The sequence below is a fragment of the Curtobacterium sp. MCSS17_016 genome (genome assembly GCF_003234255.2).
Classification (GTDB): Bacteria; Actinomycetota; Actinomycetes; order Actinomycetales; family Microbacteriaceae; genus Curtobacterium; species Curtobacterium flaccumfaciens.
Window position 1 is genome coordinate 448849 of sequence record NZ_CP126254.1, and the last position, 55570, is coordinate 504418.

At 71.2% G+C, this 55570-nt stretch carries 57 protein-coding genes (2 of these 57 running past the window's edge); 35 read left to right on the forward strand and 22 right to left on the reverse strand.

Features of this window, described 5'->3' with window-relative positions; translation table 11 throughout:
• A protein-coding gene (locus DEJ19_RS02265; protein ID WP_111047858.1) for a phosphoketolase family protein crosses the window boundary here: on the reverse strand, positions 1-1055 show its start. It extends 1402 nt beyond the left edge of the window; the window shows 1055 of its 2457 coding nt (coding positions 1-1055); the start codon lies at positions 1053-1055; its stop codon lies off the left edge, out of view.
• 195 nt (positions 1056-1250) lie between these two features.
• On the opposite strand from DEJ19_RS02265, the gene DEJ19_RS02270 reads away from it, so the two are divergent.
• Positions 1251-1934 carry a hypothetical protein gene (locus tag DEJ19_RS02270; RefSeq protein WP_110865654.1) on the forward strand — a complete coding sequence of 228 codons (684 nt, stop codon included), beginning with the start codon at positions 1251-1253 and terminating at the stop codon, positions 1932-1934.
• Positions 1935-2343: 409 nt separating this feature from the next.
• Here the strand turns inward: DEJ19_RS02270 and DEJ19_RS02275 are convergent, their stop codons facing one another.
• Together DEJ19_RS02275 and DEJ19_RS02280 are read right to left on the reverse strand one after the other, a co-directional pair.
• Complete coding sequence (locus DEJ19_RS02275; protein ID WP_111233091.1) at positions 2344-2946, reverse strand: DnaJ family domain-containing protein; 603 nt, start codon at positions 2944-2946, stop codon at positions 2344-2346.
• 46 nt (positions 2947-2992) lie between these two features.
• Positions 2993-4813 (reverse strand): glycoside hydrolase family 15 protein, encoded by a 1821-nt coding sequence (locus DEJ19_RS02280; RefSeq protein ID WP_111233092.1) that lies wholly within the window; start codon positions 4811-4813, stop codon positions 2993-2995.
• A 460-nt stretch (positions 4814-5273) separates the two neighbouring features.
• Here DEJ19_RS02280 and DEJ19_RS02285 point away from each other — a divergent pair, with 460 nt between their 5' ends.
• The 4 genes from DEJ19_RS02285 (at position 5274) to DEJ19_RS02300 (ending at position 9446) form a co-directional block, all read left to right on the forward strand.
• Positions 5274-6440 carry an RtcB family protein gene (locus DEJ19_RS02285; RefSeq protein ID WP_111233093.1) on the forward strand — a complete coding sequence of 389 codons (1167 nt, stop codon included), beginning with the start codon at positions 5274-5276 and terminating at the stop codon, positions 6438-6440.
• Positions 6441-6516: 76 nt separating this feature from the next.
• A complete protein-coding gene (locus DEJ19_RS02290) occupies positions 6517-7350 on the forward strand; it encodes a DUF1206 domain-containing protein (RefSeq protein WP_111233094.1) in 834 nt (277 codons plus the stop codon).
• Positions 7351-7429: 79 nt separating this feature from the next.
• A complete protein-coding gene (locus DEJ19_RS02295; RefSeq protein ID WP_111233095.1) occupies positions 7430-8305 on the forward strand; it encodes an SMP-30/gluconolactonase/LRE family protein in 876 nt (291 codons plus the stop codon).
• Positions 8306-8375: 70 nt separating this feature from the next.
• Positions 8376-9446, forward strand: a complete 1071-nt coding sequence (locus DEJ19_RS02300) for an alpha/beta fold hydrolase (protein ID WP_111233096.1) — start codon at positions 8376-8378, stop codon at positions 9444-9446.
• A 138-nt stretch (positions 9447-9584) separates the two neighbouring features.
• Here DEJ19_RS02300 and DEJ19_RS02305 read toward each other — a convergent pair whose 3' ends face one another.
• From DEJ19_RS02305 to DEJ19_RS02325, 5 genes are all read right to left on the reverse strand, one after another.
• Positions 9585-10778 (reverse strand): NAD(P)/FAD-dependent oxidoreductase, encoded by a 1194-nt coding sequence (locus DEJ19_RS02305; protein WP_110864985.1) that lies wholly within the window; start codon positions 10776-10778, stop codon positions 9585-9587.
• Between the two features lie 31 nt (positions 10779-10809).
• Complete coding sequence (locus tag DEJ19_RS02310; RefSeq protein WP_111233097.1) at positions 10810-11610, reverse strand: SDR family NAD(P)-dependent oxidoreductase; 801 nt, start codon at positions 11608-11610, stop codon at positions 10810-10812.
• An 8-nt stretch (positions 11611-11618) separates the two neighbouring features.
• Complete coding sequence (locus DEJ19_RS02315) at positions 11619-12125, reverse strand: Dps family protein (RefSeq protein ID WP_017886495.1); 507 nt, start codon at positions 12123-12125, stop codon at positions 11619-11621.
• A gap of 113 nt (positions 12126-12238) precedes the next feature.
• Positions 12239-12751, reverse strand: coding sequence for a MarR family winged helix-turn-helix transcriptional regulator (locus DEJ19_RS02320; RefSeq protein ID WP_111024711.1), 513 nt, complete (start codon positions 12749-12751; stop codon positions 12239-12241).
• 174 nt (positions 12752-12925) lie between these two features.
• Positions 12926-13492, reverse strand: a complete 567-nt coding sequence (locus tag DEJ19_RS02325) for an NADPH-dependent FMN reductase (RefSeq protein ID WP_027464982.1) — start codon at positions 13490-13492, stop codon at positions 12926-12928.
• A 106-nt stretch (positions 13493-13598) separates the two neighbouring features.
• Here DEJ19_RS02325 and DEJ19_RS02330 point away from each other — a divergent pair, with 106 nt between their 5' ends.
• From DEJ19_RS02330 to DEJ19_RS02355, 6 genes are all read left to right on the forward strand, one after another.
• Positions 13599-15245 carry a glycoside hydrolase family 13 protein gene (locus DEJ19_RS02330; protein ID WP_111233098.1) on the forward strand — a complete coding sequence of 549 codons (1647 nt, stop codon included), beginning with the start codon at positions 13599-13601 and terminating at the stop codon, positions 15243-15245.
• 109 nt (positions 15246-15354) lie between these two features.
• Entirely contained in the window at positions 15355-17349 is a 1995-nt protein-coding gene (locus tag DEJ19_RS02335) for a lectin-like domain-containing protein (protein ID WP_111233099.1), read from the forward strand.
• 143 nt (positions 17350-17492) lie between these two features.
• Positions 17493-18152 (forward strand): DUF308 domain-containing protein, encoded by a 660-nt coding sequence (locus tag DEJ19_RS02340; protein ID WP_111233100.1) that lies wholly within the window; start codon positions 17493-17495, stop codon positions 18150-18152.
• Complete coding sequence (locus DEJ19_RS02345) at positions 18149-18412, forward strand: hypothetical protein (protein WP_071404886.1); 264 nt, start codon at positions 18149-18151, stop codon at positions 18410-18412. Before DEJ19_RS02340 ends, DEJ19_RS02345 begins: the two co-directional genes overlap by 4 nt.
• A 128-nt stretch (positions 18413-18540) precedes the next feature.
• Positions 18541-19080, forward strand: coding sequence for an RNA polymerase sigma factor (locus DEJ19_RS02350; RefSeq protein WP_017886488.1), 540 nt, complete (start codon positions 18541-18543; stop codon positions 19078-19080).
• The gene (locus DEJ19_RS02355) at positions 19070-19834 is read left to right on the forward strand and encodes a hypothetical protein (RefSeq protein WP_111233101.1); all 765 of its coding nucleotides are present in this window, start codon (positions 19070-19072) and stop codon (positions 19832-19834) included. The genes DEJ19_RS02350 and DEJ19_RS02355 overlap by 11 nt, the downstream gene beginning before the upstream one ends.
• Before the next feature lie 132 nt (positions 19835-19966).
• Here the strand turns inward: DEJ19_RS02355 and DEJ19_RS02360 are convergent, their stop codons facing one another.
• Positions 19967-20845, reverse strand: a complete 879-nt coding sequence (locus DEJ19_RS02360) for a LysR family transcriptional regulator (protein WP_181437720.1) — start codon at positions 20843-20845, stop codon at positions 19967-19969.
• A gap of 81 nt (positions 20846-20926) precedes the next feature.
• Here DEJ19_RS02360 and DEJ19_RS02365 point away from each other — a divergent pair, with 81 nt between their 5' ends.
• Entirely contained in the window at positions 20927-22216 is a 1290-nt protein-coding gene (locus tag DEJ19_RS02365; protein WP_111233103.1) for an MFS transporter, read from the forward strand.
• 120 nt (positions 22217-22336) lie between these two features.
• Complete coding sequence (locus DEJ19_RS02370; protein ID WP_111039747.1) at positions 22337-22942, forward strand: hypothetical protein; 606 nt, start codon at positions 22337-22339, stop codon at positions 22940-22942.
• Positions 22943-23052: 110 nt separating this feature from the next.
• On the opposite strand, the gene DEJ19_RS02375 is transcribed toward DEJ19_RS02370, so the two are convergent.
• Positions 23053-23967, reverse strand: coding sequence for a cation diffusion facilitator family transporter (locus DEJ19_RS02375; RefSeq protein WP_111030904.1), 915 nt, complete (start codon positions 23965-23967; stop codon positions 23053-23055).
• Between the two features lie 47 nt (positions 23968-24014).
• Here DEJ19_RS02375 and DEJ19_RS02380 point away from each other — a divergent pair, with 47 nt between their 5' ends.
• Together DEJ19_RS02380 and DEJ19_RS02385 are read left to right on the forward strand one after the other, a co-directional pair.
• On the forward strand, positions 24015-24683 hold the full coding sequence (locus DEJ19_RS02380; protein ID WP_111233104.1) for a DUF4166 domain-containing protein: 669 nt from the start codon (positions 24015-24017) through the stop codon (positions 24681-24683).
• A 1-nt stretch (position 24684) separates the two neighbouring features.
• The gene (locus DEJ19_RS02385; RefSeq protein WP_110864975.1) at positions 24685-25662 is read left to right on the forward strand and encodes an epimerase; all 978 of its coding nucleotides are present in this window, start codon (positions 24685-24687) and stop codon (positions 25660-25662) included.
• On the opposite strand, the gene DEJ19_RS02390 is transcribed toward DEJ19_RS02385, so the two are convergent.
• Positions 25631-26653: an EamA family transporter gene (locus tag DEJ19_RS02390; RefSeq protein WP_258375891.1), complete on the reverse strand. Its 1023-nt coding sequence runs from the start codon at positions 26651-26653 to the stop codon at positions 25631-25633. The two genes, DEJ19_RS02385 and DEJ19_RS02390, sit on opposite strands and share 32 nt — an antisense overlap.
• A 72-nt stretch (positions 26654-26725) precedes the next feature.
• On the opposite strand from DEJ19_RS02390, the gene DEJ19_RS02395 reads away from it, so the two are divergent.
• Complete coding sequence (locus DEJ19_RS02395; protein WP_017886480.1) at positions 26726-27640, forward strand: LysR family transcriptional regulator; 915 nt, start codon at positions 26726-26728, stop codon at positions 27638-27640.
• Between the two features lie 48 nt (positions 27641-27688).
• On the opposite strand, the gene DEJ19_RS02400 is transcribed toward DEJ19_RS02395, so the two are convergent.
• The 5 genes from DEJ19_RS02400 to DEJ19_RS02420 all read right to left on the reverse strand — a co-directional run bounded on the left by DEJ19_RS02400 (position 27689) and on the right by DEJ19_RS02420 (position 32218).
• Positions 27689-28495, reverse strand: a complete 807-nt coding sequence (locus DEJ19_RS02400) for a L,D-transpeptidase family protein (protein ID WP_284176582.1) — start codon at positions 28493-28495, stop codon at positions 27689-27691.
• 2 nt (positions 28496-28497) lie between these two features.
• Positions 28498-29727, reverse strand: a complete 1230-nt coding sequence (locus DEJ19_RS02405) for a hypothetical protein (RefSeq protein WP_111233106.1) — start codon at positions 29725-29727, stop codon at positions 28498-28500.
• A 150-nt stretch (positions 29728-29877) separates the two neighbouring features.
• Complete coding sequence (gene purB / locus DEJ19_RS02410) at positions 29878-31263, reverse strand: adenylosuccinate lyase (protein WP_111233107.1); 1386 nt, start codon at positions 31261-31263, stop codon at positions 29878-29880.
• A complete protein-coding gene (locus DEJ19_RS02415; RefSeq protein WP_017886476.1) occupies positions 31260-31772 on the reverse strand; it encodes a low molecular weight protein-tyrosine-phosphatase in 513 nt (170 codons plus the stop codon). Before DEJ19_RS02415 ends, purB begins: the two co-directional genes overlap by 4 nt.
• Before the next feature lie 47 nt (positions 31773-31819).
• Positions 31820-32218 (reverse strand): phage holin family protein, encoded by a 399-nt coding sequence (locus DEJ19_RS02420; protein WP_071404898.1) that lies wholly within the window; start codon positions 32216-32218, stop codon positions 31820-31822.
• A gap of 60 nt (positions 32219-32278) precedes the next feature.
• Here DEJ19_RS02420 and DEJ19_RS02425 point away from each other — a divergent pair, with 60 nt between their 5' ends.
• The 5 genes from DEJ19_RS02425 (at position 32279) to DEJ19_RS02445 (ending at position 37938) form a co-directional block, all read left to right on the forward strand.
• Positions 32279-33358, forward strand: a complete 1080-nt coding sequence (locus DEJ19_RS02425; RefSeq protein WP_071404899.1) for a histidinol-phosphate transaminase — start codon at positions 32279-32281, stop codon at positions 33356-33358.
• Positions 33359-33381: 23 nt separating this feature from the next.
• Complete coding sequence (locus tag DEJ19_RS02430; protein WP_111233108.1) at positions 33382-34518, forward strand: thiamine pyrophosphate-dependent dehydrogenase E1 component subunit alpha; 1137 nt, start codon at positions 33382-33384, stop codon at positions 34516-34518.
• Positions 34519-34604: 86 nt separating this feature from the next.
• Positions 34605-35564, forward strand: a complete 960-nt coding sequence (locus tag DEJ19_RS02435; protein WP_071404980.1) for an alpha-ketoacid dehydrogenase subunit beta — start codon at positions 34605-34607, stop codon at positions 35562-35564.
• A 41-nt stretch (positions 35565-35605) separates the two neighbouring features.
• Complete coding sequence (locus DEJ19_RS02440) at positions 35606-37216, forward strand: dihydrolipoamide acetyltransferase family protein (protein ID WP_111233109.1); 1611 nt, start codon at positions 35606-35608, stop codon at positions 37214-37216.
• A 140-nt stretch (positions 37217-37356) separates the two neighbouring features.
• Positions 37357-37938, forward strand: coding sequence for a GNAT family N-acetyltransferase (locus DEJ19_RS02445; protein ID WP_111030920.1), 582 nt, complete (start codon positions 37357-37359; stop codon positions 37936-37938).
• A 4-nt stretch (positions 37939-37942) separates the two neighbouring features.
• On the opposite strand, the gene DEJ19_RS02450 is transcribed toward DEJ19_RS02445, so the two are convergent.
• From DEJ19_RS02450 to DEJ19_RS02460, 3 genes are all read right to left on the reverse strand, one after another.
• Positions 37943-38581: an ABC transporter ATP-binding protein gene (locus tag DEJ19_RS02450; protein ID WP_111233110.1), complete on the reverse strand. Its 639-nt coding sequence runs from the start codon at positions 38579-38581 to the stop codon at positions 37943-37945.
• The gene (locus DEJ19_RS02455; RefSeq protein ID WP_111233111.1) at positions 38578-40605 is read right to left on the reverse strand and encodes a bacteriocin-associated integral membrane family protein; all 2028 of its coding nucleotides are present in this window, start codon (positions 40603-40605) and stop codon (positions 38578-38580) included. Before DEJ19_RS02455 ends, DEJ19_RS02450 begins: the two co-directional genes overlap by 4 nt.
• A gap of 62 nt (positions 40606-40667) precedes the next feature.
• Complete coding sequence (locus tag DEJ19_RS02460; RefSeq protein WP_111233112.1) at positions 40668-41060, reverse strand: lactococcin 972 family bacteriocin; 393 nt, start codon at positions 41058-41060, stop codon at positions 40668-40670.
• A 206-nt stretch (positions 41061-41266) separates the two neighbouring features.
• Between DEJ19_RS02460 and DEJ19_RS02465 the strand changes: the two genes are divergently transcribed.
• Positions 41267-42001, forward strand: a complete 735-nt coding sequence (locus tag DEJ19_RS02465) for a GntR family transcriptional regulator (RefSeq protein ID WP_017886466.1) — start codon at positions 41267-41269, stop codon at positions 41999-42001.
• 76 nt (positions 42002-42077) lie between these two features.
• On the opposite strand, the gene DEJ19_RS02470 is transcribed toward DEJ19_RS02465, so the two are convergent.
• Together DEJ19_RS02470 and DEJ19_RS02475 are read right to left on the reverse strand one after the other, a co-directional pair.
• Positions 42078-42530 (reverse strand): PTS sugar transporter subunit IIA, encoded by a 453-nt coding sequence (locus DEJ19_RS02470; RefSeq protein ID WP_111233113.1) that lies wholly within the window; start codon positions 42528-42530, stop codon positions 42078-42080.
• Positions 42527-42763 carry a PTS sugar transporter subunit IIB gene (locus DEJ19_RS02475; RefSeq protein ID WP_027464959.1) on the reverse strand — a complete coding sequence of 79 codons (237 nt, stop codon included), beginning with the start codon at positions 42761-42763 and terminating at the stop codon, positions 42527-42529. Before DEJ19_RS02475 ends, DEJ19_RS02470 begins: the two co-directional genes overlap by 4 nt.
• 178 nt (positions 42764-42941) lie before the next feature.
• On the opposite strand from DEJ19_RS02475, the gene DEJ19_RS02480 reads away from it, so the two are divergent.
• The 13 genes from DEJ19_RS02480 (at position 42942) to DEJ19_RS02540 (ending at position 54998) form a co-directional block, all read left to right on the forward strand.
• On the forward strand, positions 42942-44207 hold the full coding sequence (locus tag DEJ19_RS02480; RefSeq protein ID WP_111233114.1) for a PTS transporter subunit EIIC: 1266 nt from the start codon (positions 42942-42944) through the stop codon (positions 44205-44207).
• Between the two features lie 128 nt (positions 44208-44335).
• A complete protein-coding gene (locus DEJ19_RS02485; protein WP_111233115.1) occupies positions 44336-45247 on the forward strand; it encodes a metal ABC transporter solute-binding protein, Zn/Mn family in 912 nt (303 codons plus the stop codon).
• Positions 45248-45294: 47 nt separating this feature from the next.
• Entirely contained in the window at positions 45295-46140 is an 846-nt protein-coding gene (locus DEJ19_RS02490) for a metal ABC transporter ATP-binding protein (RefSeq protein WP_111233165.1), read from the forward strand.
• Complete coding sequence (locus DEJ19_RS02495) at positions 46140-47078, forward strand: metal ABC transporter permease (RefSeq protein WP_111233116.1); 939 nt, start codon at positions 46140-46142, stop codon at positions 47076-47078. Before DEJ19_RS02490 ends, DEJ19_RS02495 begins: the two co-directional genes overlap by 1 nt.
• The gene (locus tag DEJ19_RS02500; protein ID WP_027464954.1) at positions 47075-47500 is read left to right on the forward strand and encodes a Fur family transcriptional regulator; all 426 of its coding nucleotides are present in this window, start codon (positions 47075-47077) and stop codon (positions 47498-47500) included. Before DEJ19_RS02495 ends, DEJ19_RS02500 begins: the two co-directional genes overlap by 4 nt.
• A 10-nt stretch (positions 47501-47510) precedes the next feature.
• Positions 47511-48206 carry an alpha/beta fold hydrolase gene (locus DEJ19_RS02505; RefSeq protein WP_071246243.1) on the forward strand — a complete coding sequence of 232 codons (696 nt, stop codon included), beginning with the start codon at positions 47511-47513 and terminating at the stop codon, positions 48204-48206.
• 108 nt (positions 48207-48314) lie between these two features.
• On the forward strand, positions 48315-49796 hold the full coding sequence (locus DEJ19_RS02510; protein WP_111233117.1) for a lipase maturation factor family protein: 1482 nt from the start codon (positions 48315-48317) through the stop codon (positions 49794-49796).
• Between the two features lie 384 nt (positions 49797-50180).
• Positions 50181-50417, forward strand: coding sequence for a 50S ribosomal protein L28 (gene rpmB, locus DEJ19_RS02515; protein WP_027464952.1), 237 nt, complete (start codon positions 50181-50183; stop codon positions 50415-50417).
• A complete protein-coding gene (gene rpmG, locus DEJ19_RS02520; RefSeq protein ID WP_017886456.1) occupies positions 50417-50587 on the forward strand; it encodes a 50S ribosomal protein L33 in 171 nt (56 codons plus the stop codon). The genes rpmB and rpmG overlap by 1 nt, the downstream gene beginning before the upstream one ends.
• A gap of 2 nt (positions 50588-50589) precedes the next feature.
• The gene (gene rpsN / locus DEJ19_RS02525) at positions 50590-50895 is read left to right on the forward strand and encodes a 30S ribosomal protein S14 (protein WP_017886455.1); all 306 of its coding nucleotides are present in this window, start codon (positions 50590-50592) and stop codon (positions 50893-50895) included.
• A gap of 290 nt (positions 50896-51185) precedes the next feature.
• On the forward strand, positions 51186-51473 hold the full coding sequence (locus DEJ19_RS02530; RefSeq protein WP_017886454.1) for an HU family DNA-binding protein: 288 nt from the start codon (positions 51186-51188) through the stop codon (positions 51471-51473).
• 163 nt (positions 51474-51636) lie between these two features.
• Positions 51637-53679, forward strand: a complete 2043-nt coding sequence (locus tag DEJ19_RS02535; RefSeq protein WP_111233118.1) for a bifunctional copper resistance protein CopD/cytochrome c oxidase assembly protein — start codon at positions 51637-51639, stop codon at positions 53677-53679.
• Positions 53676-54998, forward strand: a complete 1323-nt coding sequence (locus DEJ19_RS02540; RefSeq protein ID WP_071404912.1) for an ATP-dependent DNA helicase — start codon at positions 53676-53678, stop codon at positions 54996-54998. Before DEJ19_RS02535 ends, DEJ19_RS02540 begins: the two co-directional genes overlap by 4 nt.
• 322 nt (positions 54999-55320) lie before the next feature.
• On the opposite strand, the gene DEJ19_RS02545 is transcribed toward DEJ19_RS02540, so the two are convergent.
• Positions 55321-55570: the 3' portion of a DUF4383 domain-containing protein gene (locus DEJ19_RS02545; protein ID WP_181435863.1), read on the reverse strand. The gene runs 197 nt beyond the window's last position; 250 of the gene's 447 nt are visible here — the last part of the coding sequence; its start codon lies off the right edge, out of view — the gene reads right to left on this strand; it ends in the stop codon at positions 55321-55323.

Sequence of the window (55570 nt, forward strand, 5' to 3'; positions counted from 1 at the left end):
TGGCCGTCCTCGTCGAAGAGCTCCTCGGGGCGGTACGAGCGCATCCACTCCTCGAGCTGGGCGCGGTGGCCGTCGTCCTCGCGCACCGCGGGCAGCGGCACCTGGTGCGCGCGGAAGGTCCCCTCGACCTGCTCACCGTCGACCTCCTTCGGGCCGGTCCAGCCCTTCGGGGTGCGCAGGACGATCATCGGCCAGCGCGGACGCAGGTCGGCAGCACCGGCGGGCTGGCCCGCGGCGGCACGGGCGGCCTGGGCGCGGGCAGCAGCCTGGATGTCGTCGATGCCGGCGAGGGCGCGTCTCAGGGCACCGTCGAACAGGGCGTGCACCGCGTACGGGTCGTCGTCGACGCGGCGGGAGTCGACCACGATCGGGTCGTAGCCGAGCCCGCGGAAGTACGCGGTGAGGTCCTCGTCGGGGATGCGGGCCAGGACGGTCGGGTTCGCGATCTTCCAGCCGTTGAGGTTGAGGATCGGCAGCACGGCGCCGTCGGACACCGGGTCGAGGAACGTGTGCGCCTGCCACGAACCGGCGAGCGGACCGGTCTCGGCCTCACCGTCACCGACCACACACGCGACGACGAGGTCCGGGTTGTCGAGCGCCGCACCGTAGGCGTGCGACAGCGAGTAGCCGAGCTCACCACCCTCGTTGATGGAGCCGGGGGTCTCCGGGGCGGCGTGGGAGGGGATGCCGCCGGGGAACGAGAACTGGCGGAAGAACCGCTGCAGGTCGACGTCCTGGTACAGCTCGTTCCACGTGCCGTCCAGCCAGGCGTTCGCGTTCATCGCCGGACCGCCGTGCCCCGGGCCGCAGATGTACAGGAACTCGCGCCCGGTCTCCGTGATCAGCGCGTTGCAGTGCGCGTACACGAGGTTCAGTGCGGGGGAGGTGCCCCAGTGGCCGAGCAGCCGCGGCTTGACGTCGTCGGGTTCGATCGGCCGGCTGAGCAGCGGGTTGTCCAGCAGGTAGATCTGCCCGACCGTCAGGTAGTTCGCGGCGCGCCACCAGGCGTCGACCGCCCGGAGCCGGTCGGTGGTGGAGATGTGTGCTGGAGCCATGGGTACACGGTACGAAACACCGGGTTGCGGCACCTCAGGAAACTCGTCCCAAACCGTTCGGGCGGGGGCGCCGAATGACTTGCACAGGGCAAAAGCCCAGGGCGCTCTCCGGTCACAGTTGGCCGGTACTCAGTATGTGCACAGTGCACATTCGGCCACCGGCCGGAGCGCCTCTAGAGCAAAGGACTGATCACGATGCGTAAGAGCCTCAAGACCTCCATCACCCTCGCCACGACCGGCGCCCTCGTCCTCGGCGGTGCCGCGTTCGGGATCTCCTCCGCCCAGGCCGCGACCCCGAACGTGCACACGGTGTCCTCGTCGTCCGAGTCGAAGATCCCCGCACCCGTCGCCTCGGTCCCCGAGGTCCTCGGTGGCTCCACCGCCGTGAAGCTCGACTCCGGCTTCACCGACGCCCTCACCGCCCTCAAGCTCACCCCCGGCGTCTCGGGCGACGCGACCCTGGCTGACGGGTCGGTGTCGTTCCCGATCACCGCCGGGTCGGTCACCTACTGGTCGCCGGATGGCAACTACCGCCCGTACGTGCAGGGCCTGCTGAACCACGACGACTCGGGGCTGACCCTGAAGGCCGGGGACACCACCGTCACGCTGGAGAACTTCGTCGTGAACCCGGGCTCGTCCAAGCTCTACGGCGACGTCCTCGTCAACGGCAAGGTCGCCGCGGCCAACGCGTTCCTGTTCGAGCTGCACGGCGGCTCCCTCAAGCCCCTCCAGCTCGAGGGCGACAACGCCATCCTCACCGGCACCACCGTCCACATCTCCGAAGACGCCGCCGGCCTGCTGAACAAGACCTTCGGCACCGACGCCGTCAAGCGCGGCCTCCTCGTCGGCACCGCCACCATCACCGCACAGATCAAGTAACACCCCGCACCACCACAGTCGGCCCGGACCACGCAGCAGCGCGGTCCGGGCCGACTTGCGTTGCGGCTCGTGCGTCGTGCGGTACCGGGCGTACCTGGCGGAACCGGGCATACGTGGCGGAACCGGGCGTACCTGGTGGAATCGGGCGTACCTGGTCGGTTCTTTCGACCAGGTACGCCCGTTCTTGCGAACCACCGCGCGCGCGATGGGAAAGAACGGGCGCACAGACGGACGGGAGGCCCAGTGCCAGCTGGCACCGGGCCTCCCGTCCGTCAGGTGCGGACGCCGGGCCGGCGGCCGCCGTCGTCATGGGCTGGGCGACACCTCACGGGCTCACGTCCGCGAGAACTGTCGCTCAGCGCGAAATCGCGCCCGGACCCCACCGCACCGCACCGCACCGCGGTACCGCTCAGCGCCGCCGCCACCACCGCCGCGGCTTCGCCTCGAGCCGCGCCTGCTCCGCAGCCCGCGCGGCCGAAGCCATGCGCACCTCGCGGCGTTCCCGCCAGGCGAGCACCTCGGCCTCGACGTCGCGCATCGGCGTCACGACCGGCGGCCCGCCGAGCAGCTGCCGCCGGGCCTCCTTCACCCGAGCGTTGAAGTCCACCAGGACGTCGCGCACGTCGGTCTCGAGCGACAGGGCGTCGAGGGCGTCGTCGAGTTCGGCGTCCTCGGTCCGGAGCGCCAGGGCCGGCGGCGCGATGCCCCGGATGTCCTCACGCTCGATCTTCGACTTGATCCACCAGTCCGGGTCGTGCTGCCCGTCGAGGCCCGGCAGTGGTTTGCCGTGGTACGGGTTGCCCTCGAAGACCCCACGGCGCTCGGCCTCCTCGATCTGGGCCCGGGCATGCGCGGCGACGTCGGCAGCCTTGAGCAGCCGACGTTCCTCGCGTTCCGACCGCACCTCGTCTGGGTCGAGCGACCCCCGCTCGATCTCCTGGTCGACGAGCTGCTGGTAGCGGTAGCGGGCGGCCCTGCGGAGCCGGTCCATCCGTGCATCGACGTCGTTCATCGTCAGACCATGATGCCCCGCGCCCCCGACGGGCCGCCCAGCCCGGTCAGGACTTCTCTGAGACTTCTTCGATGGTCAGCGCGGCCTGGATGAGCGCCAGGTGCGACAGCCCCTGCGGGATGTTGCCCATGAAGTCCCCGTCGACGGCGCTGAGCATCTCGCTGTACAGGCCGACGTCGTTCGCCTGCGCGACCATGTCGTCCATCAGCTGCTTCGCGTCGTCGATGCGTCCGACGCACGCGAGCGCGGCGGCGAGCCAGAACGAGCACGCCACGAAGGGGGACTCCTCGTCCTGGATGCCGGAGTACCGGTACACGAGCGGCCCGTGCTGCAGCTGCTCCTCGATGGCCCGGATCGTGGACTCCATGCGCGGTCCACGGTCGAACGCCGACATCGCGTGCAGCAGGATCGAGCAGTCGAGCGCGTCGGTGCCCGGGTACATGACGTAGTGGCCGAGTTCCTCGTTCCACCCGTTCTCGGCGACCCAGTCCTCGATGAGCTCGCGGTTCTCGATCCACTTCTCGCGCGGGCCGTCGATCATCCCCGCGTCGTGCAGCTCGACCGCCGCGTCGAGCGCCTGCCAGCAGCCGATCTTGCTCGTCGTGTAGTGCTGCGCCTCCTGCAGCTCCCACATGCCCGAGTCGGGCTCCACCCAGCGGTGACATGCGTCATCGGCCAGGTCCTGCAGCACCGAAGCCGTCTTGCGGTCGAGCACGTTGCCGGCTCGGACGTACTGGCGCATGATCTCGAACACGTCGCCCCAGACCCCGAGCTGCAGCTGATCACCGGCGCGGTTGCCGATCGTGACCGGTCCGATGCCGTTCCAGCCCGGGACGTCGCGCTCCTCGACGGTGTCGCTCTTCGACCCGTCGAGTCCGTAGAAGATCGGCATCGTCTCGTCGTGCTCGGCGATCGTGCGCATCACCCACGACACGGCGGCGTGCGTCTCCTCGCGCAGGCCGAAGCGGGTGAGCGCGTGCACCGTGTACGCCAGGTCGCGCACCCAGGCGAACCGGTAGTCCCAGTTCTTCCCGCCGGTGCGGTCCTCGGGCAGGCTCGTCGTCGGGGCCGCAGCGATGGCGCCGGTGGGGGCGAAGATCAGGAGCTTCAGGGCGAGGGCGCTGCGCTGGACGGCGTCCGACCAGGGGCCGTCGTAGCTGAACTCCTTCGACCAGGTCGACCAGTTCTCGATCGTGCGGTCGACCCCTTCGAGCGTGCGCTCCGGCTCGGGCAGGAAGATCGGCTCGTCGTACGTGCCGACGATGGTCAGGATCGACTTCGAGCCCTCGGTCGTCGAGAACCGGCCCGAGAACCGGGGCCCGTCGTCGTGCACCGGTTCGAAGCCCTGCTCGACGATCGCTATGGTCACGCCGTCGACGCCGATCACCGTGCCGTTCGCGGTGTCGAGTCGGCGCGGTTCCGCGGTGTTCAGGATCGTGCCGGGCACGACCGCCCACTCCATCTCGACGGAGCCTTCGACCCCCTGCACGCAGCGGCCGATCTCGGCCCAGGGCAGCCGTCCGGCCACTCCGGTGACCATGGCGTCGGTCACGGTGGCGGTGCCGGACGAGGTCGTCCAGGTCGTCACGAGCACGTTCGTCCCCGGCAGGTAGGCGCGGGACACCTGCGCCTGGTCGTCCACCGGCCGCAGGGCGACGTGTCCGCCGTGCTCGGCGTCGACGATGCTCGCGAACACCGGCGGTGAGTCCATCGACGGGATCGGCAGCCAGTCGATCCGGCCGTCGAGCGCGATGAGGGCGACCGTCCGCCCGTCGCCGATCGCACCGTACGAACGGAGCGGGACGTACCCGTTGGTCCGTTCCTCGTTCTCGGTCGCGTCGGGGGTGTCTCGCGTGCGCTCGGTCATGCGTCCAGCCTGCCCCGGCCCCGGCGGCGACCATCAGGCGCACGTACCCCTCGTGGAGAACGCACGCCGGGCCTCCCGCCTGTGGAGAACCGACGCGGACCCGCCGACACGCTGACGCGACTTGCGCATCCCGGGCGTGTCGCACTAGCGTCGTCCTCCTGCCGATCAGGCAGACCGCCCGCCCCGGGCACACCGGAAGGACCGCGCATGCGCGCCGTGCAGCACAACGAGGAACGCGTCGAGCTCCAGCTCGCCGCGGCCGCCGTGCTGCCCGAGCAGCAGTGGTCCCTCCGCTATCCCGCGTAGGCACGCGACGTCCCACGACGCCCCGTGCCCACCCGGCCCGGGGCGTTCGTCAGCACCGCTTCCTTCCGTCCGCCACGTCCGGCGACGACCAGGAGGCTCGGCGTACGACCGTCTCGGACCGTCACCTCGACCGTCACGAAAGCGAGACGACTCCATGAAGAAGATCAACGACCGGCTGCTGAGCTGGGCCTCGATGCTCGAGGACAACACCGAGCAGCAGGCCCGCACGACCGCGCGCATGCCGTTCGTGTTCCCGCACCTGGCCCTCATGCCCGATGCACACCTCGGCCTCGGGGCCACCGTGGGGTCCGTCATCCCGACCCTCGGCGCGATCATGCCGGCGGCCGTCGGCGTGGACATCGGCTGCGGCATGATCGCGGTCCGCACGCAGTTCACCGCCACCGACCTGCCCGCCGACCTGCAGGGCCTGCGCGAGCAGATCGAGCGCGCGATCCCGCTGTCGGCCGGTGCGTCGAACCGGAAGATCGTGGCGACCGCCGCACCCCGGATCGCCGAGCTCGAGGCGATGGCCGAGACCGCGGGGTTCGACCCGGACGGCGTGCACGGCGGGTGGCGGAACCAGCTCGGCACGCTCGGGTCCGGCAACCACTTCATCGAGGTCTCCCTCGACGAGCAGGACCGGGTCTGGCTCTTCCTGCACTCCGGGTCGCGGGGCGTCGGCAACAAGATCGCGCAGCGCCACATCAAGGTCGCCAAGAAGGCGATGGAGCGGTGGTGGATCCAGCTGGCGGACCCCGACCTGGCGTACCTGGTCGAGCACACGCCGGAGTTCGACCGGTACATCGCCGAGCTGCGGTGGGCCCAGCACTTCGCGCTGCTCAACCGCGAGGAGATGATGGACCGCGTCGTCCGGCAGCTGTCCGAGGCCGTCGGCACGCCCGTCGACGAGCGCGAGCGGATCAACTGCCACCACAACTTCACGCAGCGTGAGACGCACTGGGGCAAGTCCGTGTGGGTCTCACGCAAGGGTGCGATCCAGGCGAAGGCCGGTCAGCCCGGCCTGATCCCCGGGTCGATGGGCACCGCGTCGTACGTGGTCGAGGGGCTCGGCAACAAGCCATCGCTCGAGTCGTCCCCGCACGGTGCGGGTCGGCTGTTCTCGCGGAGCGCTGCCCGGCGGACCTTCACCCACGAGCAGCTGCGCGAGGCGATGACCGGCATCGAGTACCGCGACACCGACGCGTTCCTCGACGAGATCCCGGCGGCCTACAAGCCGATCGACCAGGTCATGGCGGACGCCGAGGACCTCGTGTCGATCCGGCACACCCTGCGGCAGGTCGTCAACGTGAAGGGCGACTGAGACGCGCCCACCGGCGGACCGCACAGCCCCGGCGCGCCCCGGACAGGACGGCACGCGTCGGGCACGCTGGTGCGTGATGAGCGACAAGGCGGAGCACGCAGCGAAGGAAACCGGACGACAGGTCCGGCGGGCGGCCGACAGCCGCTGGTTCGAGGTCACGGCACGCGCCGGGTTCGTCGGCAGCGGCATCGTCCACCTGCTGATCGGGTACCTGGCGATCCTGCTCGGGATCGGCAACGCGTCCTCGGGCGGCGAGACGGACCAGTCCGGTGCGCTGCAGCAGATCGCCGCGGTCCCCGGCGGGGTGTTCCTGCTCTGGCTGATCGCCGTCGGCACGGCCGCACTCACCGTGCGCCTGGTCGTCGAGGCGATCGTCGGCGGCCGTTCCGACACCACCCGGGGCTGGCTCGCCCGGCTGAAGGACGTCGCGAAGGCCGTGGTCTACGGCGTGATCGCCTACTCGGCGGCCTCGTACGCGCTCGGTGCCGGGTCGAGCTCGAGCAGCTCGTCGCAGAGTGCCGCGGCGAAGACCCTGGCGACACCGGGCGGAGTGTTCGTGCTGGTCCTGGCCGGGGCGATCGCGGTCGCGGTCGGCATCGGGCTCGTGGTGATCGGCTGCCGCCGGTCGTTCCGGAAGCAGATCACGCGACCGTCGGGTCAGCTCGACCGCGTGGTCACCGTGCTCGGCGTCGTCGGGTACGTCGGCAAGGGCGTCGCCGTGGTCATCGTGGGCGTGCTCATCGCCGTCGCGGGGCTGCAGAGCGACCCCGACCAGGCCACCGGCCTCGACGCCGCGTTCGACGCGGTGCGGAGCATGCCCGGTGGGGTGTTCGTCCTCGTCGCGATCGGCATCGGGTTCCTGGCCTTCGGCGTCTACAGCTTCTTCCGCGCGCGGTTCGCCCGCCTCTGACCCGCCGGCGCTGCCGCGCTGGCCGCCGACGCACGCACGCCTGAGCGAGCACGGACCGCCCCCGCGGTAGACGGGGTCGATGAGCACCAACGTCACGACCGGCCCCGCGACCGTCTTCGCCGACGCCCGAGCGGTCCTCGCCGAGAGCATCGTCTGGGACCCGTCCGCACAGCTGCTCCGGTGGGCCGACATCACCCTCGGCACCCTCAACACCGCTGAGGCCGACGGCACCGTGCGCTCGAGCGTGCCGCTGCCGCCCCCGCTGGCGAGCTTCCAGCCCCGGGCCTCCGGCGGGTTCGTCGCGGCCCTCGGCGACACCGTCGTGGTGACGGACGAGCAGGGATCCGTGGAGCGTGAGATCACCCGCGTCACCCACAGCACCTCGGGCAACCGGTTCAACGAGGGCAAGTGCGACCCGTTCGGCCGGTTCCTGGTCGGCAGCATGAACGTGACGACCGGCGAGCCAGACGCAGCGCTCTACTCGATCGAGGCCGACGGCACGACCCGGGTGCTCCGCGGCGGCTTCGGCGTGACGAACGGCATGGAGTGGTCGGAGGACGGCAGCACGATGTACGTCACCGACACCAGTGCCTCGACGGTCTTCCGGGGGTCGTACGGCCCGGACGGCGAGCTCGGCGAACTCGAGCCGTTCATCGTCGGTCAGGCGCACGACGGCATGGTCCGCGACGACGAGGGCTGCTTCTGGAGCGCGATCTACGGCGGGTCCCGCGTCGAGCGCTACGGGCCGGACGGCTCGCACCTGGAGACGGTGGAGCTCCCCGTCGCCAACCCGACGTCGGTGGCGTTCGGCGGCCCGGACATGTCGACGCTCTTCGTCGGGACGGCCCGCGAGAACCTCACCGAGCAGGACCTGGAGCAGGCGCCCCGGTCCGGGGCGGTCTTCGCGGTGCCGACGACGGTGCACGGGTTCCCCGCGAACACCTTCAGCGGCTGAGCACGTCGTCGCCGCCCGCGCGGACGGCGGCCGGGTATCCTGGGCGACCGCCCGACCGGAGGAGACCCACGTGGACGACGAACGCCAGGCACCGCGGCCGGACCCGGCCGGCGAGCTCGCCCAGGCCGAGGACGCCGACGTCACGGTGCAGGTGGACCGGGTCGCGGTCGACGGCACCTACGTCCGGGTGAGCTCGATCGGTGAGCCGGGCGAGCGGGCCTTCCTGCTCGTCGCGGGGCTCGGCATCGCCTCGACCTACTACGAGCGGCTCGCCCCGCACCTCAACGAGAACGGGCCGGTGCACGCGCTCGACCTGCCGGGCTTCGCCGGGGTCCCGCGGTTCCGCGGCAAGGTCTCGATCGAGCGCTACGCCGACGCGGTCGAGCGGGTCATCGACGACCTCGGGCTCCAGGACCCGGTCCTGGTCGGGCACTCGATGGGCACGCAGGTCGTCACCGAGGTCGCCGCCCGCCGCCCGGGGATCTCCGACCTCGTGCTCATCAGCCCGGTGGTCGACTCGTCGGCACGCACGGTGCGGCAGTCGGCGTTCCGGTTCCTCCGGTCGACGCTGCACGAGCCCGCCGCGGTCCGCTGGCACGGCATCACGGCGTACGCACTGTGCGGGTGGCACTGGTTCCGGAAGGTCCTGCCGCGGATGATCGCGTTCCCGATCGAGGAGCGCGCCGCCCACGTGCAGGCCCGCACCCTGATCGTCCGCGGTGAGCACGACGCGATGGTGCCGCGGGACTGGGTCCGTCGGCTGGCGCGGGTGTTCCCGTACGCGGTCCTCCGCGAGGTCGTCGACGGCGCACACTCGGTCATGCACGCACAGGCCGACGCGGTCGCGCGGCTCGCCGTGGCGCACGTCGACCACCGGATCCCCGACCGGGGCGTGTCGTCGCTGCAGCGGGTGCGCGACCACTCGACGTCGTCGGACCTGGCGCGGCTCAGCCCGGGGGACGCCTGGTTGCTGGTCAAGTCGCGCTTCATCGAGCTGTTCGGGATGGCCCGGAACGACGACGAGACGCTCGAGGCGGCCAAGTCCGCGCACGCCGTCGCGATGGCGGACGGCGACGACCTGCCGGTCGACCCGGCGGACCGCCGGGCGGTCGTCGACGAAGTCGCGCCGGAGTCGAAGTAGCGAGCACGGTCGAAGTAGCCAGCACTGTCGAAGCAGCGTCCGCCGCGATCTGCGGGTGACCGCCTGGAGGCCCGGTGCCGGTCCGACGGACGGGCACCGGGCCTCCAGGCCGTCGCGACCAAAGCGACGGGCGAGCGATCAGGGCGTGATGCGGCCCGGCAGCATGTCGGGCGTCAGCGCGTTCGCCTCAGCGAGCACCTTGCGGGCCTCGTCGGTCTTGTCCCACACGTTCCAGAGCAGCACACCCCGGACCGTGTCGTCGTCGTCCAGGTAGTAGACGACGCCGGTCACGGTGGGGTCCTGCCAGTCCTCGACCGTGCGGAGCTTGGAGCTGACCTGCCCCACGGCCTCGTACCCCATGTCGAAGACGTCGGAGTAGAACATCGGCGTGTGGTCGTAGGTCTCGTCGGCGTCGGCCAGGTTGCGGCCGGCCTGCCGACCCTGCTGCTGCGCGTTGTCGACGTGCTCCACCCGGCGGGTGCCGAGGATCCGGTCCGGGTACTCGGCGACGTCACCGGCGGCGAACACGGAGTCGTCGTCGGTGAGCAGCGTCGAGGTCACCACGATGCCGTCGCGGACGGTGAGGCCGGCGTCGGCGGCGAGCTGCGTCGCGGGTTCGATGCCGAGTCCGGCGACGACCGCGTCGGCCTCGACCACGGAGCCGTCGTCGAGCGTCAGCCGCACGCCGTCGGCCGTCTCGGTGCCCTCGGACACCCGGCGGCCGGTGCGGAGCTCGACGCCGTGGTCGACGAAGCGCTGCTGGAACGCCCGTGCCAGGTCCTCCGGGAACATCCGTCCGCCGACGACCTCGTCCGGGTCGACCAGCGTGACGCGTGCGCCGTTCTGCACGATGCCCGCCGTGATCTCCTGACCGATGTACCCGCCGCCCACGACGGCGACGTGTGCTCCGGCGTCCGCGAGTTCACGCAGCCGGCGGTAGTCCGACGCGCTGCGGTAGTCGAGCACGCGTGCCGACGGGGACAGCCCCGGCAGCCCGCGTGGCTTCCCGCCGGTCGCGAGCAGGAGCCGCTCGTAGCCGTGGGTCGCGCCGTCGGCCGTCGTGACGGTCTTCGCGGCACGGTCGATCGCGGTGACCGCGGTTCCCAGGACGAACTGCGCCCCGGTCTCCTCGGTGTGCAGGTCGACCTTGTCGTCCCAGCTGAAGTCCGGGTCGGTCCAGAGCTTCTTCGAGAGCGCGGGCCGGGCGTAGGGCCGGTCGACGTCCTCGCTGAGGATGCCGATCGACCCGTCGGTGTCGAGCTCGCGGATGCCACGGGCAGCGGCGTCGGCGACCATCCCGCCGCCGACGATGAGGTAGCGGAAGTCGGTCATGACGCCTCCTGGCGGTGCTGTGGTGCCACGATCAGATCGTGGCGACCGAGCCGGAGTCGACCCGGTAGTTGGCGCCGTTCACGAAGCTGGCGAGGTCGGAGCACAGGAAGGCCACGACGTTCGCGACCTCTTCCGGCTCGCCGCGGCGCTTGAGCTCCATGTACGGCCGCTCCTCTTCGAGGAAGCTGCCGATGGCCTCGTCGAACGAGGTCCCGCGCTGCTTGGCCCGCTTGTCCATCATCGCGTCGGTCATCGGCGTGTGGATGAACGCGGGGGAGACCGTGTTCACCAGCAGGCCCTCGGAGGCGTAGGAGCGCGACAGTCCCTTCGCGAACGAGAGCACCCCGGCCTTGGCGGCGCAGTAGGGCAGCTCGTCGTCGTACGGCTGCGAGGCGTCCTCGGACACCAGGTAGACGATGCGTCCCCAGCCGCCCTGTCGCAGGTCACCGATGAACTCGCGGGTGATCCGCACCGGCCCCATCAGGTCGATGTCGATCGTCTCCGCCCAGCCGGCCTCGTCGATCTCGTGGAACATGCCCTGGGCGCCGGTGACGCCCGAGGACTGCACCAGGATGTCGATCTCGCCGACGGCTTCGCGCACCTTGCCGTGCAGGGCGGCGAGGCTCTCGGCGCTCCGGACGTCGGCGGCGAAGGCGTGCAGCTTGCCGAGCGGCGCCTCGAGCTGGTCCGCACTGGTGTCCAGACGGCTCTGGTCGATGTCGGTGACGACCACGGTCGCACCCTCTGCCAGGAGGATGCGCGCCGTGTTCCAGCCGATGCCGGAGTCGCCGCCGAAGACGAGTGCGGTCTTGCCCTGGATACCGAGGTCCACCCGGGCCCCTACGCGTGTGCCGACGCGTCGGCGACGGCGGGCGTGGTCGCGGATGCCAGCGGGGTGCTGGGTGCGCGGTTCTCGGCGGAGACCATCCACGCGAGCTGCTCGAGGCGCTCGATGAAGCCGTGGAGCAGGTCCGCGGTCGTCGGGTCTTCTTCGTCGACCTCGTCGTGGACGTCGCGCATGGTGCCGGTCGCCTGGTACAGCCGGAGCGTGACCTGGTCGATCGCGTCGTGCGTGGTGATCTCGCCCGAGGGGAACGCGTCGAGGTGGCTGCCCGCGGAGACGGTCGCCGAGCGGCCGTCCGGCACGAGGTACAGCGCGCGCATGCGCTCGGCGGTGTCGTCGGCGAACTCACGGGCCGCGTCGACGATCTCGTCGAGCTGCAGGTGGAGGTCGCGGAAGTTGGTGCCGAGGATGTTCCAGTGGGCCTGCTTGCCCTGCAGGTGCAGGTCGATGAGGTCCACGAGGACCGCCTGGAGGTTCTTGGCCATCTTGTCCGAAGCGTGCATGGTTGTGGCTCCTTTCGCGTCGGTGTGACCGTTCCGGTCTACGCGGTGCCGCAGTGCGCGCTCTCAGTGCGCTCGGAGGCAGCGTCCCCCGAGGTCGTCCGGTGCAGGGCTGCTCAGTGCGACGGCGCGGGGTCGACCTGGTCGACGGCGTCGCGCATCTGCTCCAGGAAGCCGGCGACGATCCGCGCCTCGGACGCGGGGAGCCCCTCGGCGATCGACATCATCCGGCGGTGCATCACGCCGAGGGTGGCGCGGACCTCGTCGTCGGTCTCGGTCGTCGGCGTGATGACGAGGGCCCGGCGGTCGGTGGGGTGCGGGTCCCGGCGGACGTGGTTCGACTTGACCAGGCGGTCGATGAGGATGGTCGTCGAGGCCGACGAGATCTTGAGGTACGCGGCGAGGTCCTTCGGGCTCACGGCGGTGCCGGAGCGCTGCGCCTGCAGCAGGAAGCGCACGGCGAGCAGGTCGGTCTCGCCCATGCCCATCGAGTCACGGGTCCGGCGGCGCATGGCCGTCTCAGCGGATCGGTACCGGCGCAGGGCGTTCAGCACCGCGACCCCGCGTTGGGTCGCGTCGTCGTCCGGGAACCAGTACCCGGACGCCTCGGTGATCTCCTGCGTGGACATGGCGTTCAGGGTAGCCCGTCTCGTATCTCGGCCGTCGAGCGAACTCCCGGGTTCTGCGGCGACCTATGCGTCCGCACCGTCCGATGCGTCCGCACCGTCCGATGCGTCCGCACCGGACGGACAGGAGGCCCGTGGCGGGGTCGCCACGGGCCTCCTGTCCGGCGGTTCGTCGCGTTACGCGGCTGCCTGCTCGTCCGTGCCGGCTGCGGCCTCGGCGAGCGCGGTGAGCGCGCCCTGCACGAGCGTCGTGACCTCGGCGTCCTCGCGCGGGTGGGTCTCCGCGAAGCGGACGACCGACTGCGGGATGGCGACCTTGACGTCCTCCAGGACCTTCGCGCCGGCGATGCCGGCGGCCTTGCGGGCGTCGTCGTGGGCCCAGACGCCGCCGTACTGGCCGAACGCCGAGCCGATCACGGCGAGGGGCTTGCCGGACAGCGGCGAGGCGCCGAACGGACGCGAACCCCAGTCGAGCGCGTTCTTCAGGACGGCGGGGATGGTGCCGTTGTACTCGGGGGTGATCAGCAGGACGGCGTCCGCGGTGGCGACGGCGTCGCGGAAGGCGACGGCCGCGGCGGGCGGGGTGTCGCCGTCGATGTCCTCGTTGTAGAACGGCAGGTCGACGATGCCGTCGAAGGTGTGCAGCTCGATGCCCTCCGGCGCGTGGTGCGCGGCGGCCTCGGCGAGCTTGCGGTTGATGGAGTCGGCGCGCAGGCTGCCGACGAGGACGAGGACGTTCGTCATGGAGCTCCTTCTGTTGCGGGATGCTGTTGCTGGACGGAAAGGTGTCAGCGACAACCAATGCGATCGTAGGGGGCGCTATTCCCAGCACCCTGGGTACGGTGGCGACGTGACCACGCTTCGGACCCCGGCCAGCACGCCACGAACCACCGATCCGACCTGGTGGCGCGATGCCGTCGTCTACCAGGTCTACCCGCGCAGCTTCGCCGACACGGACGGCGACGGGCTCGGTGACGTCGCGGGCATCACGAGCCGGGTGCCGTACCTGGCGTCGCTCGGCGTCGATGCCCTGTGGCTCTCCCCGTTCTTCCCGTCGCCGCTCGCCGACGGTGGCTACGACGTCGCCGACTACCGCGCCGTGGACCCGAAGCTCGGGTCCCTCGACGACCTGGACGCCCTGGTCCGGGCCGCCCACGAGCACGACCTCAAGGTCATCGTCGACATCGTGCCGAACCACACCTCGGACCAGCACGAGTGGTTCCGGGCTGCGCTGGCGTCCTCTCCGGGGTCGGCCGAGCGGGCGCGGTACGTGTTCCGTGAGGGCTCTGGCGCCTCCGGGGAACTGCCGCCGAGCGACTGGGTGTCGAACTTCGGCGGCAGCGCGTGGACCCGGGTTCCGGACGGGCAGTGGTACCTGCACCTGTTCGCCCCCGAGCAGCCCGACCTGGACTGGTCGAACCCCGAGGTCCGCGCCGACTTCGAGGACACGCTGCGCTTCTGGTCGGACCGCGGTGTCGACGGCTTCCGCGTGGACGTCGCGCACGGGCTGGCGAAGGACCTGTCGACCCCGTACCGGCCGTCGAACGAGCAGGATCTGCCGCTCGACGGCTCCGACCCGCTGTACGACCGCGACGAGGTGCACGAGATCTTCGCCACCTGGCGCCGGGTGCTCGACGAGTACGACCCGCCCCGTGCCGCGGTCGCCGAGGCCTGGGCCCCGGCACCCCGCCGTGTCCTGTACGCCCGGCCGACGGAGCTCGGGCAGGCCTTCAACTTCGACCTGCTCGAGGCCCCGTTCGAGCCCGATGCGTTCCGTCGGATCATCGAGCGGAACCTGGCCGCCTCGGAGCAGTCCGGTGCCTCGAGCACCTGGGTGCTCTCGAACCACGACGTCGTGCGGCACCCCACCCGCTACGGCCTGCCGGACGGCACCGACACCGACGCTTGGCTCATGACCGACGGCACCTCGCCGGAGCTCGACCGTGCACAGGGGCTCCGTCGGGCACGCGCGGCGACGTTGCTCATGCTGGCGCTGCCCGGGTCGTCGTACGTCTACCAGGGCGAGGAGCTCGGGTTGCACGAGGCCGCCGCGATCCCGCGCGACCTGCTGCAGGACCCGAAGTGGCTCCGCACCGGGCACACCGTGAAGGGCCGGGACGGCTGCCGCGTGCCGATCCCGTGGACGCGCTCCGGGCCGTCGTTCGGCTTCGGGGACGTCGCACCGCACCTGCCGCAGCCGCAGGACTTCGGGGAGTCCTCGGTCGAGGCCGAGGACGGCGATCCCGGGTCGACCCTGTCGCTGTACCGCCGGGCGCTGGCCGCACGACGTCGGCTGCAGCAGGGGGAGGCGCTGACGTGGCTGGAGTCCGGCTCCGAGGTCGTGGCGTTCGCGCGGCACGACGGCTGGCGGTCGGTCACGAACTTCGGCACCGCGCCGGTGCCCCTGCCGGCCGGGACCGTCGTCGTCGCGTCCGGGCCGCTCGACGGGGTCGCACCGGGGCTGCTGCCGGGTGAGACGACGGTGTGGCTGGCCTGAGCGGTCCGCTCGCGTCGTTCTTCCTCCACAGCCGGGAGGCCCGTGGGGGCGTTCCACAGATCGTCTCCCCGCCGCCCGGGGGTGACGTCCCGGTCGCGAGCATCGGGGCATGACAGATCCCAATGCTCCAGCTCCCGCTCCTGCCCCAGCGCCTTCCCTCGACCGGCGGTCGTTCCGCTCGCGGGTCGTCCGCCGTCTCGCCGCGGCGTGCGCCACCCTGACCGCGATCGGCGTGCTCGCGGCACCCGCGGTCCTGCCGTCCGGGTCGAGTGCGGCCGCCCTCGACTTCCCGTACGTCAACCAGTTCTCCAGTGCGTCCGGCGGTGCCCTGCACGGTGACGCCGCGGTGTCCGGCGGTCGACTGCGCCTGACCGACGACGTCCGGAACCAGGCGGGAGCGTGGTCGACGAACGACACGTTCCCGTCGGACACCGGGCTCGAGATCGAGTTCACGTACGCGATGCACACCGAGAAGGACGACCCCGGGGCCGACGGGCTGCTGCTGTACCTGGCCGACGGCGCTGCGGCGCAGGGCGTCGGGTCCTTCGGCGCCGGGCTCGGCTACGCCTGCCGGAAGGAAGCGACCGAGGGCGGCGGTCGCGAATGTGACCTGCCAGGCGTCCCCGGGGGCTTCGCGGCCGTCGCGATCGACCACTACGGCAACTTCTCGTCACGCATCAACGGGTCCGGTCCCGGAGCACAGCCCGACCACGTGGTGGTCCGGGGCTCCGGCAACGGGACCGAGGGCTACCGGTACGTCGCCGGTGCCGCGGCACCTGGTGGCACCGTGACGGCCGGTTCGACGCCCCGGACGGTCCGGATCACCCTGCTGCCCGACGACGACGGCGGGCTCGCGGTCTCCGTCCGGCTGCAGGTCGGTTCGACCATGCGCACCGTGCTCGACTCGGTCCCGCTGCACGGCGACGGGCAGGCCGCGCTGCCGAGCACGCTGCGCCTCGGGTTCGCCGGGGCCACCGGCAGCCACGTCGACAAGCACGAGGTCGACGCGCTCCGGGTCTGGAAGCCGGCGGACCTGTCCGTCGAGCACGACCTGCCCGCGACCGCGACGGCGGGCGAACCGCTCCGCTACACCGTGACGGCGCGGAACCCCGGCCCGAACGCCGCCGACCCGAGTCCGCTGCAGGTCGACGTGCCCGACGGCGTCGAGGACGTCACCTGGACCTGCACGGCCGCGGACGGCTCCGCCTGCGCGACCGGGTCGGGCACCGGTGACGTCGCGACCGACCTGTCGTTGCCCCGAGGGGGTTCCGCCGTCGTCACGATCGAGGGCCGGGTGGCCGAGGGCACGTCCGGAGCGCTGGAGAGCGTTGCGACCATCGCCCCGCCGACCTCGTTGTCCGACACGAACGAGGCCGACAACGCCTCGCGGGCGACCACCACGGTCACTGCCCCCGTGATCGCCGCCGACGTCGAGACGGACAAGTCGGTGTCGCCGTCGACCGTGCGGCCCGGTGACGAGGTCGAGTACCTCGTGACGGCCCGGAACCGGGGGCCGTCCGTGGCGCAGCAGGTCGGGGCGGTCGACGACCTGCCCCAGGCCATGCGGTTCGTGGGCTCCGACGACGGGTGCACGGCCGAGGGGCAGCGGGTGACCTGCAGCTCCGACGTGTCGCTCGAGGTGGGCGAGACCCTGGACTTCCGGATCCGCGCCGAGCTCGACCCCGCGTACCAGGGGGACGGCTCCGACGTGGTGAACGTGGCGACGGCGACCTCGCCGACCGACGCGGACGGCGGCGACCCGTCCACCGGCGTCGCGATCGTCGTGGGCCCGGACGACGAGGGGCCCGCGCCGAGCCCCGCGCCGACGACCGGGCCGGCTCCGGACGACGGGGACGCCGGTGGTGACGGTTCCGGTGGTGACGACGGTGACGGCGCCGGTGCCGACGACGGCGGAGCCGGTGACCCCGCAGCCGACCGTCGGGCGGCTGCCCCCGTCGGAGCCCTCGCCTACACCAGCGCCGAAGGGCTCGGCCTCGCCGCGGCGCTCGCCGCCCTGGCCGCCGCCGCCGGATCCGTGTGCTGGTGGCTCGCCCGACGTCGTGCTCGCCGGAACGCGCCGTCCGACGACCCGCAGCAGCCCTGACACCGCCGGGACGGCACCCGGAGGCGGTGTCGTCCCGGTGCACGGGTGTGGACGTCCACAGGGGGTCGAGTCCGCTCCGGTCGGGCGTCCACCCCACCGGCGGTAGGATCGGATCCACGATCCGCATGCCCGAAAGAGGTCTCGTGTCCGACACCGTGGACGACGCCACCACCGTGGAAGACGCGACCCAGCGCGCGCGGTACTGGCCGATCCCGATCCTCCGGGCGGTCCCCGCAGCGGTCGTCGCGATGGTGATCACCTTCTCGACCAACCACGCCGCGGGCTACGGTCTCCTGCTGTTCGGCGGCTTCGCCCTGGTCGAGGGCCTCGTGCTCCTGTTCGGCGGGATCTCCCGACTGCCCCTCGACGGCCGTTCGCGTCGCACGACCCTGCTGCAGGCCGTCATCACCCTGCTCGCCGCCGTCGCCGCGTTCGCGTGCAACGGGTTCGGGCTGCCGGCCTTCATCACGGTCATCGTCGCGTTCGCGGTGCTGACCGGGGCCCTCGAGCTGTCGCAGGGGCTCCGTGCCCGGCGACGCTCGCCCTTCGCTCGCGACTGGACCACGGTCGGCGGTCTCACGCTGCTGCTCGCGGTCGCCTTCCTCGTCACGCCGCCGGACTACTCCCAGCAGCTCGGTGGCGTGGAGCGTGTCACCGGCACCCTCGACGCCTCGATCGTGCTCGTCGGCCTGCTCGGCGCGTACCTCGCCATCACGGCCGTCTTCCACGTGATCGCCGGCCTCTCGCACAAGTGGGGCACGGCCACGCCGGCCGTCGCCCCGGACGGAGCACCACACGCATGACCACCCCCAGCCGTCGTGACCGTCTGCGCCCGGTCGAGCTCCTCGGGATCTCCGCGATCATCGCGGTGTTCACCGGGCTCGTCGTGCTGTTCTCGACGCGGGAACTGCAGCTGGCCGTGATCTTCCTCGGCGTCGCGTTCATCGTGGTCGTCGTCGTGCTCGCGATGCTGCAGCTCGCCTCGTCGAGCGAGCAGGACGACAACGACATGCTCGGCGGGCACAAGACGCCGGGCGAGGGCGACGGCGACGACTTCCACTGACCGCTGATGTCTGACAGCTGACAGCTGACGGCTCCGGGCGGACACGCCCGAGATCACGAATCCGCCACGGTCCTGTCAGGATCGCGGGTCCTGCCGACACCTCTGAGTGAAGGAGGTGGGATGTGGACGTGACGACCGGCACCGACACGGACGAAGGACTCGTCCGTGCGATGGCACAAGGGGACACCGGCGCGCTCGCCCGGGCGTTCGACCGGTACGCCGCCACCCTCACCCGCTACGCCTGGGCGCTCGTCGACGACCGGTCCGACGTCGAGGAGATCGTGCAGGACGCGTTCCTGACGCTCTGGCAGCGCGCCGCGACCCTGGAGCTGCCGGCGGACACGGTGCTGCCGTGGCTGCTCGTCGTGTGCCGCAACCACGCCTTCAACACCGGCCGCAAGCAGGCCCGGCGCCGCACGGACGAGCTCCCGGAGCACCTCGCCTCGCCCGCCGACCACGACGAGGCCCGCGAGACCCTGCGCTGGGTCCGCGCCGAGATCGCCGCGCTCCCGGACCTCGACCGCCGCATCTGCGAGCTCTGCCTGCTCGAGGGGCACTCGTACGCCGAGGCCGCCGAACTCCTCGGACTCACGGTCGGCGCGGTCACCCAGCGGGTGTCCCGCAACCGTCGACGACTCAAGAAGGTGGTGATGCACGATGAACACTGAGCCTCCGCAGGGAGACGACCTGCAGCGCATGCTCGTCTCGATGAAGCAGAACGTCCTCGAACGTGCCACCCCGCTCCCGAAGCGTCGTCGGGGCCGGTCCGGGATCGTCATCGGTGTCGTTGCGCTGCTCGCCGTCGGCACCGCGACCGGTGCGGTCGCCCTGACCCTGTCGCAGCAGAACGCCGACCCGGTCGCCGCTCCCACCCAGACCCAGCAGCCCGAGCCCGCGCCGTCCTCCACGATGCCGAGCTCCGCCCCGATCACGGGTGCCCCGGTGCCGAAGCCCACCCCGACGTCGACACCGACCCCCGCCGCGGCGACAATCCCGGCGACGTGCCGCGACATGGTCCCGGCAGAGGACTACACCCGGCTCTTCGGGGAGACTCCGCTGACCGAGATATCGAAGGCGAAGGACGGGACGGCCGGCGGCGATGGTGAGGACGTCACCTGGGCGAACGGCGAGTCGAAGATCATCTGCACGTGGGCCGATCCCCGAGCCGACGTCAGTGGGCTCACCATGACTGTCGGGACGGCCGGGCCCGGGGCCGCGGACGTGCTCGCCACCAGTCCGCTGGAGTGCGAGGACCGCGACGGCGGGCGGGTGTGCCAGTCGTCCGTCCCGGCCGAGGCTGCCCCGGTGGACCAGGTCTCCACCTTCTTCCTGCGCGACGACACCTTCATCGTGATCCGGCAGGCGAACTTCCCGACGAACGGGCTGCTGGACGCCGTGGTCGGGGAGATCTGGGGGGACTGACGGCCCGGAGGCACGTGGCGGACCCGACCCGTGCCTCCAGTCCGTCGGTGGTCAGATCGTGAGCAGGAACGGTCGCCTCGCGCACCGCGACCCGACCGTTCCTGCTCACGAAGCACAGCGAGCGCGACCGCGTCACCCGACCCGCGCCGCCACGATGTCACGCGCAAGCGTCCGGACCGCGCGGCTCGGCTCCGGGGACGTCCGGACCGCCAGGCCGATGCGGAGCGGGTCGACCTCGTCCTCCAGGTCGAGCACCGCCCCGTCGTACCGCACCCCCGAGTCCGGCACGACCCCGACGCCGAGCCCGGCCGAGGCGAACCGGATCACTGCGGGCATGTCGTTCATCTCCGCGACGATGCGCCGACGGATGCCGAGCCGCTCGAGTGCCCCGTCGAGGATGATCCGGTTGCCGAACCCGTGCGCGGTGTCGACGAAGGGTTCATCGGCGAGTTCGGCGAGCGACACCGACGACCGGCCGGCGAGCGGGTGGTCCGCCGCGGTGAACACCCGGAACGGCATCTCCCGCAGCGGCTCCACGACGACGCCGGCGGGCACGGTGGGCAGACCCGTGTAGGCGATGTCGAGCCGCCCGGCGACGAGGTCCTGCACGAGGCCGGTCGTCCCCGACGGCGAGGTCATCAGCTCCACGGCGACGAGCGGGTGCTGCCGCCGGAACCGCTGCAGCACGCCCGTCAGGTCGACGATGTCCATGCTCGTGAAGATGCCGAGCCGCACCCGGCCCCGCAGGTCGGCGTCGTCGGCGGTGGCCAGGTCGCGCATCCGGTCGAGTGACTCGAGCACCGCGCGGGCGTGGGGGAGCAGGTCCTCGCCGGCGGGGGTCAGCACGAGCTGTCGTCCGGTGCGATCGAAGAGCCGCACCCCGAAGCTGCGCTCGAGCGAGGCGATGCCCGCGGACACCGTGGACTGCGCGGCCCAGAGCCGTTCCGCTGCCCGGGTGATGCTGCCCTCGGCCGCGACGGTGACGAACTGTTCGAGCAGTCGGGTCTCCATCGTCCGAGTATCGAACAGATCGATCGTGCACATCAAGCGCATCCGTTGGACTCGATGCACCGCGAGCACGATCATCGGAGCATGTCAACCGTCACCGACACCCCGACGGGTACCGTCCCCGCCACCACCGCCGCTCCCGCATCCGCGAGCGACCGTGTCGTCGCCCCGCGCGGACGCCGTGTCCACACCCGTCGGCGCCACGGTTTCGGCTTCTGGATCGTCGCCTTCGCGTTCCTCGCGGTGATGGCCTTCGCGACCGTCCCCGCACCCCTCTACGTCATCTACCAGGCCCGCGACGGCTTCCCGACCTTCACCACGACGGTGATCTTCGCGGCGTACGGGGTCGGGGTCGTCGGGTCGCTGTACCTGGCGGGACACCTCAGCGACGTGCACGGGCGGCGCCCGCTCATCCTGGTGTCGATCGCCCTCGAACTCGTCGCCGCCGTGCTGTTCCTGCTCTGGAACGACGTCACCGGCCTCATCGTCGCCCGGCTCGTGACCGGCCTCGGCGTCGGGACGCTGACGGCGACCGCGACGGCACACCTCGGTGAGCTCCGGGTCCGTGCCACCGGGTCGAGCGACTCCGCGAAGGGCGCGAGCGTCGCCGCCGGAGCCGTGAACCTCGGGGGGCTGTCGCTCGGCGCCCTGGTCGGCGGAGCGCTCGCCGAGTTCGTCGGGCAGCCGCTCATGGTCCCGTACGTGGTGTTCGTGATCGCGCTGGCCGCCGCGTTCGTGCTCGTGCTGGCCGCACCGGAGACGGTCGACCGTCCCGAGCAGCCCGTGGCCTACCGCCCGCAGCGCATGCAGGCGCCGGAGGGGCAGGGTGCGGCGTTCTGGGCAGCCGGCGCAGCAGCGTTCGCCGCGCTCGCCGTGCAGGGCCTCTTCACCTCGGTCGCGCCGAGCTTCCTCGGCACCACGTTCCACGTCACCGACCGCCTGGCCGCCGGTGCCACGACCTTCGGGGTCTTCGCCGCGAGCGCGCTGTCGCAGATCGTCTTCGCCCGACTGTCGCAGCGTGCACAGATCCGGCTCGGCATGGTGCTCCTGGTCGTCGGACTGGTCGTCCTCGCCGTCGCCGCGGTCCTGCTGCAGGTCGCCGGGTTCATCGGCGGCGGGGTCGTCGCGGGAGCCGGCGTCGGCCTGCTGTTCCGCGCCGCGATCGGCAGCGCCGCAGCACTGGTCGGCCCGGAGCGCCGGGGCGGCGTGCTCGCCGCCACGTTCCTCATCGCCTACGCCGGGCTCACCGTGCCGGTCGTGGCCGTCGGGGCAGCGCTGCTGGTGATCCCGACGCTCCCCGTCCTGATCGGGTACGTGGTGCTCGTCGCCGTCCTGGCCGTCGTCGCCGGCACCCGGCTGGCCGCGCGCGCCTGACGTGTGGCGGGCCTCCCGTCCGCCCGGAACCAGGTTCCGGACACCGCACCACGCGATCGCGCGGTGCCGTGTCCGGAGCCTGGTTCCGTCGTGCGGTCGAACTCCCGGCATACTGGGCGCGTGCCCCGGAACCGCAACCGTCCCGTGATCACCGGCGTCGCGGCCGTGGTGGCCGCCGGTCTCCTCGCCGGCGGGTTGTTCCTGACGGCACGGCAGGGCGCGGACGACCCCACCATCGGTGCCGGCTCGGCCTCACGGACGCCGAGCGACGCGCCGACCGCCGCCGGTGACGGCACCGTCACGATCACCCGCACCGGGCCGGACATGCCCGGCAGCACCGCGCTCGGCCGGTGCGACACCACGACCCAGGCGGCCGTCGCGCAGTACGAGACCGAGGCCCTGGGCCGCGTCACCCTGCAGTGCGGCACCGCTGCCCAGGGGTACGAGCACATCCGGGTGCGGCACACCGCCGACTGGCAGGACGTCGTCACCGGGCACGGCTCGCGCGACTGGGACGACGCCATGCTCACCGCGGTGCAGACGGCGCTCGAGGACCCGCGCCCCGGGTTCCCGCTCGACGCCGGCGACGGCAAGGTCTGCTACGCCGCACCCGTCCGGTTCGACGACGGTTCACGCCCCGACGACGAGCCCTGGGTCAAGGTGATCGTCTCGGCCACCACCGACCGGGTGATCACGGCCTACCCCACGCGTACCGACGACTGCTGACGCGGCACCCGCGGACACCCGTTCTGCGACAGACCACGCGTCGATCACCTGGTGGATCGTCGCGAAGCCGGAGCGCCCCCGACCGACGCCCGCACGCCCGAGCGCGGACCCTACGCGTGCACCTCGTACTCGTGCCGCCGGTGCGACACCGGCTCCAACTGGAACGTCGAGTGCTCCACCGGCACGTCGAAGTGCTCCGCCACGCACCGCTGCAGCTCGTCGAGGATCGCCGGGGCGTGCGCCGTCGAGAAGCAGTGGTCGTCGACGACCACGTGCGCGGTCAGGTTCGGCACCCCGGTCGCCACGAGCGTCGCGTGCAGGTCGTGCACCGCGATGACGTGGTCGAGCTCGAGGATGTGACCACGCACGTCGTCGAGGTCGAGCCCCGGCGGCGTCGACTCGAGCAGCACGTTCGCGGTCTCGCGCAGCAGCCGGATCGCCCGCGGCAGGATGAGCAGGCCGATCAGGATCGCGGCGACGGAGTCCGCCCGCTCCCACCCGGTCAGCATGAGCACGACCGCGGCGATGATGACGGCGACCGAGCCGAGGGTGTCGTTGAGGACCTCGAGCCGGGCGGCGCGCGAGGTGAACCCCTCACCCGACGCCCGCAGCAGCACCGCGTAGGCCACCAGGTTGCCGACGAGTCCGACGATGCCGAAGACGAGCAGCGGCCCGGAGTGGATCTCCTCCGGCACGAACAGCCGCTGCACCGCCGAGATGATCACGTAGACCCCGACGGCGAGCAGGATCGCGGCCTGTGCGGTGGCCCCGAGGACCTCGGCCCGCTGGAAGCCCCAGGTGCGCTGCGCGGTCGGGGACCGGCGGGCGAGCCGCGTCGCGACGAGCCCGATGCCGAGTCCGCCGGTGTCGACGACCATGTGCCCGGCATCGACGAGCAGCGCGAGCGAACCCGTGACCACGGCGCCCACGACCTCGGCGAGCAGGATGCCCGCCGAGATGCAGAACGCGATGAGCAGGGCGCGCTCCGAGGCGTGCCCGACGCCGTGCCCGTGGTCGTGTCCCATGTGCGACATCGTAGGGATCCGCACTGACGACATGCCAGGATCGAACCGTGAGCCGGTCGCCCTACGAGCTGTCCACACCGCCGGACGTGCTGGCCCGGCTGCACCCGCGACTCCGCACGTACTTCGGCCCCGTCCCGCCCGGGCACGTCGGCCGCGGCGAGGGTGTCTTCGACGTCGTCGGCACCCCACGTCGGTGGCTCTGGCCGGTGCTCGCGCTGTTCGCCCGCGACTCCGTCATGTTCCCGGTCTGGGAGCGGGACGTCCCGTTCACGGTCGAGAACCGGCCGGCTCGCGTCCGCCGCGGGTCAGGGGTCAGCCTGGAGGCCCGGGTCGCCGTCCGCGCGCACCGCACCTTCCGGTTCCGCTCCGAGAGCCGCACGATGGTGGACGCCATCACCGCCGAACCCGACGGCCTGGTCGACCACCTGGGTCGCCACGGGCGCGTCAGCGCCCGGCTCCGGGCGCAGGTCGACGCGGACGGTCCCGACGCGGGCGCCCTGCGCCTGGTCTCCACGCGCGTGACGTTCCGAGCGCTGGGACGCGATCTGCGCCTCCCGGCCGCCCTGAGCCCGCGTGTGACGCTCACAGAACGATTCGATGACGAAGCCGACCTGCAGCGCGTGTCCCTGGTGCTCACGGCGCCGGTGCTCGGCACGCTGTACCGGTACGAGGGGGCGTTCCGGTACGAGATCGCGCCGGACACAGAACGGGGATGAGATGAGCGACCAGAAGGGCCGCGTCGTGATCGCGGGAGCGAGCGGCTTCGTGGGGCGGTACCTGCGGGACGCCTTCACGGAAGAGGGGTACCGGGTCGTCACCATCGGCCGGACCGGCGACGCCGTGTGGGGCAACACCATGCGCATCCGGGAACTCGTCGACGGCGCCGCGATGGTCGTGAACATGGCGGGCAAGAGCGTCAACTGCCGCTACGGCCGACGCAACCGTGCGGAGATCATGCGCTCGCGGGTGGACACCACGCTCGAGCTCGCCGAGGCCATCCGGACGTCCGAGCACCCGACGCCGCTGTGGATGAACGCCTCGACCGCGACGATCTACCGGCACGCCGACGACCGACCGCAGGACGAAGCGACGGGGGAGATCGGCGAGGGGTTCTCGGTCTCCGTCGCCCGCGCGTGGGAGGACGCCTTCTTCGGCGCCGACCTGCCCGGCACCCGCCGTGTGGCGCTCCGGATGGCGATCGTGTTCGGCGACGGCAGCGCCCTGCTGCCGCTGCTGCGGCTCGCGCAGGCCGGCCTCGGCGGGCCGCAGTACGACGGGCCGTGGGTACCGACGCGCTCCCGGCTCCGCGCCGGCACGTACCACCACCACCGGCCCACGCACGGTCGGCAGCGCTTCAGCTGGGTGCACATCGCCGACGTCCTCGGGTCGATCCGGTTCCTCCGCGACCACCCGGAGATCGAGGGGCCGGTGAACATCTCGAGCCCGAACCCGTCCGACAACCGCACCGTGATGGCGACCCTCCGCGACGCCGTCGGGCGCCGGTTCGGGGTGCCGACCTGGCGGTGGATGCTCGAGCTCGGGTCGTTCGCGATCCGCACCGAGACCGAACTCGTGCTGAAGAGCCGGTGGGTCGTGCCGACCCGGTTGACCCAGGCCGGCTACGAGTTCCGGTACCCGCACCTGCGCGGGGCGCTCGCCGGGATCATCGCGGAGCGTCGCCAGCACCGGGGCTGAGCGCCGGGTCGAGGTCGCGCGGACTGCCGCTCGCGAGCGGTCCGTGCGGCACGTCGTGCGACCTCGGCGACACGGCAGCGGCGCGTCGTGCGACCTCGTCGACGGGGGCCGGTCGCGGCCCGCGGTCCCGCGCCGGACGCGACGACCACAGCACGGCGGCCACGACGACCGCGCCGGCGAGCACCTCGACCAGGTCGGGCACCTCGCCGAAGGCCACCCATGATGCAAGCACCCCGACCACGGGCACGAGCATCGAGAACGGCGCGACCGTGCTCGAGGGGTAGGCCGCCAGCAGCCGTGACCAGATGCCGTACCCCACCAGGGTCGCGACGACCACGATGTAGAGCAGGCCGAGGTCGGCGGGCAGCGCGGCCGACGTGAACGCCGAACCGAGTGCGGTGCCGATGCGGTCCGGGCCCTCGACCACGAGCGACAGCACGACCATCGGGACCGGCGGCACGACGGACCACCACAGGGTCAGGTGCAGCGGGTTCGCGGCCCCCGCCCGTCGTGTCGCGACGTTGCCGATCGCCCACCCGAGCGCACCGCACAACGCGAGCACGACGGGCAGCAGCGCGGCGGTCTGGGAGCGGTGCAGGGCGATCGCGGCGAGGGCGGCCACGGCGACGGTGACCCCGACGACCTGCCGGCCGGTCAGCCGCTCGCGCAGGAACACCCCGGCCAGCACCACCGTGAACGGCGCGGAGGCCTGCAGCACGAGCGAGGCCAGCCCCGACGGCATGCCGGACGCCATGCTGAGGTACAGGAACGAGAACTGCAGCACGCCGAGTCCGAGACCGACGAGCAGCAGCCGCCCGAACGGGATCCGCGGCCGCGGCACGAACAGCAGCGTCGGGACCGCCAGGATCGTGAACCGCAGCGCGGCGAGCAGGAACGGCGGGAAGTGCTCGAGCGCGAGTGCCGTCGCGGGGAAGTTCAGGCCCCAGACCACGGCGACGACGACGGCGAGGAGGCGGTCTCGGGTGGTCATGCTCCTCATGGTCCCGGCACGCACCTTGTAGGTCCATCGAAACCTTCGTGAACCACGATGTAGGGTCCCTGCATGGTTGACTTCGACGTGCAGCTGCTGGCGGTCCTGCGGGAGCTCGCCGAGCGCGGCAGCGTCACGGCCGTCGCCGAGGCCACCCACCGCACACCGAGCGCCGTCTCCCAGCAGCTGCAGACGCTGCAGCGGCAGGTCGGCGTCCCGCTGGTCGAACGCGTCGGGCGCGGGGTCCGGCTGACCCCGCACGGCGAAGTGCTCGCGGGCCTGGCGTCCGGGGTCGCGACCGCCATCGCGCGGGTGGACGCCGCCTGGCAGGAGCACCTCGGTGGCACGACCGGACCGGTGTCGCTGGCGATCTTCCCGTCGGCAGCGGAACTGCTGCTGCCCGGTGTGCTCACCCGGATGCAGGCGCACCCGGGCATCGCGCTGACCCTGGTCGACGTGGACGTCAGCGAGGGGGAGTTCGCACCGCTCGCGGCCGACCACGACGTGGTCGTCGGGCACCGGTCCGACGGCGTCCGCCCGGCGGACCAGGGATCGGTCGACACCGTGCCGCTGCTCCGCGAACCCCTCGACGTGGCCCTGCCGCCCGGGCACGCCCTGGCCGGCCGCGCACGCGTGGGCATCGACGAGGTCGTCGGGGAACGCTGGATCGGCGTGCCGGAGGGCTACCCGATCGACCGGGTGCTGCACGCGATGGCCGCGGCGACGGACACCCCGCCGAGTGTCGCGTTCCGCACGATCCACCTGCCGGTCATCGAGAACCTGGTGGCGGGCGGCCACGGCATCGCACTCGTCCCGCGGTACACGTCGGGCACGCGGGCCGCCGGACGCTTCCACCTGGCGGAACTCGCCGACGTCCGTGCCGGACGCCGCATCGAGGCACTGGTCCGCCCGGACCGTGCCGTCCGTCCCGTGGTGCGCACCGTCCTGGAGGCGCTGGTCGCCGTCGCCCTGGACGTCACCACCTGAGACGGTGGCGCCCACTGCCGGGCGCGCGCCGTGCCTCCAGGCCGCCTGTCAGCGCACCTGGAACGGCGTGCCGAGCGGCAGGCGCTCCGCCAGCGCCGTGATGTCGGCGTTGTGCATGCGGATGCAGCCGTGCGAGGCGGCGGTGCCGATGCTCGACGTGTCCTCCGTGCCGTGCAGCCCGATCTGGCCGGGGCCACCACCGAACGAGTTGAGCACGTCCGAGAACGCCGTCGTGCCGTACGCGTACGGGCCGTAGCCCTCGTTGGTCGGTGCGAGCAGCTCGGTCAGCGCGAACCGGCCGGTCGGCGACGGTGTGCCGCCGGTGCCGGTGGCGACGGGGTAGCTGTCGACGACCTTGCCGTCCTTGTACAGGTCGAGCGTCTTCGTCGAGCGGGTGACGACGATCGCGTACGGGTCCTCGGTCAGGCTGACGGCGCTGGTCGGCACCCAGCCGGTGCTGCCGTTCGGGCGCTGTGCGAGCTGCACCTCCGCCCAGCCGTCCTGCTGGTCGACGACCCGGAAGACGAGCGGGGCACCGGACGCCTGCGGGTTCTCGAGGGTCTGTGTCGCCGTGCCGCCCGCGCTCGCGCTGACCGGGACGGACGCGCCGGTGACGGCGGCGACGGTGGTGCTGGCCGGGGCGTCGACCGCGTCGACGGGTGCTGCCGACCGGGTCGGCTTCGGTGTCGTCGTGGGGGTCGGCGTCGGTGCCGCGACGGACCGCGTCGGTGTCGGGGCGGGCGCGGCTGACAGGGGACCGAGCGCGACGAACGCGACGGCCCCCGCACAGACGACGGCCACGGCGGCGGCGATCACAGTCGCACGCCGCCGTGGCTCGGTCGGGAGGATCGGCAAGATCAGCCCGTGAAGTTCGCCGTTCCGGGCACCGGGACGGCGACCGGTGCCGTGCCCGGGTCACCGGCAGCGGCCGGGTCGGCCGTGACGGTGAGCTCGGCCTGTGCGGCCTGCGCCGACGAGGCGCCGACGAGACCGACGCTGTACGCGCCGGCGATGTTCACGAAGTCGGCCGGCAGGACGATGGTGCCGGAGACGTTGCCCTCGGCGTCGGCGCGGAACGCGACCCCGGGGATCTCGGTGCCCTGTGCGCCGGTGCCGACGCCGGCGCCGACGAGCTCGTTCGGGGCGAAGCCCGAGCCCTGGATGCGGACACCGGTGGTGGTCGCCTCGGTCAGGGTCGCCGTGGGGGTGAGCAGCTTCGCTGCCGCGGTGGGCTGCGGCGTGAAGTACGTCGTGGTGTCGTCGATGCGGAGCGCGGAGATCGAACCGCTGGCGTCGGCGGCGAGCGACTGACCGTTCGCCTCGAGCGGGGCGGCGAGGCTCTTCAGCTCGCTGCTGGGCAGCGCGCTCGGTGCCGGGGTGCCGTCGACGGTCGGGGCCGGGGTGGGCTCGTCGGTCGGAGCGGGCGTCTCGGTCGGCTCGGGCGTCGGCGGGGCCGTGGTGTCGGCGGCGACGTCGATGCCGACGTAGACGACGTACCCGACGACCTGCGCGTCGGCGGCCTCGAGGTCGGCCGTGAGCTCCGTCGTCGACTCGACCTCGCCGGTCGCGGGGTCGATCCAGTTGCTGGTGCCGTCGGAGATGCCGACGCCGTCACCGGTCTCGGGCGCGTCCGTGGCGAAGACCACGGTCTGCGCGCTGGTGTCGCCGCCCTCCTGGACCGCGAGACCGAAGCTCGTCGCGCCGGTGGTCGTCATGCTGATGCCGGCGGCGAGGGCGGGGACGCTGCTCGCGGGCACGGGCTTGTTCAGGCCGCGGACCAGGCCGACGGCCTCGCCCTCGGAGACGGACAGGCCGTCCTCGTCCAGCGTGGCGTGGTCGGTGATCGAACCGCCACCGTCCAGGTCGGTCACGGACGCCCAGTACCACTGGTCGGTCAGCGGGAAGGTGCCGGTCGGCGCGGCGGTGAAGTCGTCGGCCGAGTCGGTCCAGGTGACGATGGCCGAAGCAGCGGTGCTCGTCACCAGGGCGGTCGAGACCGTCGGGACGAGGGCGGCGGAGACGCCGAGCACGGTGGCGCCGACGGCGGCCGCGGTGATGCGAGAACGAAGCACGGTGTGGAGATCCATCCGGTCAGTGGACAGGGTGCATCCACTGCGACGCCCCCGTGCTGAGATGTACTCAGCGATACGAACCTATCGAACCGCTCAGGATTCCGCACCCCCCGGACGCGGATCCGATGACGGACCGACGACCGTCCGGCCGCCGGTCCGTCGTGCTCAGACGTCGAGGTGGTCGACCAGCTCGTCCGCCAGGCCCGTGTAGGTCGCCGGCGTCAGGTTGGTCAACCGGGCCTTCGCGCCGTCGGAGATGTCCAGACGGTTCACGAAGACGATGAGGTCCTGCTGGCTCACCCGCTTGCCGCGCGTGAGCTCCTTGAGCATCGCGTAGGGGTCCTCGATGTTCGACTGCCCGGCGGTGACCTCGGCACGGATGACCGTCTGGATCGCCTCGGCGAGGACCTCCCAGTTGTGGTCGAGGTCGTCGGCGAGCTTGGCCTCGTTCACGGCGATCTCGCCCAGTCCGCGGCGCAGGTTGTCGAGCGCGAGCAGCGAGTGCCCGAACGCGACGCCGATGTTCCGCTGCGTGGTGGAGTCGGTCAGGTCGCGCTGCAGTCGGCTCGTCACGAGGGTCTCGGACAGCGTCGAGAAGAGCGCCGACGAGATCTCGAGGTTCGCCTCGGCGTTCTCGAACTTGATCGGGTTGATCTTGTGCGGCATCGTCGACGACCCGGTGGCACCCGCCACGGGGATCTGCGTGAAGTACCCCATCGAGATGTAGGTCCACACGTCGGTGGCCAGGTTGTGCAGGATCCGGTTGGCGTGACGCACCCGGTCGTAGAGCTCGGCCTGCCAGTCGTGCGACTCGATCTGCGTGGTGAGCGGGTTCCACGTCAGGCCGAGGCCCTCGACGAACTCGCGGGACAGCGCGGGCCAGTCGGCCTCGGGGTCGGCGGCGAGGTGTGCCGAGAAGGTGCCGGTCGCGCCGGAGAACTTGCCGAGGTACTCGCTGCCCTCGATCTGGGCGAGCACGCGCTCGAGCCGGTAGACGACGACCGCGAGCTCCTTGCCGAGCGTCGTCGGGGTGGCCGGCTGACCGTGGGTGTGCGAGAGCATCGGCACGCTCTTCAGCTCGACGGCGAGCATCCGGAGCTTCTCGAGCACGGCACGGAAGCCGGGCAGCCAGACCTGGTCGACGGTGTCCCGCACGGTGAGTGCGTAGGACAGGTTGTTGACGTCCTCGCTGGTGGCGGCGAAGTGGGTGAGTTCGGCGATCGCGTCGAGGCCGAGCTCGGACAGCCGGCGGCGCACGAAGTACTCGACGGCCTTGACGTCGTGGCGGGTCGTCGCCTCGATCTCGGCGAGCTCCGCGATCTGGTCCTGGCCGAAGGTATCGACGATCCGGCGCAGTGCTGCCTTGTCGTCGACGCTGAGCGGCGAGGTGGTGAACATCGCGTGGTCGGTCAGGAAGATGAGCCACTCGACCTCGACCACGATGCGCGCGCGGTTGAGGCCGGCCTCGGAGAGGTGCTCGCCCACCGTGTGCACGATCGGGTAGTAGCGCCCGTCGAGCGGGCTGATCGGCTGCGGGGGAAGGGGGGTCATGGGGCTCCCTGACGGACTGCCGGCTCGAGCTGGTGGAAGAGCGCCCGGCAGGCCCGTTCGACGGTCGAGAGCACTCGGTCGAACTCGTGCCGGTCCGCGTAGTACGGGTCCGGCACGTCGGCCTGCTGGGGCCAGGCGGCGTCGTACCGCAACAGGAGCGTCACCTTGGCGGAGTCGTCCATGGTCGGGGCCCACGAACGCAGGATGCGCTCGTGGGAGCGGTCGAGTGCGACCACCAGGTCGAGGTCCGGGAACCGGTCCGGGTCGAACTGACGGGCGCGATGCCTGCTGCCATCGTATCCGCGCGCCGCCAGCGCTGCGATCGTGCGCTCGTCGGCGGGTTCGCCGACGTGCCAGTCACCGGTACCGGCCGACTCCACCTGGAACCGGTCGGCGAGACCGGCGTCCGCGGCGATCTGCGCGAAGACGACACCGGCCATGGGGGAGCGGCAGATGTTGCCGCTGCAGACGAACGAGACGCGGAACGGGGCGTCGACGTCCTGGGTCATGAGCACATCATGACGCAGGGCGGGGTCCTCCGCGAGGTCCGCCGGGGTCACGCCCGCTGGCGGTTGAGCACCGGGCGGGCGAAGAGCCCGATCAGCCAGGCGAAGACCGCGAGCACGAAGGCACCGACGATGCCCCAGCCGAAGGAGTCGACCTCGAGCCCGAAGCCGAACGCCTCCGAGATGCCCGCGACGATGAGCAGCAGGATCGCGTTCACGACGAACGAGATGAGCCCGAGCGTGAGGATGTAGAGCGGGAACGCCACGATCCGGATGAGCGTGCCGATCACCGCGTTCACGAGACCGAACACGAACGCCACGAGCAGGAAGGTGAGGACGGTCGCAGTGGTCCCGCCGTCACCGAACGGCGTCACGGAGACGCCGCTGACGATGAGCGTGGTGAGCCAGAGCGCGAGGGCGTTGACGACGAGGCGGACGAGGAATCGCATGCGCCCATGATGCCCTCGTTCCCCTCGTGGGTGCCGTGGGCCTGCCGGTAGCCTGGACCGGTGAGCGAGCAGCGTGTGCACATCCGGCCCGAGGTGGCCGTCCTCCCCGCGTACAAGCAGGGGCGACAGGCGTCCGACTCCGCCTTCAAGCTGTCGAGCAACGAGAACCCGTTCCCGCCGCTTCCCGGGGTCGTCGAGGCCGTGCAGGCCCAGACCTCGTACAACCGCTACCCCGACGCCACCGCCCTCGCCCTGCGCGCCGTGCTGGCCAACCGCTTCGGGCTGACCGCCGAGCAGGTGCACGTCGCCCCGGGCAGTGTCGCGATCCTGCACGAACTCGCCCGCGCGACCTCGGGCCCCGGCGACGAGATCGTCTACGCGTGGCGCTCGTTCGAGGCGTACCCGGGCGTCGTCACGGTCGCCGGCGCCACCAGCGTGCAGGTGCCGAACCGCGCCGACGGCGGGCACGACCTCGACGCGATGGCCGCGGCCGTCACCGAGCGCACCCGCATGGTGCTCGTCTGCTCGCCGAACAACCCGACGGGGCCGATCGTGACCGCCGCGGAGTTCGACGCGTTCATGGCCGCGGTGCCGCAGTCGGTGCTGGTCGTGCTCGACGAGGCATACGCCGAGTTCGTGACCGACGAAGCCGCCGTGCACGGCCACCCGCTGCTCGCCGCGCACCCCAACCTCGTGGTCCTCCGTACCTTCTCGAAGGCGTACGGGCTCGCGGGGCTCCGGGTGGGCTACGCGCTCGGTCCGGACTACGTGCTCGACGCCGTCCGGGCCTGCGCCATCCCGCTGTCCGTGACCGCCCAGGGCCAGGCGGCGGCGCTCGCCAGCCTGGAACGCGAGGCCGAACTGCTCGGACGCGTGACCGAGATCGCCACCCTGCGCGACCGGATCGTCGTCGAGCTCCGGGCCCAGGGCTGGGACGTCCCGGACGCCCAGGGCAACTTCCTCTGGCTGCCGACGGGCGAGCGGACGGCGACCGCGGCGGCCGCGTTCGAGGACGCCGGCATCATCGTCCGGGCCTTCCCGCCAGAGGGCATCCGCATCTCGATCGGCGAGCACGAAGCTGTGGAAACGCTCCTCCAAACAGCCCGCTCACTTGTGGGGGACCTCCAGGTGGCCGACTAGTGCCTGGCGCTACGCTGGCCCGCATGTCATTCCGCGCCGCGGCTCCCGCGACGACCACCGTCCGGCTCCTCGACCCCGAGGGTCGGTTCGTGGAGACCGACGAGAACGCCGAGTTCGCCGCCGCCGCGCGGGCGATCCCCGACGAGACCCTGCTGGCGATGCACCGCCGCATGGTGCTCACCCGTCGGTTCGACCACGCCGGCCACAACCTCCAGCGCACCGGCCAGCTCGGCCTGTGGGTGCCCAGCCACGGGCAGGAAGCGGCACAGACCGGCTCGGCCTTCGCCCTGCGCGCCCAGGACCACGTGTTCCCGTCCTACCGCGAGCACGCCGTCACGATGCACCGCGGCGTCGAGCCGATGGAGATCATCGCGATGTACCGCGGGCAGACCCACGGCGGGTGGGACCCGGACCAGCGCGGCAACACGCACATCTCCACCCTGGTGATCGGCTCGCAGACCCTGCACGCCACCGGGTATGCGCTCGGCCAGAAGCTCGACGGCGGCGTCGGCACGGGCGACCCGGACCGCGACGCCTGCTCGATCGTCTACTTCGGCGACGGCGCCACCAGCCAGGGCGACGTCAACGAGGCCTTCGTGTTCTCCGCGTCGACCAAGGCGCCGGTGGTCTTCTTCCTGCAGAACAACCACTGGGCCATCTCGGTGCCGGTGTCGGTGCAGTCCCCGACGCCGCTCGTCGACCGCCCGCGCGGCTTCGGGATCCCGAGCGTCCTGATCGACGGCAACGACATCCTCGCCTCCTACACGGCCTCGGTCGTCGCGACCGAGCACGCCCGCAGCGGCCAGGGCCCGGCCTTCATCGAGGCCGACACCTACCGCATCGGTGCGCACACGAGCTCCGACGACCCGAGCCGGTACCGCGCCGACGGCGAGCTCGAGGAGTGGGTCCTGCGCGACCCGATCGTCCGGTCCGAGGCGTACCTGCGCTCGAAGGGTGCGACGGACGAGCAGTTCGCCGCGTTCGACGAAGAGGGCGAGGACATCGCCGCCGACGTCCGACGCCGCACCGTCGCCCTGACCGCACCGTCCGTCGACGTCATGTTCGACAACGTGTACCGCGAACCGCACCCGCGGATCACCGAGCAGAAGGCCTGGCTCGCCCAGTACGAGGCCGGCTTCGAAGGGGGCGCCCACGCATGAGCACCACCGAGCAGCTCTTCGACTACACCCTGCGCTCCCACCCGGGCGCCGGTGAGGTCCCGAGCGACCCCACCCCGACCCTGCCGATGGCCAAGGCCCTCAACGCCGGGCTCGCCGCGGCCATGGAAGCGGACGACAAGGTCCTGCTGATGGGCGAGGACATCGGCCAGCTGGGCGGCGTCTTCCGCATCACCGAGGGCCTGCAGGACCGCTTCGGCGCCGAGCGCGTGCGGGACACCCCGCTCGCCGAGGCCGGCATCATCGGCACCGCGATCGGCCTCGCCCTGCGCGGCTACCGCCCGGTCGTCGAGATCCAGTTCGACGGCTTCGTGTGGCCCGGCTTCGACCAGATCACCTCGCAGCTCGCGAAGATGGCGAACCGCCTGCCGGCACACATGTCGCTGCCCGTCGTCATCCGCATCCCCTACGGCGGCCACATCGGCGCCGTGGAGCACCACCAGGAGTCCCCCGAGGCGTACTTCGCGCACACCCCGGGTCTGCGGGTCGTCAGCCCGAGCACTCCGAACGACGCCTACTGGATGATCCAGGAGGCCATCGCGTCGAAGGACCCGGTGATCTTCCTCGAGCCGAAGTCCCGCTACTGGCCCAAGGGCCAGGTGGACCTCGTCGACGGCCACGTCCCGATGCACACGACCCGCGTCGCCCGCACCGGCACCGAGGTCACCCTGGTCGGGCACGGCGCGATGGTCGCCACCCTGATGCAGGCGGCGGACATCGCCGAGGCCGAGGGCACCAGCTGCGAGGTCATCGACCTCCGCTCGATCTCGCCGATCGACTGGGAGCCGCTGCTCGCCTCCGTCCGCAAGACCGGTCGCCTGGTCATCGCGCAAGAGGCCTCCGGCTTCGTCAGCGTCGGCAGCGAGATCGCCGCGACCGTCGCCGAGCGGGCGTTCTACACGATGCAGGCACCGCCGCTGCGGGTCTCCGGCTTCGACGTGCCGTTCCCGGTCTCGAAGCTCGAACACCTGCACCTGCCGGATGCCGACCGCATCCTCGAGGCCGTCGACCGCGCCCTCGCCTACTGACCCGTCCGACCGAGCACGACCAGATCCGCGAAGGAGCCGTAGTGGCCGCCGCCGAATTCCCCCTGCCCGACGTGGGTGAAGGCCTCACCGAGGCCGAGATCGTGCAGTGGCGCGTCGCGATCGGGGACGAGATCGCCGTCGACCAGGTGCTCGTCGAGATCGAGACCGCGAAGTCGCTCGTCGAGCTGCCGTCCCCGTTCGCCGGCACCGTCACGGGCCTGCTCGTGTCCGAGGGCGACACGGTCGAGGTCGGCAAGCCGATCATCCGCGTCGACTCGGACGCGTCGGTCGCCTCCGGTGCGGCCCTCACGCCGCCTGCGGAACAGCCTGTCGAGCAGCCTGGAGGCGCGGCGCCCGTCGCCCAGACCGCCCCGGTCTCGCCCGTGGTCGCGTCCACCCCGCCGGCCCCTGCCGCCCCGTCGGCTCCGGTCGCGCAGACCCCGCCCGCTCCCGCGGCGGTGCCGGCACGCGCCGCTGCCCCCGTACCGGCAGCACCTGCCCCTGCCGCCGCGCCGGCGGCGCCGGTCCAGCCGGTCGCGGTCGACGCCTCCGTCCAGGGCACGGACGAGTCCTCCGGTGCCGTCCTCGTCGGCTACGGCTCAGCGACCTCGTCGCCCTCCCGTCGCAAGCCGGGCGCCCGCCGGGCCGCAGCGCTCGCGGCCGAGGCGAGCCGCGCCTCCAGTGTGGACACCGCCGCGGCGGCGGAAGCCTCCGTCGACCCGGGCGAGGAGAGCACCGCCGAGGCGATCAGCGCGCTCGGCACGGGCTCCGCGCACAAGCAGAGCACCGCGACCAACGTGCTGGCGAAGCCGCCGATCCGGAAGCTCGCGAAGGACCTCGGCGTCGAACTGACCGAGATCGTCGCGACCGGTCTGGCCGGCGAGGTCACCCGCGACGACGTCATCCGGCACGCGAAGCAGGCCAGCGTCTTCCGGAACATCGAGACGCCCGAGTGGGGCGAGGTCCGCAGCGAGACGATCCCGGTCAAGGGCGTCCGTAAGGCCATCGCCACCGCGATGACCACGTCCGCGTTCACGGCACCGCACGTGTCGCTGTTCGTCGACGTCGACGCGACCCACACGATGGAGTTCGTCAAGCGCCTCAAGGCCTCGCCGACGTTCGCCGGCGTCAAGGTCTCGCCGCTGCTCATCGTCGCGAAGGCCGTCATCTGGGCCGTCCGCCGGAACCGCTCGGTGAACTCGACCTGGACCGACCGCGAGATCATCGTCCACCACTTCGTGAACCTCGGCATCGCCGCGGCGACCCCGCGCGGGCTCATCGTGCCGAACATCAAGGACGCGCAGGACATGTCGCTGCTCGAGCTGGCGCAGGCGCTCGAGGAACTCACCCTGACCGCCCGCGACGGCAAGACCACGCCGAAGCAGATGGCGAACGGCACGGTGTCGATCACGAACATCGGTGTGTTCGGCATGGACACGGGGACCCCGATCCTCAACCCGGGAGAGGTCGCGATCGTCGCCATGGGCACGATCAAGCCGAAGCCGTGGGTCGTCGACGGCGAGGTCCGCTCGCGCATGGTGACCACCATCGGTGCGTCGTTCGACCACCGCGTCGTCGACGGTGACGTGGCGTCCCGCTTCGTGCACGACGTCGCCTCGGTGCTCGAGGAGCCCGCGCTCCTGCTCGACTGAGCGCCGGTCGTTCCGCTTCGTGAGCAGAAATGGTCGGGTTGCTTCGAGCCACTCGACCATTCCTGCTCACCATCTGCGGGCTTCCGCAAACGTCGCGTGGTGTTCACACGGATGTCGGGGGTCGGCGGCATGATCGGTGCATGGTCCACCAGCTCCTGACCCCCTCGCAGGAGATCCGAACGGATCGCCTCCTGCTCACCCCGCTGACCCCGGCCGACATCGACGACGTGCACGCGCTCTTCTCGGACGCCCGCACGTGGCAGCACCTGCCCACGGGTCGGCACGTGGCGCGGAGCTCGAGCGTGGACATGGTGCAGCGCAAGATCGGCGGTCGTGCACGCCACGGCCTCGGGTCCTGGGCGGTCCGGAGCGCCTCCGACCACGCCTTCGTCGGTGTGGGCGGGGTCGACATGACCGCCGGTGGGGTCTGGAACCTCGGCTACCGCCTGGCGCCCGCGGCATGGGGGCAGGGCTTCGCGTCCGAGATCGCCCTCGCTGCCGTGCGTGCCGCCGCCGACACCGCTCCGGACGTCCCGGTGACCGGCAGGGTGCTCACGAACAACCCTGCTTCTGCAGCCGTGCTGCGTCGTGCCGGGCTGTCGCTGGTGTGGCAGGGGGCTCCCGCCGCGCAGAACCGCGCCGCCGCCGGCGTCGAGGGGCAGGTCTGGACCGATCGGCTGCTCTCCGACGAGCAGTTCGCCTGGCTCGTCGCCAACGCCTGACCCGTCAGCGAGCGGGTCCGCTGAGCCTGATGCTCCGTGCGGCGCGGGCTTCGACCGATGACGAGTGTGTCGCGATCAGGACGGCCGCTCCGTCGGCCGCCAGCTCGCCCAGCAGGTCGAGCACCATCGCGGCGTTGTCGTCGTCGAGGGCACTCGTCGGCTCGTCGGCGAGGATGACCGACGGACGCTTCACCAGGAGCCGCGCCATCGCGACCCGTTGCTGCTCGCCGCCGCTGAGTTCGTGGACGCGGTCCGTTCCGCGTCCAGCCAGACCGACACGGTCGAGGGCCTCGCCCGTCCGGATGCCTCGGTGTCTCCGCCGTCCGTCCGGCAGGCGAACCACGTCGACGTTCGACTGGACCGTCATGTCGGGTACCAACCCGAAGTCCTGGAACAGGTACCCGAGGTGGCGCCGCCGGATCAGTCGTGCCCGCCGCCCGTTCGAGCCCGCCGACTCTCCGTTGATCCGGATCGTGCCGCCGTCGAGCGCATCGACGTGCCCGACACAGTCGAGCAGCGTCGACTTCCCGCAGCCGCTCGGCCCGACCAAGCCGACGATCTCTCCGCCTGCCACCTCGAACGTCAAGTCGTGCCACAGTGCACGGCCTCCGCGACGCTTCGATGCGTTCTGTACCTCGATCATCGTGATCCGTTCCCTCGGTTGCGTGCAGTGCTCCGTGCCGTGACGGCCATGACGACGAGGCTCGTGGCGCTCACCGCCGCGAGCGCCACGAGCGCGAGCACCCCGGCGACTCCGGCCGACTGCGCGACCGGGTCGAGCGCCGATCTGAGACCGCCCCCGTCCGGGCGTTGCGACCACCAGGTGTTGACGACGGCGATGACGGAGATCGAGACCAGACCGGCTTCGATCGTCAGCAGGCCAGCATCGGTGCGGACGGGCGAGACGCCACTGGTGAACTTCGCGAACAGCGCACGGCCGTGACGGCGTCGGTGCGCGATCGTGGCGACCATCCCGAGCATGACGCTGACGGCGAGGGTGCTGACCAGGGTGCCCGTCCCGATCGCCACGGTCGTCGCTGCGTGCCGTGCCTGTTCCGCCGCAGACTGACCCACCGCGACGACCGCGCTGAACTCGTCGCGGAGCCCCGACGCGCCGATCGACCGCTCGGCGGCAGCACGGGACGTGAAGACGACGTCTCCGGTCGACAACCACGATCCGAGTTCATCGGCCGAGAAGACGTCGAACGGTGTGGGGACGACCACGATCACGGCATCGTCGAGCCACGCGCGCGACGACGCGTCGTCCGGGTACGAGTAGACCTGCTGGCGGGCCAGCGTGCCGCCGATGACGTGCTCGAGGAGGGCGTCGGGTGCATCCCGCAACTGCCAGTCGGTCAGACCCGCGACGAGCCGCTCGCGGGAGAGGTCACTGTCGGCAGGCATCCACACGGCGATCTCCGCGCCGTCGGTGGTGATGCGTGCCCCGTCCTCGGAACGGACGTCCTGCAGGGCTAGGTAGCCCTGGTCGACGACGAGCGCAGGAACCATCGACTTCCCTCGGCCACTCGACACCTCGACCGCAGCGGCGAGGAACGCATCACGCCGCTCGAGTGCCCCGCCGGCGAAGTCACCGATGCGGTCCCAGTAGGCCTGCTCCTCGACCGGGCGGGGATCAGGGGTGACCCAGAGCTGGACGGTTTCGCCGGCCGCCCGAAGATCCCGTTCTGCCGTTCCCTGTCGCGCGGTGGTCACCGCCCCGGTCAGTTCGAAGACGGCCGCGACGAGCAACAGCAGCGCGGGCACCCGTGCGATCTGTGCGACGAGCAGGAGCGCGCCCGCTGGTCGAGCGCCCCGCAGTGCGCCGGCCAACGGCTGCCGGCACGCGACCACCGTGCCGATCGTGTGCGCGACGACGACCGGTACGAGCAGCCCCACGCAGAACACCGAGATCGCGGCGGCGAGGGTCGCTGCCGAAGCGAGCCCGTTGTAGAACCAGAGCCCGATGGCGGCGACGGGTGCTCCGATGGCGGTGACGAGCACGGCGGTCCGGAGCTCAGCCAGCTCCTGGATGACGATGGCGGTTGTGGTGTCTCCGTGCAGTCGGCGGACTGCGCTGCGGCGAGGGGCCCCGACGGTCGTCATCAGGCAGAGCGCCACGCATCCCGAGACGAGTGCTCCGACCAGGGCCAGGGTCTGATCCAAGCCGTCGGTGACGCCGATGCGTTGCAGGAGCGGCACGCGCTCCACGCTGACCTCGTACCCGGCGTCTGCCAGTGCGCCCACGACGGCTCGCCGAGCCTCGTCGTCCCCGAAGACCGAGTACGAGCCGGTCGGGTCGAACTGGTCGAGTTCCGACATCGGACGGACGGCGGTGACCATCGACCTCGTGAAGTCCTCGTACCCGTCGAGGAGCCAGCCGGCACCGCGGCTCGAGGGCGCGTCGGTGACGAGCGCGACGCGGCGCGTCGTCGGAGCTGCGCGGTCCGCCACCACCCGCGCGATCGTCGCGTGCTCGGCCTCGGCGACCTGCTCCAGTGCGATCGCGACCCGCTGGTTCGATCCGGTCTCAGCACCGGCGGTAGCGGTCACCACGGACGAGGCGCCCACGATGCCGGCTTCGCTGACCTGCACCAGGCCGACGAAACCCAGGACGGCAGCCAGGAGCGGCGGGACGAGGTAGGCGAGCGCCACCGATCGGATGTTCATGGTCCCCCTTGCGGCGAGCGTGAGCCGGAGCGGACGGTCGCTCGGACCGCCCGCTCCCGGTCTCAGCAGTTGTGGTAGTACGCCTTGTTGCCGCTGCGCGCCTTCGGTGTCATCGCCATCGCGTACCGGCCGCCTGGCACGTTCGTGACGCGCTTCGACTTCTTGCCGACCGCAGTCGCGCCGTGGCACCGCTTCTCGCGGAAGTAGTTCGACCAGGTGTCGTCCTTGCCGACGCCCCATTGCCAGAAGCTCCCGCCCCCGCCGTCGTTGTCGGTGCCGATGCCGCTGGTCTCACCGCTCGCACTTGCACCGGAAGCAGCGACGGTCACTCCGCCGGCTTCCGACCCTGACCCCATGACCTCGAACTGCGCAGCTGATGCCGCCGTCGCAGTGCCCGTGATCAGGCCGACGGTGAGACTGAGGCCGACGAGCATCTTCGTTCTGGACTTGTGCATGACTGTTTCCTCCCATGTGCCCCCCGATGAGGCTCGACCGATCGTGGCAGCGGTGCAGCACTGATGTCAAGAATGTGGAACTCATGTATCACCTAGTCTGATCCGCCCGACGTTGGTCTTCCCGGCCTGACTCGCTACTGTGATGGGAACTGGTCATGTCCGCGCATGACCACCGCCCAGGACCAGCAACGGAGCACGAGGGACGCATGACGAGCCGCATCACCGAGGGTGCCGAACCGAAGCACCAGCAGCTGCGGCGCATCCTGCTCGACCTCGTCACCACGCGACTGGCTCCCGGTGCTGCGATCCCGTCCGAACGGCAGCTCATCGCCGAGTACGGCGTCTCGCGGATCACCGTGCGTGAAGCACTCGGGCAGCTGGTCAACGAGGGCTACCTGGAGCGCGTCCGCGGCAAGGGCACCTTCGTCGCGCACCGGCCCGTGCAGTCGACGCTGCACCTCGCCTCGTTCACCGAGGAGATGCGGGCGATGGGGCACGAGCCGACCACCGTGGTGCTCGTGCGCGAAGAGCGGGTACCGCCGGCCGACACCGCCGCGGCCCTGCGGATCGATCCGGACGTGCCCGCCTTCCACGTGAAGCGCCTGCGGATGGCCGATGGTGCCCCGGTGTCGATCGACGACGCCTGGCTCGTGGCCGACGCGTTCCCGGGTCTGCTCGACCACGACCTGTCGGGGTCGGTGTACTCGATCATCGCCACGGAGTACGGCACTCCGATCGACCGCGCGCAGCAGACCGTCGCGGCGAACCCGGCGGCCGACGACGTCGCGACCCTGCTCGGCACGAAGACCGGCGCTCCGGTGCTCGAGTTCGACCGGGTGTCGTACGCGGGGGAGCGCCCCGTGGAGCACACCCGCAGCTGGTACCGATCTGACCGGTACCGGGTGCAGATGGAGGTCACCGCGACCCCCGCGGTCGCGTAGCGCGCCCGGCAACGCGAAAGCGACTGTGTGCTGCGGGTGTTCCGCAGCACACAGTCGCTTTGACGAGGAAGACCCCTCAGGCCTCGAAGAGGGTGTCGCCGTCGAGCACTGTGGTGCCGACGCTTCCCTGGTTGATGCTGTCCGGCGTTGAACCGAGCACCACGACCGGGCAGATCGGCGAGTAGCCGGCTGCTGAGATCACCGAGGGGGTGAACCGGACGACGGGGTCACCGGCGGTGACGGTGTCGCCCTCGGTCGCGAGGAGCTCGAAGCCCTCGCCGGAGAGCTTCACGGTGTCGATGCCGACGTGCACCAGGACGTCGGTGCCAGCGGCGCCCTGCAGGGCGAACGCGTGCGGGTGCAGCTTGACGATGATGCCGTCGACCGGGGCCACCGCGGTGATCGCACCCTCGACGCCCGTGGGATCGACCGCGACGCCCGCGCCGACCAGCTGCCCGGCGAACACCGGGTCGGGCACGTCGGCGAGGGCGACGACCGGGCCGCCGAACGGGGTGCGGACGACGGTCACAGTTCGTCCTGGATGTCCTGGGCGAGGTTGTCGGCGACCGTGCCGACGATGACCTGCCAGCCGGTGCCGCCACCGATGACCGCCTGGGCTCCGGCTGCCTGCAGGGCGGCCTTGTCGACCAGGTCCCCGTCCTCGACCTCGACACGGAGGCGCGTGATGCAGCCCTCGACCTCTTCGATGTTCTCGGCACCGCCGAGTGCGGCGATGATGTCGGCTGCCTTGATGTCGGCCATCGTTTCCTCCTCGTTAAGGGTTTGCGTCGCAGGTTGACACCGGACCGCTCTCGGATCAGACTACGGAACTGGTCATGACCGGACAGGACCGGACCTGGCGACACCGCCGAGGTTACCTGCGCTGGCTGCACGACTCAACTCACCCCGACAGCTCCACCCAATGACGAGAGGACCTCCGATGAGCGCCACCACTGCCACGGATGTGCCGGAGAAGAAGAAGCCGAAGAAGCAGTCACGGCTGTTCGCACAGGCCCAGCGCCTCGGACGGAGCCTGCTCCTGCCGATCGCGGTCATGCCTGCGGCGGGCATCCTGCTCCGCATCGGCCAGCCCGACCTCCTCGGGGCGATCCCCGGCTTCGGTCAGTGGGCCGGAGTCATCTCGGCGGCGGGAAACGGTGTCTTCAACTGGCTGCCGCTGCTCTTCGCGGTGGGCATCGCGATCGGCTGGGCGAAGAAGTCCGACGGCACCACCGCGCTCGCGGCGGTCGTCGGCTACATGGTCATGTTCGAGGTCTGGAAGGTGATGTCGCCGATCGTCCTCGACGGTGTGAAGGACACCAACGGCGACCAGGCGATGATCAATTTCGGTGTCCTCGGCGGCATCGTGATGGGGCTCGTCTCCGCGGTCATGTGGGAGAAGTTCCACCGCACGAAGATGCCCGACTTCCTCGGATTCTTCTCGGGCCGTCGCCTCGTCCCCATCCTCACCGCGGTCGCGGGTCTCGTCATCGCAGTCGCCATGTCGTTCGTGTACCGCTACTTCGACATTGCGCTCACTGCGGCCGGGACTGCTGTCGCCGACAATCCAGTAATCGGTGGCGGCATCTTCGGGTTCGCGAACCGCATGCTCATCCCGATCGGGCTGCACCAGCTGCTCAACTTCTTCCCGTGGTTCCAGCTCGGAAGCTTCACCGCTGATGGTGGTGTGTGGCACGGGGACGTGGCCCGCTTCCTGCATGGAGATCCGACGGCAGGTACCTTCATGACCGGCTTCTTCCCGATCATGATGTTCGCACTGCCCGCCGGTGCCCTCGCGATCTGGCGCAACGCGAAGCCGCAGAACCGCAAGCTCGTCGGCGGCATCATGCTCTCCGCCGCCCTCACCTCGTTCGTGACCGGCATCACCGAGCCGCTCGAGTACTCGTTCATGTTCGTGGCGTTCCCGCTGTACGTCATCCACGCGGTGCTCACGGGTACCTCGCTCGCCCTGGTGAACGCCCTCGGGATCCACGACGGGTTCTCGTTCTCGGCCGGCGCGATCGACTACGTGCTGAACTTCGGCAAGGCGGACGGGGCGATCTGGCTCATCCCGATCGGCCTCGGCTACGCGGTCGTGTACTACTTCCTGTTCAGTTTCGTGATCAAGAAGTGGAACCTCCGCACGCCCGGCCGTGAAGAGGACACGATCGCCGAGAACACGATCGACGCGGCCACCAAGCCGTAGACGCGAGCGTCTCCATGACGGGAGGCCCGGTGCCAGCTGGCACCGGGCCTCCCGTCCGTCTCCGGGTCGCGCTGAGAGCCCTCATAGCGGTTTTGACAATCGTTATCAGTAGGCGTTAGCGTCGTGCCATGCACAACCGCCTCCTCGCCCTCCCGCTCGTCGCCGGTGCCGCCGCGCTCGCCCTGACCGGGTGCGCCACCTCGTCCGCCTCGGGGGAGGCCAGCGGTGACGGCACGATCAACGTCGTCGCCTCCACCAACGTCTACGGCTCGATCGTCAAGACCATCGGTGGCGACGCCGTCACCGTGACGAGCATCCTGAGCGACCCGTCGCAGGACCCGCACTCGTTCGAGTCGAGCGCCCGCACGCAGCTCTCCGTGTCCAAGGCCGACCTGCTCATCGAGAACGGTGGCGGCTACGACGACTTCATGACGACGCTCGCGAACGCCTCGGACACCAAGGCCGACACCATCAACGTCGTGAAGCTCTCCGGGCTCGACAAGGGCGGCGACGCCGAGTTCAACGAACACGTCTTCTACAGCTACCCGACGATGGTGAAGCTGGTCGACGCGGTCACGAAGGACCTCAGCGCACTGGACGAGAGCGGCAAGGACGCGTTCCAGAAGAACGCCGCCACGCTCACCACCAAGCTCCAGGACCTCGAGTCCCAGACCGACGCGGTCAAGCAGCAGGACGCGGGCGACAAGGTCGCGTACACCGAGCCGGTGCCCGGGTACCTCTTCGACGCGATGGGCCTCGAGAACGAGACCCCGCCGGCCTTCTCCGAGGCGATCGAGGAGGGCGACGACGTCCCGCCGGCGGCCCTCCGCGACACCCTCGCGCTGTTCACCGGCAAGCGCGTGCAGCTCCTCGCCTACAACAACCAGGCGTCCAGCCCCGAGACCGAGCAGGTCCAGAAGGCGGCCGAGCAGAACGACATCCCCGTCGTCGGTGTCACGGAGACGCTCCCCAAGGGGCAGGATTACGTCTCGTGGCAGCAGGCGAACATCGACGCGGTGAAGGCAGCGCTCCAGAAGTGACGACCTCGACCGCAGCAGCGGCGACCCCCAGCCCGGCGACCACCACGGTGGACGACCGGGCTGCAGGTCGTCCGGTCCTCGCGCTCCGCGACGCCGGGTTGTCCTACGGCGCCCGGAAGCTCTGGGCAGGCCTCGACCTCGACCTCGCGCCGGGGGAGTTCGTCGCGGTCCTCGGCCCGAACGGCGCCGGCAAGACCTCACTGCTCCGAACCGTCCTCGGGCAGCAGCGGCTCACGAGCGGCACGATGTCGTTCCTCGGGCAGCCGGTGCACCGCGGCCACCGGAAGATCGGCTACATCCCGCAGCAGCGCCTGATGGAGGCGGGGACGCCCCTGCGCGCGCGGGACATGATCGCCCAGGGCGTGACCGGGCACCGGTGGGGCATCCGACGGGCGTCGAAGGCTGACCGGATGCGCATCGACCGGGCCCTCGACGAGGTCGGCGCCACCGCCTTCGCGGACGCCCCCGTCGCCGAGCTCTCCGGCGGCGAGCAGCAGCGCACCCGCGTCGGGCAGGCCATCGCCGCCGACCCCGCCCTGCTGCTGTGCGACGAACCCCTCATCTCGCTCGACCTGCGGCACCAGCGCGGGATCACCGAGCTCATCGACCGTGAGCGCCGACAGCGCGAGGCTGCCGTGCTCTTCGTGACGCACGACGTGAACCCGATCCTCGACGTCGTCGACCGGGTGCTCTACATCGCCGGCGGTCGGTTCCGGATCGGTTCGCCGGACGAGGTCCTGCGCGCCGACGTGCTCAGCGACCTGTACGGCACGCCCGTCGACGTCGTCCGCACCATGGGACGCATCGTCATCGTCGGGGCCAACGAGGCCCACGAGCACCACCCGGGCGAGGTCGACCCGCACGCCGACCAGCCCGACGAAGGGCGGATCTGATGGACCTGCTGTCGACCGTCTTCTCGTTCCAGGACTACGGCCAGCTCCTCGCGCTGGTGCAGAACTCGATCTGGGCCGGCGCGGTGCTCGGCATCGTCGGTGGGCTCATCGGCCCGTTCGTCGTCGCCCGGAACATGCCGTTCGCCGTGCACGGCATCTCGGAGCTCTCGTTCGCCGGGGCCAGTGCCTCGCTGCTGCTCGGGGTGAACGTGGTGTCCGGCTCGCTCGTCGGGTCGGTCATCGCCGCCCTGCTCATCGGTCTCCTGGGCTCCAGGGCCCGGGAACGCAACTCGATCATCGCCGTCCTCATGCCGTTCGGGCTCGGGCTCGGCATCCTCTGCCTGGCGCTCTACAAGGGCCGGGCCGCCAACAAGTTCGGGCTGCTCACCGGGCAGATCGTCTCGGTCGACAACCCGCAGCTGACGTTCCTGATCGTGGTCGCCGCGATCGTCGTGGCGACGCTGCTCGTCATCTGGCGCCCGCTGATGTTCGCCTCGGTCGACCCCGACGTGGCTGCGGCCGCGGGAATCCCGGTGCGGACCCTCGCGATCGTGTTCATGCTCGTGCTCGGGCTGGCCACCGCCGTGTCGGTGCAGATCGTCGGAGCGTTGCTCGTGCTCTCCCTGCTCGTCACCCCGGCGGCCGCTGCCCTGCGCCTCAGCTCGCACCCGGTCGTCGTGCCGGTGCTGTCGACGGTGTTCGCGGTGACGTCGGTCGTCGGTGGCATCCTGCTGGCACTGGGCGGCGGCCTGCCGATCAGCCCGTACGTGACGACCATCTCGTTCGCGATCTGGGTGGTCTGCCGGATCATCGGGTCGCGACGCGACAAGCGGGGACGCAACCGCGTCGCCGGCCGGAGCCAGCGTGGCGGGGGCGAGCCGGGCCTCCAGGCCGGGACGACGTCGACAGCCGGTCGGAAGGAAGAGGTGTCAGCATGAACGCCGTGCAGAAGACCAAGCGGAACACGTGGCAGCGCGAAGCGGTGCGCGGAGCCCTCGACTCGACCGAGGGGTTCGTCAGTGCGCAGGCGCTGCACCAGCACCTGCGGGACGAGGGATCGACCATCGGTCTGGCCACCGTCTACCGCGCGCTCGCCGACCTGGCCACCGAGGGTGATGCCGACTCGCTACAGCAGGACGGCGAATCGCTGTACCGGGCGTGCACGACGGACGCGCACCACCACCACCTGATCTGCCGGAACTGCGGCAGGACCGTCGAGATCGAGGCGGACCCGGTGGAGCAGTGGGCGCAGGACGTCGCCGCCGCCAACGGGTTCACCAACGCCAGCCACGTCGTCGACATCTTCGGCGAGTGCGCCGTCTGCACGGCAGCCCGCGCGACCGCCGCCACCGACGAGTAACCTGCCCCGCATGCACGTCATCCTGGTCCCCGGGTTCTGGCTCGACGCGAGCGCGTGGGACGACGTCGCCCCGGTGCTCCGGGAAGCCGGGCACTCGGTGCAGGCGGTCACGCGCGATGGCGACACGCTCGACGAGCAGGTCGCCGCGTTGGTCGCGATCCTGGACGACGTCGCGTCCGCCGACGAACCCGTCGTGCTCGCCGGACACTCGGGTGCCGGGCCGATCGCGTACATGGCCGCCGACCAGCGCCCGTCGCTCGTCGCGCACCTGCTCTACGTCGACACGTTCCCGGGGCCCGAGGGCGGGTGCGTCAACGACGAGCTGCCCGTGGTCGACGGGGTCGTACCGCTGCCGTCGTGGGACATCTGGGAACCCGCCACCGTCCGGGGCATGACGCCCGAGGTCCGGCAGGACGTCGAGCACCGAGCGATCCCCGAGCCGGCCTCGGTGCCGTCGGACCGGTTCCACTACGCCGACCCGGCACGGCACACGATCCCGGCGACGATCATCACCTGCGAGATCCCCGCCGCAGAGCTGCTGGCGATGGTGGCGGACCACCAGGCCTGGGCGGCGGAGCTCGTCGCGACCGAGGAACTCTCCATCGTCGGGCTCGAGACCGGCCACTGGCCGATGTTCACGGCGCCGCAGCAGCTCGGGGAGCTGATGGTGCAGGCGCTCGCGCCCAAGCCGACGCAGGCGCCGTAGGCCACACACGCCGTCGGCGACGCACGCCGTCGGCGACGCACGCCGTCGGCGACGCGTCGGGCATGACGCCGAGACGGACCGCAGCCCGCCCCGCGTAGCGTCCCGCCCGTGGACCTCGCAGCCTGGACGCAGTGGGCCGGCGCGTCCGACTACGACGTCGCCCGGTTCGTGCTGCAGCGTGGCGTCGCGGCGATCGCCTGCCTCGCCTTCCTGTCCGCCCTCGCCCAGTTCCCGGTGCTCGTCGGGGAACACGGCCTGCTCCCGGTGCCCCGGTTCATGGAGCGCCCGTACGCCCGCCGACTGCCGGTGGTCTGGCGGTGGTGGCGCTACACCGACCGACGGTTGCGGCTGCTCGCCGGCGGGGGAGCGGTGGTGTCCTTCGCCCTGGTCGCCGGTGTCCCGCAACGGGCCCCCTGGTGGGTGCCGATGCTGTGCTTCCTGCTGCTCTGGCTGGCGTACCTGTCGATCTCCGACGTCGGGCAGACCTTCTGGGCCTTCGGGTGGGAGTCCCTGCTGGTCGAGACGCTGTTCACCGTCGCGTTCCTCGGCTCCGACGACGCCGCCCCGCCGATCGTCGTGCTCGTCGCGCTGCGCTGGCTGGTGTTCCGGCTCGAGTTCGGTGCCGGCATGATCAAGATGCGCGGAGACCGCTCCTGGCGTGACCTGACGGCGCTGTACTACCACCACGAGACGCAGCCGATGCCGAACCCGGTGTCGCGGACGGCCCACCTGCTGCCCCGCCCCGTGCACCGGTTCGAGACGCTCGGCAGCCACTTCGTGCAGCTGGTCGTGCCGTTCTTCCTCTTCGCGCCGCAGCCCGTGGCGTCGATCGCCGCCGCACTCGTCCTGCTCACCCAGCTCTGGTTGGTGGTCTCCGGCAACTTCGCCTGGCTGAACTGGATCACCCTCGTCCTGGCCTTCGCCGCGATCGACGACCGGTCGGTGGCGGCGGTGCTGCCCTGGCTGCACGACAGCGTCGAGGCCGGGCCGACCGCGACGCCGGTCTCCTTCGTCGCGGTGACGGTCGCCGTCGGGCTGCTGCTCGCCTGGTTGTCCTGGCCGGCCGCGAAGAACCTGGTGTCGCGGCGGCAGCTCATGAACGCCTCGTTCAACCGGTGGCACCTGGCGAACGCCTACGGTGCCTTCGGCAGCGTGACGCAGCAGCGCGACGAGGTCATCGTCGAGGGAACCCTGGCCGAGGACCCGTCCGACGAGGACTGGCAACCGTACGAGTTCCGCGGCAAGCCGGGCGACCCGAGGCGTCGGCCCGGGCAGTTCGCGCCGTACCACCTGCGGCTCGACTGGCTGATGTGGTTCCTGGCCCTCGGTGCCGACGACCGGTGGTTCCGGGTGTTCGTCGTGCGGCTGCTCGAGGCCGACCGGCCCACGCTGCGGCTGCTCGCCGACGACCCGTTCGACGGGGAACCGCCGCGCTGGGTCCGCGCACGGATGTTCCACTACCGGTTCGCCACCCGGGCGGAGCGGCGGGAGACGGGCCTGTACTGGATCCGGCGGGAGCGGTACCTGCTCATGGCACCGGTCGGGCTCCCGCGCGGTCGTGCCGCGGAGGGTGGTTCGTCCACTTCGTGAGCAGGAACGGTCGGGTCGAGGTGCCCGACCCGACCGTTCCTGCTCACGATCGCGGGCGGTGGGGGCGACCAACGGCGCCACGTGAGCGGGACGGTCGGCCGCCACGGGCCTCCAGGCCTGGAGGCGCGGCTTGCGACACGCCCGGTCCTCGCGTAACGTGGACCCCTGGTTCTCCGCGTCCGCGCGGCGGGCCCGTTGTTCCAAGCCCTCCGACCGTCGCGAACGCCGCGGTCGCGCGGTGTCCGGCTCTCCTTCGACAGGGGATGCGGACCTGGGCGGTGCACACAACCCCCTCGCACGGCCACCCCGGTGGCACTGCGCGTGTGCACCAGGCAAGTGAACTTGGGTGCGGCCGTCCGGTCGCACGGTACTCAGGAGGAAACCATGGCAGCAGTGTGCCAGGTGACCGGCGCCGTTCCCGGCTTCGGTCACAACATCTCGCACTCGCACCGCCGGACGAAGCGTCGCTTCGACCCGAACGTGCAGAAGAAGACGTACTACGTGCCCTCGCTTCGTCGTAACGTCACGCTCACGCTCAGCGCGAAGGGCATCAAGGTGATCGACGCACGTGGCATCGAGTCCGTCGTCAAGGATCTCCTCGCCCGTGGGGAGAAGATCTGATGGCGAAAAAGGGTCAGGACATCCGTCCGATCATCAAGCTCCGCTCGACGGCGGGCACCGGGTTCACCTACGTGACCAAGAAGAACCGTCGGAACAACCCCGACCGACTCGTGCTCAAGAAGTACGACCCGGTGATCCGCAAGCACGTCGACTTCCGTGAGGAGCGCTAAGCATGGCGAAGAAGAGCAAGATCGCGAAGAACAACCAGCGTGCCGTCATCATCGCGCGCTACGCCGAGCGTCGTCTCGAGCTGAAGAAGGCCCTCGTGGACCCGAACGGCACCGACGAGTCGCGTGAGGCCGCCCGCGTGGGTCTGCAGAAGCTGCCCCGCGACGCATCGCCCATCCGTTACCGCAACCGCGACGCCATCGACGGCCGCCCCCGTGGCCACCTCGGTGAGTTCGGCATCAGCCGTGTCCGTTTCCGTGACATGGCCCACCGCGGCGAGCTCCCCGGCATCACGAAGAGCTCCTGGTAAGCACTCGCAGTACACGACGCCCCGTCACCTCCTGGTGGCGGGGCGTTCGCTGTGTACGGGGTACATGCGAGCCGTCATTCGTCACATCTGTCCCTCCAGTACCCCCTCGGAGCCCCGACAACCCCGGAAATCCGGGCGAGTCGGCGGTTTTCACCCCCGGCGGCTGGTAGGTTCAACTCCGGTTCCGCCGGGCCCTCGGCCCACTGGCACCGTGGCACGGGGCAACCGCTCCGGGCGCCGGACGACACGTGCGTCCGACCGATACTGCAAGAAGTCCGAGGAGGACATCCATGGCTGACAAGTCACTGAACCGCACCGAGCTCGTCGCTGCCGTCGCCGCTGAGTCCGGCCAGAGCCAGGCCACCGTCAACGGCGTCGTCGACGCGCTCTTCAGCGTCGTCTCGTCGTCCGTCGCCGACGGCACGAAGGTCACGATCCCCGGTTGGATCGCCTTCGAGAAGACGCACCGCGCCGCCCGCACCGGCCGCAACCCGCAGACGGGTGACGCCATCGAGATCGCCGCGAGCGACTCGGTCAAGGTCAGCGCCGGCTCGAAGCTCAAGGCTGCGGTCAAGTAAGACTGTTCCGCGCATCGAGAGGGACGGCTTCGGCCGTCCCTTTCGTCGTTCCCAGGGCGCGCGGGCGCGTGGTGCGCGGGTCCTGGCCTGGAGGCCCGTGCCGGTTTGCACAGATCGGCCCGCCCCGTCCGTCGGCCGGGTGCGCACCGCCTAGGCTTGACGGGTGAATCGGATCGCGCGCATCGCCGGTCCCGCCGTGCTCCTGCTCGTCGGGTTCGTGGCGCTGCTCACGGCACTCGTCATCGGTGGGGGCGCGAACCCCGCACTCATCGCCGATCCGGGGCCCGGCGTCCGCTTCGGGCTGCCGATCGCCCGGCTCGTCGTCGACCTGTCCGCGGCCACCACGATCGGTGGGCTCGCACTGGCGACCATCGGCCTCTCGCGCTCCGGCCCCGAGTGGAACCGCGCGATCGACGTCGCTGCCGGGGCCAGTGGTGTCTGGACGGTCGCGTCGGCCGTCGCCACGTTCTGCACGTTCCTCAGCGTGGCCGGTTCGCGCATCAGCATCGACGAGCAGTTCGGGCAGTCGATGGGGGTCTTCCTCACCGGCACCGAGCTCGGGCTCGCCTGGCTCGTGACCGTCCTCGTCGCCGCGGCCGTCACGGTGCTCTGCTTCGCCGTCCGTTCGCGGGGCATGGTCGCCCTGACCGCCGCGGTCTCGATGATCGGTCTCATCCCGCTCGCACAGCAGGGCCACGCCGCCGGTACCGCGAGCCACGACGCCGCCGTGACCGCACTGGGGCTGCACCTGGTCGGTGCGGCGCTGTGGGTCGGTGGGCTCGTCATGCTCGTGCTGCTGCGCGGGGTGCTGCCCGGAGACCGGCTGGCCGTGGTCGTGGCGCGGTACTCGAGCATCGCCCTCGGCTGCTTCGTGCTCGTCGCCGTCTCGGGTACCGCGTCGGCGCAGATCCGCGTCGGGGCGCTGTCGAACCTGTTCACCCCGTACGGCACGCTCGTCCTGGTGAAGATCGGTGCGATCGTCGCCATCGGGGTCCTCGGCGCGGTGCAGCGCCGTCGGGCCATCCGTGCGCTGACCACCTCGCCCGGTCGGCAGCGGCCCTTCTGGACCCTCATCGTCGTCGAACTCGCGGTGATGGGTGTGGCGTCGGGGTTCGCCGCGGCACTCGGACGGACCGCCACCCCGGTCGACCAGATCGCCCTGAGCAAGACCACCGACCCGAGCCCGGCGGAGCTCCTGACCGACGACCTGCTGCCGCACGCGCCCGGTGCGTGGGGCTGGCTGACCGAGTGGAACATCGACCTGTTCTGGCTGATGGCCGCCGTGCTGCTCGCCGCGACCTACGTGGCCGGCGTCGTGCGACTGCGGCGGAGCGGCGTGCGGTGGCCGGCGCGTCGCTCGATCGCCGCGGCCCTGGCGGTCGTGTCCCTGGTGGTCGCGACCTCGGGCTCGCTGCATCAGTACGACCGGTTCCTCGTCTCGGCGAACGTCGGTGCCCACGTGCTGCTCGGCCTGGTGGTCCCCGCCCTGGTGTGGGCGGCGGCACCCGTCGCGTTGATCCGCGCCGCCGTGCACCCCCGGAACGACGACAGCACGGGGGTGCGTGAGTGGACCGACGTCATCGTCGAGCACCCCTCCGTGCGGTACCTGGCCCAGCCGTTCCCCGCGTTCCTGCTCGCGGCGGCCCTGTGGTGGGCCTTCTTCGCCACTGATGCCGTCCGGTGGTCGGTGAGCGACCCCACCGGTCGTACCGTCAGCGACGCCGTGTTCCTGCTGGTCGGGCTGCTGGCCGTCCCGACGCTCTGCACACCGATCCCTGCCGGGCACCGTCGCCCGACCACGGCTGCCGCCGCCGTCCGGATCGTCGGGGCGATGGTGATCGCGGCGGGCACCGTCTCGCTCGGGATCGCGATGCGCGGGCCGCTCGGGCTGCTGCAGGCATCGTGGTTCGGTGCGATGGGCCGGACGTGGGGGCCGGATCCGCTCGTCGACCAGGCCCGGGCCGGGCTCGTGCTGATCGTCGCCGGGGTGCTGCTCCTGGTGACCGTGGTCGTGGTGGTGCTCGTGCGGCTGCGGCGTGACGGGGGAGACCCGGCCCACGCCGTTGACGCAGTTGCTGCCGGCGACGCAGCTGTGGCCGGCCCGACCGCCGCCGCCGAGCCCGCTTCCCGGGTTGACCAGGACGACCTGGACTTCGACGACGGCAGCGACGACCTCGAACCCTCGCCCGGAGCGGACGCTCGATGAGCATCGAGCTGAGCGACGAACAGCGCGCCGTCTTCGAGTACATCGAGCACACCCGAGACCACGTGTTCATCACCGGCCGGGCCGGCACGGGCAAGTCCACGCTCCTCAACCACCTGTCGTGGAACACCGAGAAGCAGGTCGTCATCTGCGCCCCGACCGGGGTCGCTGCGCTCAACGTCGGCGGCCAGACGATCCACTCGCTCTTCCGGCTGCCGATCGGGCTCATCGCCGACGCCGAGCTGCGGCAGGGCCCGGACACCCGCAAGCTCCTCAACACGATCGACACCCTGGTCATCGACGAGGTGTCGATGGTCAACGCCGACCTGCTCGACGGCATGGACCGGTCGCTCCGCAAGGCCCGCGGCCGGCAGTTCGAGCCGTTCGGCGGTGTGCAGGTCGTGATGTTCGGCGACCCGTACCAGCTGCCCCCGGTACCGGGCGACGCCGACGAGCGCGCCTACTTCACCGACCACTACCGGTCGATGTGGTTCTTCGACGCCAAGGTGTGGCTCGAGGCCGAGCTCAACATCATCGAGCTCGCCACGGTGCACCGGCAGCGCGACGACGCCTTCGCCGCGATGCTCACCGCCGTCCGGCACGGTCGGGTCACCGCGGACATCGCCGAGCAGCTCAACACCGCCGGGGCACGTCCGGCGCCGGACGACGCCATCACCCTGGCGACCCGCAACGACACCGTCGCCCGGATCAACAAGGCGGCCCTCGAGCGGCTGCCCGGCAAGGTGAAGACCGCCAAGGCCGACGTCAACGGCGACTTCGGCGGACGGAACTTCCCGGCCGACGAAGCCCTCGAGCTGAAGCCCGGCGCGCACGTGATGTTCCTGCGCAACGACGCCGACCAGCGCTGGGTGAACGGCACCCTGGGCATCGTGACGGCCATCCGCGACACCGTGTGGGTCGACGTCGACGGTGAGTCGTTCGAGGTCCAGCCGTCGGTGTGGGAGAAGTTCAAGTACTCGTACGACGCGGACAAGAAGGAACTCAAGAAGGACACCGTCGGGGAGTTCCAGCAGTTCCCGCTCCGACTGGCCTGGGCCGTGACCATCCACAAGTCACAGGGCAGCACCTACGACCGGGCCGTGGTCGACCTCGGCAACCGGGTGTTCAGCGCGGGCCAGACGTACGTGGCGCTGTCGCGGCTGACCTCCCTCGAGGGGCTGTTCCTCACCCGGCCGCTCCGGCCGCAGGACATCATCGTCGACCTGGACGTCCGACGCTTCATGTCCGAGGCGCCCCGCATCGTCGCCACCGAGCTCGAGGCCCCGAAGAAGCAGCCCGACGCCGACTCCGACGCCGACTGACGCGTCCGACTGACCCGTTGGGTCCGCTTCGGCCTCACGCCGCCGGGCACGCGCGCCTGCCTGCCCGGTCGCACACTGCCGAGCGGTCACGGCTCCCCGTCGGTCCTGCGCCGAGTGGTCACTCGTCGTCGCCTGAACGCTCCGCATCCGACAGTTCGTGACCGGCCGACGCACCTGAGCGGGGAGTCGTGACCGCACGACACCCCCGCCGGACGACACCGCCGCCGGACCACCCCGCCGAACCGCCCCGCCCCCGCACACACGACGACGCCCGCCTGCCGGAGCGGCAGACGGGCGTCGGGAGTGCAGTCGAGCGGGTGCGTCAGGCGCGCGCCGCTCGCAGTGCGCGGAGGTTCTCCTTGTCGGCACCGAGCGCGGTGAGCAGCAGGAGCACACCGACGATCGCGTGGAACACGTTGTCCGTGGTGTTCAGCGCGAAGACGTTGGCCGAGGTGTCGACGAAGACGAAGCCGTACACCGCGAAGAGGACGAGCAGGGCGCCGACGAGCAGGTTGCCGTTGCGCGATCCGACGGTGTTGCCGAGGCCGGTGATGAGCAGCACCGCGGCGAGC

Coding starts and splice junctions, on each gene's coding strand:
- DEJ19_RS02270 (WP_110865654.1), top strand. CDS start 1,251: ATGCGTAAGAGCCTCAAGACCTCCATCACCCTCGCCACGACCGGCGCC.
- DEJ19_RS02275 (WP_111233091.1), bottom strand. CDS start 2,946: ATGAACGACGTCGATGCACGGATGGACCGGCTCCGCAGGGCCGCCCGC.
- DEJ19_RS02280 (WP_111233092.1), bottom strand. CDS start 4,813: ATGACCGAGCGCACGCGAGACACCCCCGACGCGACCGAGAACGAGGAA.
- DEJ19_RS02285 (WP_111233093.1), top strand. CDS start 5,274: ATGAAGAAGATCAACGACCGGCTGCTGAGCTGGGCCTCGATGCTCGAG.
- DEJ19_RS02290 (WP_111233094.1), top strand. CDS start 6,517: ATGAGCGACAAGGCGGAGCACGCAGCGAAGGAAACCGGACGACAGGTC.
- DEJ19_RS02295 (WP_111233095.1), top strand. CDS start 7,430: ATGAGCACCAACGTCACGACCGGCCCCGCGACCGTCTTCGCCGACGCC.
- DEJ19_RS02305 (WP_110864985.1), bottom strand. CDS start 10,778: ATGACCGACTTCCGCTACCTCATCGTCGGCGGCGGGATGGTCGCCGAC.
- DEJ19_RS02315 (WP_017886495.1), bottom strand. CDS start 12,125: ATGCACGCTTCGGACAAGATGGCCAAGAACCTCCAGGCGGTCCTCGTG.
- DEJ19_RS02320 (WP_111024711.1), bottom strand. CDS start 12,751: ATGTCCACGCAGGAGATCACCGAGGCGTCCGGGTACTGGTTCCCGGAC.
- DEJ19_RS02325 (WP_027464982.1), bottom strand. CDS start 13,492: ATGACGAACGTCCTCGTCCTCGTCGGCAGCCTGCGCGCCGACTCCATC.
- DEJ19_RS02335 (WP_111233099.1), top strand. CDS start 15,355: ATGACAGATCCCAATGCTCCAGCTCCCGCTCCTGCCCCAGCGCCTTCC.
- DEJ19_RS02345 (WP_071404886.1), top strand. CDS start 18,149: ATGACCACCCCCAGCCGTCGTGACCGTCTGCGCCCGGTCGAGCTCCTC.
- DEJ19_RS02355 (WP_111233101.1), top strand. CDS start 19,070: ATGAACACTGAGCCTCCGCAGGGAGACGACCTGCAGCGCATGCTCGTC.
- DEJ19_RS02360 (WP_181437720.1), bottom strand. CDS start 20,845: ATGGAGACCCGACTGCTCGAACAGTTCGTCACCGTCGCGGCCGAGGGC.
- DEJ19_RS02365 (WP_111233103.1), top strand. CDS start 20,927: ATGTCAACCGTCACCGACACCCCGACGGGTACCGTCCCCGCCACCACC.
- DEJ19_RS02375 (WP_111030904.1), bottom strand. CDS start 23,967: ATGGGACACGACCACGGGCACGGCGTCGGGCACGCCTCGGAGCGCGCC.
- DEJ19_RS02385 (WP_110864975.1), top strand. CDS start 24,685: ATGAGCGACCAGAAGGGCCGCGTCGTGATCGCGGGAGCGAGCGGCTTC.
- DEJ19_RS02390 (WP_258375891.1), bottom strand. CDS start 26,653: ATGACCACCCGAGACCGCCTCCTCGCCGTCGTCGTCGCCGTGGTCTGG.
- DEJ19_RS02395 (WP_017886480.1), top strand. CDS start 26,726: ATGGTTGACTTCGACGTGCAGCTGCTGGCGGTCCTGCGGGAGCTCGCC.
- DEJ19_RS02405 (WP_111233106.1), bottom strand. CDS start 29,727: ATGGATCTCCACACCGTGCTTCGTTCTCGCATCACCGCGGCCGCCGTC.
- purB (WP_111233107.1), bottom strand. CDS start 31,263: ATGACCCCCCTTCCCCCGCAGCCGATCAGCCCGCTCGACGGGCGCTAC.
- DEJ19_RS02415 (WP_017886476.1), bottom strand. CDS start 31,772: ATGACCCAGGACGTCGACGCCCCGTTCCGCGTCTCGTTCGTCTGCAGC.
- DEJ19_RS02420 (WP_071404898.1), bottom strand. CDS start 32,218: ATGCGATTCCTCGTCCGCCTCGTCGTCAACGCCCTCGCGCTCTGGCTC.
- DEJ19_RS02430 (WP_111233108.1), top strand. CDS start 33,382: ATGTCATTCCGCGCCGCGGCTCCCGCGACGACCACCGTCCGGCTCCTC.
- DEJ19_RS02435 (WP_071404980.1), top strand. CDS start 34,605: ATGGCCAAGGCCCTCAACGCCGGGCTCGCCGCGGCCATGGAAGCGGAC.
- DEJ19_RS02445 (WP_111030920.1), top strand. CDS start 37,357: ATGGTCCACCAGCTCCTGACCCCCTCGCAGGAGATCCGAACGGATCGC.
- DEJ19_RS02450 (WP_111233110.1), bottom strand. CDS start 38,581: ATGATCGAGGTACAGAACGCATCGAAGCGTCGCGGAGGCCGTGCACTG.
- DEJ19_RS02455 (WP_111233111.1), bottom strand. CDS start 40,605: ATGAACATCCGATCGGTGGCGCTCGCCTACCTCGTCCCGCCGCTCCTG.
- DEJ19_RS02460 (WP_111233112.1), bottom strand. CDS start 41,060: ATGCACAAGTCCAGAACGAAGATGCTCGTCGGCCTCAGTCTCACCGTC.
- DEJ19_RS02465 (WP_017886466.1), top strand. CDS start 41,267: ATGACGAGCCGCATCACCGAGGGTGCCGAACCGAAGCACCAGCAGCTG.
- DEJ19_RS02475 (WP_027464959.1), bottom strand. CDS start 42,763: ATGGCCGACATCAAGGCAGCCGACATCATCGCCGCACTCGGCGGTGCC.
- DEJ19_RS02480 (WP_111233114.1), top strand. CDS start 42,942: ATGAGCGCCACCACTGCCACGGATGTGCCGGAGAAGAAGAAGCCGAAG.
- DEJ19_RS02485 (WP_111233115.1), top strand. CDS start 44,336: ATGCACAACCGCCTCCTCGCCCTCCCGCTCGTCGCCGGTGCCGCCGCG.
- DEJ19_RS02495 (WP_111233116.1), top strand. CDS start 46,140: ATGGACCTGCTGTCGACCGTCTTCTCGTTCCAGGACTACGGCCAGCTC.
- DEJ19_RS02500 (WP_027464954.1), top strand. CDS start 47,075: ATGAACGCCGTGCAGAAGACCAAGCGGAACACGTGGCAGCGCGAAGCG.
- DEJ19_RS02505 (WP_071246243.1), top strand. CDS start 47,511: ATGCACGTCATCCTGGTCCCCGGGTTCTGGCTCGACGCGAGCGCGTGG.
- rpmB (WP_027464952.1), top strand. CDS start 50,181: ATGGCAGCAGTGTGCCAGGTGACCGGCGCCGTTCCCGGCTTCGGTCAC.
- rpmG (WP_017886456.1), top strand. CDS start 50,417: ATGGCGAAAAAGGGTCAGGACATCCGTCCGATCATCAAGCTCCGCTCG.
- rpsN (WP_017886455.1), top strand. CDS start 50,590: ATGGCGAAGAAGAGCAAGATCGCGAAGAACAACCAGCGTGCCGTCATC.
- DEJ19_RS02530 (WP_017886454.1), top strand. CDS start 51,186: ATGGCTGACAAGTCACTGAACCGCACCGAGCTCGTCGCTGCCGTCGCC.
- DEJ19_RS02540 (WP_071404912.1), top strand. CDS start 53,676: ATGAGCATCGAGCTGAGCGACGAACAGCGCGCCGTCTTCGAGTACATC.